At 57.8% G+C, this 57671-nt stretch carries 49 protein-coding genes and 1 tRNA gene (2 of these 50 running past the window's edge); 24 read left to right on the top strand and 26 right to left on the bottom strand.

Annotated elements, in window-relative coordinates; genetic code table 11:
• The 4 genes from AC5S27_RS02040 to AC5S27_RS02025 all read left to right on the top strand — a co-directional run.
• Positions 1 to 23, top strand: the 3' end of a protein-coding gene (locus tag AC5S27_RS02040) for a hypothetical protein (protein WP_493932917.1). Its footprint begins 304 nt before the window's first position; only the last 23 of its 327 coding nucleotides appear in the window; the start codon falls outside the window, past its left edge; the stop codon is at positions 21 to 23.
• Positions 24 to 122: 99 nt separating this feature from the next.
• The gene (locus AC5S27_RS02035; RefSeq protein ID WP_493932916.1) at positions 123 to 440 is read left to right on the top strand and encodes a hypothetical protein; all 318 of its coding nucleotides are present in this window, start codon (positions 123 to 125) and stop codon (positions 438 to 440) included.
• A 179-nt stretch (positions 441 to 619) separates the two neighbouring features.
• Positions 620 to 1249, top strand: coding sequence for a hypothetical protein (locus AC5S27_RS02030; protein WP_493932915.1), 630 nt, complete (start codon positions 620 to 622; stop codon positions 1247 to 1249).
• Between the two features lie 32 nt (positions 1250 to 1281).
• Entirely contained in the window at positions 1282 to 1602 is a 321-nt protein-coding gene (locus tag AC5S27_RS02025; RefSeq protein ID WP_493932914.1) for a hypothetical protein, read from the top strand.
• A gap of 76 nt (positions 1603 to 1678) precedes the next feature.
• On the opposite strand, the gene AC5S27_RS02020 is transcribed toward AC5S27_RS02025, so the two are convergent.
• From AC5S27_RS02020 to AC5S27_RS01990, 7 genes are all read right to left on the bottom strand, one after another.
• Positions 1679 to 2734: a radical SAM protein gene (locus tag AC5S27_RS02020; RefSeq protein WP_493932913.1), complete on the bottom strand. Its 1056-nt coding sequence runs from the start codon at positions 2732 to 2734 to the stop codon at positions 1679 to 1681.
• A gap of 20 nt (positions 2735 to 2754) precedes the next feature.
• Entirely contained in the window at positions 2755 to 2964 is a 210-nt protein-coding gene (locus tag AC5S27_RS02015; RefSeq protein ID WP_493932912.1) for a hypothetical protein, read from the bottom strand.
• Positions 2965 to 3241: 277 nt separating this feature from the next.
• Positions 3242 to 4738: a hypothetical protein gene (locus AC5S27_RS02010; protein WP_493932911.1), complete on the bottom strand. Its 1497-nt coding sequence runs from the start codon at positions 4736 to 4738 to the stop codon at positions 3242 to 3244.
• A 224-nt stretch (positions 4739 to 4962) separates the two neighbouring features.
• Positions 4963 to 5712, bottom strand: a complete 750-nt coding sequence (locus tag AC5S27_RS02005; RefSeq protein ID WP_493932910.1) for a glucose 1-dehydrogenase — start codon at positions 5710 to 5712, stop codon at positions 4963 to 4965.
• A 213-nt stretch (positions 5713 to 5925) separates the two neighbouring features.
• Positions 5926 to 6798, bottom strand: a complete 873-nt coding sequence (locus AC5S27_RS02000; protein ID WP_493932909.1) for a PDZ domain-containing protein — start codon at positions 6796 to 6798, stop codon at positions 5926 to 5928.
• A gap of 144 nt (positions 6799 to 6942) precedes the next feature.
• Positions 6943 to 7989: an anti-sigma factor family protein gene (locus AC5S27_RS01995; protein ID WP_493932908.1), complete on the bottom strand. Its 1047-nt coding sequence runs from the start codon at positions 7987 to 7989 to the stop codon at positions 6943 to 6945.
• Positions 7990 to 8151: 162 nt separating this feature from the next.
• Positions 8152 to 8919: an RNA polymerase sigma factor gene (locus tag AC5S27_RS01990; RefSeq protein ID WP_493932907.1), complete on the bottom strand. Its 768-nt coding sequence runs from the start codon at positions 8917 to 8919 to the stop codon at positions 8152 to 8154.
• 245 nt (positions 8920 to 9164) lie between these two features.
• On the opposite strand from AC5S27_RS01990, the gene AC5S27_RS01985 reads away from it, so the two are divergent.
• On the top strand, positions 9165 to 9845 hold the full coding sequence (locus AC5S27_RS01985; protein WP_493932906.1) for a ribonuclease HI family protein: 681 nt from the start codon (positions 9165 to 9167) through the stop codon (positions 9843 to 9845).
• A 65-nt stretch (positions 9846 to 9910) separates the two neighbouring features.
• Here the strand turns inward: AC5S27_RS01985 and AC5S27_RS01980 are convergent, their stop codons facing one another.
• The 6 genes from AC5S27_RS01980 to AC5S27_RS01955 all read right to left on the bottom strand — a co-directional run bounded on the left by AC5S27_RS01980 (position 9911) and on the right by AC5S27_RS01955 (position 16293).
• Positions 9911 to 10654, bottom strand: a complete 744-nt coding sequence (locus AC5S27_RS01980) for a hypothetical protein (RefSeq protein WP_493932905.1) — start codon at positions 10652 to 10654, stop codon at positions 9911 to 9913.
• A gap of 66 nt (positions 10655 to 10720) precedes the next feature.
• Entirely contained in the window at positions 10721 to 11506 is a 786-nt protein-coding gene (locus tag AC5S27_RS01975) for a dimethylarginine dimethylaminohydrolase family protein (RefSeq protein ID WP_493932904.1), read from the bottom strand.
• Positions 11507 to 11633: 127 nt separating this feature from the next.
• Positions 11634 to 12980, bottom strand: a complete 1347-nt coding sequence (locus AC5S27_RS01970) for an APC family permease (RefSeq protein WP_493932903.1) — start codon at positions 12978 to 12980, stop codon at positions 11634 to 11636.
• A gap of 102 nt (positions 12981 to 13082) precedes the next feature.
• Positions 13083 to 14951: a beta-L-arabinofuranosidase domain-containing protein gene (locus AC5S27_RS01965; protein ID WP_493932902.1), complete on the bottom strand. Its 1869-nt coding sequence runs from the start codon at positions 14949 to 14951 to the stop codon at positions 13083 to 13085.
• A 374-nt stretch (positions 14952 to 15325) separates the two neighbouring features.
• Positions 15326 to 15799 carry a GatB/YqeY domain-containing protein gene (locus AC5S27_RS01960; protein ID WP_493932901.1) on the bottom strand — a complete coding sequence of 158 codons (474 nt, stop codon included), beginning with the start codon at positions 15797 to 15799 and terminating at the stop codon, positions 15326 to 15328.
• A gap of 35 nt (positions 15800 to 15834) precedes the next feature.
• Positions 15835 to 16293: a hypothetical protein gene (locus AC5S27_RS01955; protein WP_493932900.1), complete on the bottom strand. Its 459-nt coding sequence runs from the start codon at positions 16291 to 16293 to the stop codon at positions 15835 to 15837.
• A gap of 197 nt (positions 16294 to 16490) precedes the next feature.
• Between AC5S27_RS01955 and AC5S27_RS01950 the strand changes: the two genes are divergently transcribed.
• Complete coding sequence (locus tag AC5S27_RS01950; protein WP_493932899.1) at positions 16491 to 17717, top strand: pyridoxal-phosphate-dependent aminotransferase family protein; 1227 nt, start codon at positions 16491 to 16493, stop codon at positions 17715 to 17717.
• A gap of 317 nt (positions 17718 to 18034) precedes the next feature.
• Positions 18035 to 19642: a phosphoglycerate dehydrogenase gene (gene serA / locus AC5S27_RS01945; RefSeq protein ID WP_493937254.1), complete on the top strand. Its 1608-nt coding sequence runs from the start codon at positions 18035 to 18037 to the stop codon at positions 19640 to 19642.
• 232 nt (positions 19643 to 19874) lie between these two features.
• Here the strand turns inward: serA and AC5S27_RS01940 are convergent, their stop codons facing one another.
• A complete protein-coding gene (locus tag AC5S27_RS01940) occupies positions 19875 to 20168 on the bottom strand; it encodes a Dabb family protein (protein WP_493932898.1) in 294 nt (97 codons plus the stop codon).
• Between the two features lie 119 nt (positions 20169 to 20287).
• On the opposite strand from AC5S27_RS01940, the gene AC5S27_RS01935 reads away from it, so the two are divergent.
• From AC5S27_RS01935 to AC5S27_RS01925, 3 genes are all read left to right on the top strand, one after another.
• The gene (locus AC5S27_RS01935; RefSeq protein ID WP_493932897.1) at positions 20288 to 21280 is read left to right on the top strand and encodes a proline iminopeptidase-family hydrolase; all 993 of its coding nucleotides are present in this window, start codon (positions 20288 to 20290) and stop codon (positions 21278 to 21280) included.
• Positions 21281 to 21457: 177 nt separating this feature from the next.
• The gene (locus AC5S27_RS01930) at positions 21458 to 21991 is read left to right on the top strand and encodes a hypothetical protein (RefSeq protein WP_493932896.1); all 534 of its coding nucleotides are present in this window, start codon (positions 21458 to 21460) and stop codon (positions 21989 to 21991) included.
• A 110-nt stretch (positions 21992 to 22101) separates the two neighbouring features.
• Complete coding sequence (locus tag AC5S27_RS01925; RefSeq protein WP_493932895.1) at positions 22102 to 23175, top strand: glycoside hydrolase family 43 protein; 1074 nt, start codon at positions 22102 to 22104, stop codon at positions 23173 to 23175.
• A 153-nt stretch (positions 23176 to 23328) separates the two neighbouring features.
• Here the strand turns inward: AC5S27_RS01925 and AC5S27_RS01920 are convergent, their stop codons facing one another.
• The gene (locus tag AC5S27_RS01920; RefSeq protein WP_493932894.1) at positions 23329 to 24099 is read right to left on the bottom strand and encodes a hypothetical protein; all 771 of its coding nucleotides are present in this window, start codon (positions 24097 to 24099) and stop codon (positions 23329 to 23331) included.
• Between the two features lie 179 nt (positions 24100 to 24278).
• Complete coding sequence (locus AC5S27_RS01915) at positions 24279 to 25715, bottom strand: phosphoglucomutase/phosphomannomutase family protein (RefSeq protein WP_493932893.1); 1437 nt, start codon at positions 25713 to 25715, stop codon at positions 24279 to 24281.
• 84 nt (positions 25716 to 25799) lie between these two features.
• On the opposite strand from AC5S27_RS01915, the gene AC5S27_RS01910 reads away from it, so the two are divergent.
• Complete coding sequence (locus AC5S27_RS01910) at positions 25800 to 26522, top strand: aspartate/glutamate racemase family protein (RefSeq protein WP_493932892.1); 723 nt, start codon at positions 25800 to 25802, stop codon at positions 26520 to 26522.
• A 12-nt stretch (positions 26523 to 26534) separates the two neighbouring features.
• Here AC5S27_RS01910 and AC5S27_RS01905 read toward each other — a convergent pair whose 3' ends face one another.
• The 4 genes from AC5S27_RS01905 to AC5S27_RS01890 all read right to left on the bottom strand — a co-directional run bounded on the left by AC5S27_RS01905 (position 26535) and on the right by AC5S27_RS01890 (position 31418).
• Positions 26535 to 26951 carry a YidH family protein gene (locus AC5S27_RS01905; protein ID WP_493932891.1) on the bottom strand — a complete coding sequence of 139 codons (417 nt, stop codon included), beginning with the start codon at positions 26949 to 26951 and terminating at the stop codon, positions 26535 to 26537.
• Between the two features lie 11 nt (positions 26952 to 26962).
• On the bottom strand, positions 26963 to 28072 hold the full coding sequence (locus tag AC5S27_RS01900; protein WP_493932890.1) for a mannose-1-phosphate guanylyltransferase: 1110 nt from the start codon (positions 28070 to 28072) through the stop codon (positions 26963 to 26965).
• Positions 28073 to 28279: 207 nt separating this feature from the next.
• Positions 28280 to 29986: an ankyrin repeat domain-containing protein gene (locus AC5S27_RS01895; RefSeq protein WP_493932889.1), complete on the bottom strand. Its 1707-nt coding sequence runs from the start codon at positions 29984 to 29986 to the stop codon at positions 28280 to 28282.
• Positions 29987 to 30218: 232 nt separating this feature from the next.
• Positions 30219 to 31418 (bottom strand): pyridoxal phosphate-dependent aminotransferase, encoded by a 1200-nt coding sequence (locus tag AC5S27_RS01890; protein ID WP_493932888.1) that lies wholly within the window; start codon positions 31416 to 31418, stop codon positions 30219 to 30221.
• 241 nt (positions 31419 to 31659) lie between these two features.
• Here AC5S27_RS01890 and AC5S27_RS01885 point away from each other — a divergent pair, with 241 nt between their 5' ends.
• On the top strand, positions 31660 to 33882 hold the full coding sequence (locus AC5S27_RS01885; RefSeq protein ID WP_493932887.1) for a hypothetical protein: 2223 nt from the start codon (positions 31660 to 31662) through the stop codon (positions 33880 to 33882).
• 907 nt (positions 33883 to 34789) lie between these two features.
• Here AC5S27_RS01885 and AC5S27_RS01880 read toward each other — a convergent pair.
• Positions 34790 to 36211, bottom strand: coding sequence for an APC family permease (locus tag AC5S27_RS01880; protein ID WP_493932886.1), 1422 nt, complete (start codon positions 36209 to 36211; stop codon positions 34790 to 34792).
• Positions 36212 to 36287: 76 nt separating this feature from the next.
• Between AC5S27_RS01880 and AC5S27_RS01875 the strand changes: the two genes are divergently transcribed.
• Both AC5S27_RS01875 and AC5S27_RS01870 read left to right on the top strand, forming a co-directional pair.
• Positions 36288 to 36380, top strand: a tRNA-Ser gene (locus AC5S27_RS01875).
• A gap of 109 nt (positions 36381 to 36489) precedes the next feature.
• Complete coding sequence (locus tag AC5S27_RS01870; RefSeq protein WP_493932885.1) at positions 36490 to 36738, top strand: hypothetical protein; 249 nt, start codon at positions 36490 to 36492, stop codon at positions 36736 to 36738.
• Between the two features lie 458 nt (positions 36739 to 37196).
• Here AC5S27_RS01870 and AC5S27_RS01865 read toward each other — a convergent pair whose 3' ends face one another.
• Complete coding sequence (locus tag AC5S27_RS01865; RefSeq protein ID WP_493932884.1) at positions 37197 to 38267, bottom strand: YncE family protein; 1071 nt, start codon at positions 38265 to 38267, stop codon at positions 37197 to 37199.
• Positions 38268 to 38384: 117 nt separating this feature from the next.
• Between AC5S27_RS01865 and AC5S27_RS01860 the strand changes: the two genes are divergently transcribed.
• Both AC5S27_RS01860 and AC5S27_RS01855 read left to right on the top strand, forming a co-directional pair.
• Entirely contained in the window at positions 38385 to 39170 is a 786-nt protein-coding gene (locus tag AC5S27_RS01860; protein ID WP_493932883.1) for a ThuA domain-containing protein, read from the top strand.
• On the top strand, positions 39167 to 39937 hold the full coding sequence (locus tag AC5S27_RS01855) for a ThuA domain-containing protein (RefSeq protein WP_493932882.1): 771 nt from the start codon (positions 39167 to 39169) through the stop codon (positions 39935 to 39937). Before AC5S27_RS01860 ends, AC5S27_RS01855 begins: the two co-directional genes overlap by 4 nt.
• 15 nt (positions 39938 to 39952) lie before the next feature.
• Here AC5S27_RS01855 and AC5S27_RS01850 read toward each other — a convergent pair whose 3' ends face one another.
• Positions 39953 to 41056 (bottom strand): SIS domain-containing protein, encoded by a 1104-nt coding sequence (locus AC5S27_RS01850; RefSeq protein ID WP_493932881.1) that lies wholly within the window; start codon positions 41054 to 41056, stop codon positions 39953 to 39955.
• Between the two features lie 112 nt (positions 41057 to 41168).
• On the opposite strand from AC5S27_RS01850, the gene AC5S27_RS01845 reads away from it, so the two are divergent.
• Positions 41169 to 42548: a sugar porter family MFS transporter gene (locus AC5S27_RS01845; RefSeq protein ID WP_493932880.1), complete on the top strand. Its 1380-nt coding sequence runs from the start codon at positions 41169 to 41171 to the stop codon at positions 42546 to 42548.
• An 8-nt stretch (positions 42549 to 42556) separates the two neighbouring features.
• Positions 42557 to 43555 (top strand): ROK family protein, encoded by a 999-nt coding sequence (locus tag AC5S27_RS01840; protein WP_493932879.1) that lies wholly within the window; start codon positions 42557 to 42559, stop codon positions 43553 to 43555.
• Between the two features lie 56 nt (positions 43556 to 43611).
• Here the strand turns inward: AC5S27_RS01840 and AC5S27_RS01835 are convergent, their stop codons facing one another.
• Positions 43612 to 44727 carry a redoxin family protein gene (locus AC5S27_RS01835; protein ID WP_493932878.1) on the bottom strand — a complete coding sequence of 372 codons (1116 nt, stop codon included), beginning with the start codon at positions 44725 to 44727 and terminating at the stop codon, positions 43612 to 43614.
• A gap of 387 nt (positions 44728 to 45114) precedes the next feature.
• On the opposite strand from AC5S27_RS01835, the gene AC5S27_RS01830 reads away from it, so the two are divergent.
• Complete coding sequence (locus AC5S27_RS01830) at positions 45115 to 48483, top strand: TonB-dependent receptor (RefSeq protein WP_493932877.1); 3369 nt, start codon at positions 45115 to 45117, stop codon at positions 48481 to 48483.
• Positions 48484 to 48635: 152 nt separating this feature from the next.
• Here the strand turns inward: AC5S27_RS01830 and AC5S27_RS01825 are convergent, their stop codons facing one another.
• Entirely contained in the window at positions 48636 to 50426 is a 1791-nt protein-coding gene (locus tag AC5S27_RS01825; RefSeq protein ID WP_493932876.1) for a glycoside hydrolase family 9 protein, read from the bottom strand.
• Positions 50427 to 50546: 120 nt separating this feature from the next.
• Here AC5S27_RS01825 and AC5S27_RS01820 point away from each other — a divergent pair, with 120 nt between their 5' ends.
• The 4 genes from AC5S27_RS01820 (at position 50547) to AC5S27_RS01805 (ending at position 54642) form a co-directional block, all read left to right on the top strand.
• Complete coding sequence (locus AC5S27_RS01820; RefSeq protein ID WP_493932875.1) at positions 50547 to 51716, top strand: glycoside hydrolase family 18 protein; 1170 nt, start codon at positions 50547 to 50549, stop codon at positions 51714 to 51716.
• Positions 51713 to 52939 (top strand): DUF5009 domain-containing protein, encoded by a 1227-nt coding sequence (locus AC5S27_RS01815; protein ID WP_493932874.1) that lies wholly within the window; start codon positions 51713 to 51715, stop codon positions 52937 to 52939. Before AC5S27_RS01820 ends, AC5S27_RS01815 begins: the two co-directional genes overlap by 4 nt.
• A gap of 58 nt (positions 52940 to 52997) precedes the next feature.
• A complete protein-coding gene (locus AC5S27_RS01810) occupies positions 52998 to 54203 on the top strand; it encodes an ROK family transcriptional regulator (RefSeq protein WP_493932873.1) in 1206 nt (401 codons plus the stop codon).
• A gap of 265 nt (positions 54204 to 54468) precedes the next feature.
• Complete coding sequence (locus tag AC5S27_RS01805) at positions 54469 to 54642, top strand: hypothetical protein (protein ID WP_493932872.1); 174 nt, start codon at positions 54469 to 54471, stop codon at positions 54640 to 54642.
• A gap of 468 nt (positions 54643 to 55110) precedes the next feature.
• On the opposite strand, the gene AC5S27_RS01800 is transcribed toward AC5S27_RS01805, so the two are convergent.
• Positions 55111 to 56460, bottom strand: a complete 1350-nt coding sequence (locus tag AC5S27_RS01800; RefSeq protein ID WP_493932871.1) for a tetratricopeptide repeat protein — start codon at positions 56458 to 56460, stop codon at positions 55111 to 55113.
• An 809-nt stretch (positions 56461 to 57269) separates the two neighbouring features.
• Between AC5S27_RS01800 and hisD the strand changes: the two genes are divergently transcribed.
• A protein-coding gene (hisD, locus tag AC5S27_RS01795; RefSeq protein ID WP_493932870.1) for a histidinol dehydrogenase crosses the window boundary here: on the top strand, positions 57270 to 57671 show its 5' portion. Its footprint extends 873 nt past the window's final position; the window shows 402 of its 1275 coding nt (coding positions 1-402); it begins with the start codon at positions 57270 to 57272; the stop codon falls past the right edge of the window.

Here is a 57671-nt window from a genome sequence, read left to right as displayed (position 1 = left end):
AACTTTCCATCGTTTCGGAATAACTCCCTCCGTAATCCTCAGAGATACTTTGCGCAACTCCGCCACAAGCCTCCGCTTATAGATGTGTCAGGCATTTCAAGACACGCCATCGGAGGCACACCATGATCTTCTACGGCTGGGGAAGAAAGTCCGTACCACTCGCCGAAATCGGCGTAGCGCAATGCTCCCACTGCAACCAAACCCGCAGCTTCCGTATCCTGCTGAGTTACACCTACATGCACCTCTACTGGATCTTCGGCCTCGTGCTGCGCCGCAAGTACATCGTCGCCTGCAGCACCTGCAGCCACGGCTTTTTCATCGACAAGAAGCAGCTCAGCGAAGCCGTGCCCAGGCCAGCCGCGAACCCCGTCCCGTTCATGCAGCGCTGGGGCCTGGCTGTCTTCGCCGCAGTGATTGCTCTTGCCATCTGGGTCAAGTAGTCGCCCGGGCGAATTCCTGGTTGACGCCAAATTCGCCCAAAGCTAAACTCGTTTCACTTTTGCAAAAACAACCCGATCCGTCATAAGCTTTGGCACGAATTCCCCCCGGCTTACGCTGTACAAGGCAAGAGGCGCGTACTACGGACGCATTTACAAGCGTCCCCGATAAGGGAGGACAGATGGACACCTGCAGCTTCTGTCGAAGCGTAATCACCCGAAGCTACTACCGGGTCGGCTCCGTGATGGCCTGCCCCAACTGCGTCGAAACGGAACGCCAGCTCGAAGCCGCCAACAAACGGAAGCACTACCTCCGCGGCCTGCTCTTCGGCATCCTGGCCGCCATCGTCGGCAGCCTCGGCTACTGGGCCGTGGAAGAGTTCTCCACCTTCGGAGGCACATCCCTCTTCTCTTTCGGAGCCTACGTCCGCGGATTCGCCATCCTCTGCCTCGGCTCGCTTGTAGGCGGAGCCATCAAGGCCGGCGCCCAGCGCAGAAGTACCCGCCTCACCCAGATCACCGCTGCAGCACTCACCTATCTCGCCTACACCGTGGCCATCGTTCCCCAGGTCCTGAACCATGTACCAGCGACGAAAATTACACCGGCATTCGTCGTCGGGGTCTTTCTCATCGCCCCCTTCACTCCCTTCGTCGCCATCGCCCATTCTTTCATCGCCATCAGCGGACTCATCTGCGTCGTGCTCGCCATGCGTGCCGCCTGGGGCATCGTCGGCAAAGCCATCGACGTCACCGGCCCCTACGACAACGTCGATCCTATGGCGGAAGTACCGCTCTTCAAAACCGTCGGCTAACTTCCCATCGCTTCGAGAAAGTAAGGACTAGGATGATCTTCTACGGATGGCGCAAGAACACTCTGTTCGTAAACGATATGCCCATGCATGCCTGCACCGGCTGCAACACCCCTGGCATGCTGCAACTCTTCGTCAACTACACCTCGGTCCATCTCTATTGGATCTTCGGCGTCGTCACCAATCGCAAGTACATCGTGCAGTGTTCCGCCTGCCGCAAGGGCACTGTCGTCAAAAAGAGCGACGTATCCACCATAATCACGAATAATCCGGTTCCCTTCATGCACCGCTGGGGCCTGGCAGTCTTCGCCGGCCTCGCAGTACTAGCCGTTGCTGCCTACGCCAGTGCACACTGAGGAAGATGGGGAACAAGAATCCCCTGCAAGCATTGCTTGCAGGGGATTCTTATTACCTCGAAACCTCGTCGAAGTTCTACCGCGCACCCGAAATGGTAACCAGCTCCGGCGTAGAAGCATGCCCGCCGCCCGGCGAAATCTCACTCGTCTGCGGCGCCCGCCAGTGATCGATATAGCTGATCTGGTGTACGCAGCTGATGGTGCAGTTCGGTGAACAGCTCTTCGCCGTCAGGAACTCGCGCTTCACATCCGCCGTCGTGTACTCGCTCAGCGGCACACCCGGAAATCCGCGCTGCTGCGAGCAGTAATGCACCAGCCCGTCCTCGCAGATATATAAATATCGGCTCCCAGCCCGGCAACGCCAGTCATTCGGCTTGCCCTGGGCGATCGCTTCCTGAAACTGATTGAAGCGTGAATAATTCCGCCGCTCCAGGTTGCGCACTTCAAAGTAGATCTTCGCCTCATCGTCCGCCAGCGGCTTCAGCTGCCCGCTGCCATCATGGATGATCCCGATCGTGTTGCTGAATCCCAGCTCCAGGGCGCGCTTCGAGATCACCAGCGCATCGTTCGGGTCTTTAATCCCGCCGCCCACCACGGAGTTGATATTCACGTGGAACTCGGCAAACTCCGCCAGCATCTCCAGCTTCTTGTCCAGCACCTTCAAACTCTTCATCGACACGTCATCTGGATTGATGTTGTCGATCGAAATCTGCATATGGTCGAGCCCAGCGCGGTTCAGGCGCTCGATCCGCTCCTGGTTCAGCAGATAGCCATTGGTAATCATTCCGGCCATCGAGCCTACCTTGCGCATCCGCCGGATCACGTCGTCCAGGTCAGGGTGCGTCAGCGGCTCACCGCCGGAGATGGTGATAATGCTGGTCCCCAGCCGGCCAAGATGGTCGATCCGGCGCTCCATCTCGTCAATCGGAACGGGCTTCGAAACCTTGTCATACTCGTTGCAATACGCGCAGGAGAGATTGCAGAAGCGCATCGGCACAATCTGCGCCATCACCGGATGCCCGGTCGTCGCCAGCGCCTTGCCGACGAGAGCCAGCTCGCGCACCTTGCGCTGCGCCGCCAGCCGGCGTCCCCGCAGGGTATCCCGGCGGCGTGTCGTTGAAGAAAGTGCCATGTTTACTATTGAATCACATTCTAAGGTTTCGCCGCTATCGCAGCTCGCACAGGACACGCCCAGCCTCCCTGAGGAGTCAGGCCGTTTGAACGCGCCCAGGCATCGGCCTTATGCATGGCATCGACATTGTTGGATGCAGGGTTGGCCCCGGCCGTGTTGAGATCCATCTTCGGCGGTTCGACCGCCTTCCAGCTCCACTGCCGTCCCTCCCGCCCTGCAAACAGTCGCACCTCTCGATGAGGCTTTACGGCATCGTGATAGCAGGCGAAATCCGTACTGGGATTTTGAAAAACAGCACGAATACGCGATGCCATCGCGATACAAGGTTAGATTGCAAATAAACAGTTTAAAGAAATTACGGTCCATCGAAACCGCTTCATTCTCGACGGAGCTTTCAAGACTTCTCGGATGGTTTTGCGCGAGACAGCAAGATAAACCGTGCACAAGGCCGTTTTCAACCAAAAGCCCACACGCTACGCATTCCGTCGCTCGAAGCGAAGAAGAACCCTATCGAGCAGCCCGCCCCAACTGCAGCATCGGCAACCCGTTGCGAATCTTCTGGAAGTAACAAATCTCCACCAGCGTCGGCCAAAGCTCGATTGAAGCCTTGATCACCCCGATCACGTCATCGACGATCCGCAGCAAGTTGTGCTGAAAAAAGTCCGGCTCAAACCCATAAAAAGCTTTCTCAAGATTGGCCGCAAACAGCCGCAGCGAAGCAGCCCGCTCCTGGCTCTTCGCCCCCTCGGCCACCTTGATTGCACGGCCATGTAGCGTTGTGATCTTCTCCAGAATCTCCTGCGCGTCCTGCGCCGTAATCTCTCCCGAATAATCAAAGCTGATGCTAAGATCGTCCACGCTGGTCAGCGAGTCTTTGATTTTTATCTTGAGTAAGTTGGCTATCTCCTCATTCAATATCTCGGAGGCTGGAGGATTGCGCATGTAGTTACTCTTCTTATGGTGCTGAGCCGCATCCACATGCGCCGCCACGATATGATTCTGCTGAATCCAGAGCCGGTAGATATAGTCTTCAAACCGCAGGCGCGTCGGGAAAAACGGCGGCAAGCCAAACGTATTGTCATACCCCGCCACGCCACAATCCATCCGCCAGTTCTTGTTCGTCACTACAGGACGAAAGTTTTCCAGCACATAGATATCATTCAATACATCTAAGTTCACCTGCTCTTCATCGTTCAGGAACATATCTACAAAGTCGATTGCGTCGATATCATTCGTCCCTGTGCGAAACGTCTGCGCAATCTTGACCACGGCGCTATCCGGAACAGTTCCCCGCTCCAGTAACATCGCATTCTCTTCCGCGAGCCCCTTACTGGCATTGGTCTCGAGATCCATCGAAGTATCGACCAGCAGTTCGCCCCGCTCATAATTCTCCGGCACGTCGGAGACTCGTTTCCCCAGCACATCCGAAAACGCCGACATCATATCAAACGATTTGCGAACATAGCCGTTCTTGCCAGCCTTGTGCAATCGGCCTCTGCTGATCTCGTCATTTTCCAGCGATTCCGGGCTATCCTCCATCAGCGAATAGGGCCGCATGTCATCATCGGAACTCACCATCAGTCCGCCCAGCGAATACATCAGCGTAAAATTACGATTGCCGCCATAACTTGGTCGGAAGAGATTCTTGACCAGCGGCTCTAGCCTGCTGTTCCGCAATCGAGAATTAACATAGGTAATAAACTCTTCCTTCTGCCGCGGACCAACATAATACAATTCCGACCGTGTCTTCAATTCCCGCAGACAGGAAAAGTACTTATCCACATTGGTCGGAGTTGAGTCATCGAAAACGATCATCTGGGGAGAATGACCATTCCTCCAGAAGTGCTCGTCATATTCATGAATCGTTTCACTAACATCACGAAGTCGGTGCGTTGGAATTGCAAAGTAAGTCTCAGGTTGATGCATAAAGTGGGCAGGTCTCTCGCTCGATCCAGAAATAGATTCACCGCCGTCGATTTCCCTGCAGAGCGAAACAGCATTCACTCTGCAGCTTCTCAAAAGCGGCCTTTCATCTCTTGCCGAGCCTAACTCGCCACCCGCAAAGCTTCTATAAAGAAAGTCTAGATATTCAATAACAGCAAGCGAGCTTTATGAAGAAGTAATAAAGACAAATATTGCAAGATGCGAGCGCCCGTTGACGCAGGATGCATAACAATCAGGATGGGACGTCGACGGTGTCCCATCCTTTCCATCCCGCAAAGGCGAATTCACACCTGCGCCATCCCGCCATCCACGAACAGCTCAATTCCCGTGACAAAGCTGGCATCGTCCGAAGCCAGAAACACAGCCGCCTTGGCGATCTCGTCCGCCTCACCCATGCGGCCCAGCGGAACACCCGCCACCAGCCCTGCCTTCAACTGCTTCTCTTCCTCTTCCGTCGTCGCCAGCCCGGAGATTCCGGGAGTATCGATCGGCCCCGGACTGATCGCGTTCACACGAATCTTCCGGTCCTTCAGGTCAACCGTCCAGGTACGCGCAAACGACCGCACCGCTGCCTTCGTGGCGCTATAGATACTGAATGCCGGCGTCCCTTTAATCGACACAATCGAAGCATTCAGAATGATCGATCCACCGTTGGGAATCAGCGGCAAAGCCTTCTGCACCGTGAACACCAGGCCCTTCACATTGGTGTCGAAAGTCTTGTCATAGTGCTCTTCCGTAATTGACCCCAGCGGAGCAAACTCGCCACCGCCGGCATTCGCAAACAGAACGTCCACGCGGCCCTTCTGCTCCTTCACGACCGAGTACAAATGATCAAGATCCGCCAGATTGGAAGCGTCACTCCTCACGGCCGTCACACCATGTCCAATCAAAGCCGCAGCCGCATCCAGTTCAGCCTGCCGCCTGCCGGTGATGAACACGTAAGCTCCCTCTGCTACAAACCGCTGCGCCGTCGCCAATCCAATCCCGGTGGATCCACCGGTAACAATCGCCACCTTGCCGCTCAATTTACCCATACCACTCTCCAGGAATTCGCCATCGGAATTGATGTTGCATCCCTCCGATGGCGGTCGTACGGAGAGTGATCCGGGTTTCTTGGCGGCTAATAGAAGAGCGTTAGATAGAAACGATGGGCACAGCGCTACGCCGGAGATGCATACTGCAGACCAAATAGAAAGGGGCGCCGCCGGAGTGACCAGCAGCGCCCACACTCACACTCCACACTCACACTAGCCTTTGGGCTTTTTCCCGGAAACCTGCAGCAGGACCAGCTGTTTCGACCGGTCGCGCAATATTTCCACCTGCACCGGCTTGCCCTCGCTCGACCGCAGCAGCCGCTCCCAATCGCTCGAAGTCACCACTGCCTCGCCGCCGATCCCCAAAATCACGTCGTGTGCCTTCAATCCAGCGGCATCCGCCGAGCTCTTATGGGCCACGCTCTTAATCATCACTCCTGCGGAAACCCCAAGAAAATCCGCCATCTGCGGCGTCAGCGGCTCCACAATCACACCTACATGCAGCGAACTCCCCAACCCCGGAAACCGGAACCCACCCGGAACATCCCCCGAGCCCGAGCCCGACAAAAATCCGTTCGCCGCGGACGAAGCGCCAGCCGACGCGCCAAACTGCTCCTTCGCAGCCTCTTCCATCTTGCGCCGGTCCGCCAACTGCACCGCGACTGTCTGCTGCGCGCCATCCCGGCTCACCACCAGCTGCAGTTTCCGCCCCGGAGGCATGGCATGCAGCAGGCTCTTCAACTGCTCTGCGGACTGCACTGGCTGACCGTTGATCTGCACAATCACGTCATGCAGTTTCAGCCCCACCTTGCCCGCTGGCGCGTCGTGGTCCAGAACGGTGATCTCCGCCCCGCGACCATCTTTCAATCGAAGCGCCTGTGCCCGCTCGCCATCCAGATCGCCCAGGTCCACTCCAAGATATCCCTGCGCATGCGAGTGCATCATCAACCACGGCTGCTGCAGAATATCGGTCAGCTTCAGGCTTTGCGCGTCAGCCAGCACTCCGCTGGCGGCCAAACCTCCTGCCAGCAGCAGCGTCGCGGCGCCTGCTTGAATCTTCGTGTACGGCCTCAGAAATTGCTTCATTTGGGGAACCTTCTCCGACTTCCTGATAACCCACCCGCCCTCGTCGTAGGAGGCAGTGTTGGGATTGTGGAACGATAGTAACTCGAAAATCGTTAACTGTAACCCAGCTTTTTGAGGGCTACTGCCGAATGGCGAGACAAGGAACTATTGAATCGCCGATACCCGCCGCAACACCACCCGCGAAGCCGTCCGGATATTCGAATTCTGGTCCGACTGCGCCACGTTGGAAAGCACCTGCCGCACACTCGTATCCGCTTCCACCGGCTCCAGCATCGAAATCGCCGCCGACCGGATCCGCGCATCCGGGTCGTTCTGCAGCGCTTCCAGCACCGCATCCCGTACCCGCATATCTTCGGAAACAAATGGCTGCAGACCCTCAAGCGCCTTCTGCCGCACCGCCGCACTCCGGTCATAGCGCAGCGACACCATCAGCGCATCCCGAATATCGGAGCTCTGAAGTCCAGTGCCCTCGCAACCATGTCCGGACCGGCAAGCCGCCGCCAGCAATCCCACTGAATCATCCCGCACCGTCGGGCTCGCACCGTTCTGCGAAGCCAGCATCAGCAACTGCCGGATCTGCGGATCCTCAAGCGTTCCCTGAACATGCTTCGGCTCAACCTGGTTGTAGCTGACTTCCACCAGGTTCGAATCGCCCTTTCGAGAAACTCCGGAAATGCTGCCAATCTCGCCAGCCGTCACCGGTGCACTCACTGCAACCGGCTCAGCCGTAATCTTTTGGTGAACCAGTTCCTGATGCGTCGGTGCAGCCGCCTCGATAACCTTCGGCTCGGCGTTTCCCGCCATTGCCGCCGCATGCCGCTCGGCAAACTCATATCCGCCCAGGCTGCCCAGCCCCGCACCAGCCACCAACAGCAAACCCGCCGCCACCGGCGCCGACTGCAAGCCCGTAGCGGTCCGCGTCATCCAGTCCGCTACCCGGTCATACCAGCGCTTGGGGGGCAGAGCGTCCAGCGCCTCAGCCAACCGCGTCCGGCTTCGCGCCACCAGATTTGGGCTGGGCTCCTGCACCGGAAGCGCCGCTGCCAGAATCCGCAGAGCCTGTAGCTGCTCCTGCTCTTCCCGGCAATCTGCGCAATTGCTCAAATGCAAAGCCATCCTGTGCATCTCATCGTCCGGCAACTCGCCATACGCCGCCAGCACTACTTTTTCGTGAATCTCAGTGCAATTCATATCCACGTCCTGTTGCCTCAAAAATTTGTTGCCCGTTCGCCTTTCAGTTGCCAGTGGTTGTCGTGCTTTCCCCAGCAATCCGTCCGGTAATCCGTAGTTCCTGTTCTGCGATACCTGTTCTGTAAAACCTGTTCCGCGCTCTCTTACCCTTACCGCTAGCCTCTATCGCAAACCCGATAGCTGGCTCCTCAATTTCTTCGTCGCCCGGAAAAGCGTATTCTTTGCCGTCTCTTCCGTCGTATTCAACATCTCGCCGATCGTCCTGAGCCGCAATCCCTGGTAATGCTTCAGCTCAAAGACCATCCGCTCCCGCGGCGTCAGCGTGTCCAGCGACTCCTGAATCCGCTCTCCCAGCACCTTCCGGTCCAGTTCTTTCCCTGGATTCGAAAACGCCCGGTCATCGGAAACCGAAGCCATCAGGTCAATCTCATCCCCGGAGTGGTCCATCACCACCGCCGAATCCTCACGCCGCGTCTTCTTCCGCCGCAACTGGTCCAGGCAAAGGTTGGTCACAATCCGGTAGATCCACGTATAGAAGGAGCACTCAAAGCGGAAATTGCCCAGGTACCGGTAAGCCTTCAAGAACGCTTCCTGGTAAATGTCCTCGGCATCCTGCTCACTGCCCGTCAAATGCAAGGCCAGTCGCAGTACCTGGTGCTCGTACTGCCGCACCAGCGCGTCAAACGCCGGCCGCGACCCCGCCTGGGCCTCGCGAATCAGCTCCATTTCGGTCGCCCGGACGCGAAGCTTCTCTTCTTTTTCCTCATTGGTAAGCTGGCCGAGAGCCTCGCGGCCCTGCCCTCTAGCCCGTCCGTCGCTGCTGGTAGTCGTAGCCATTCCTGGCAAGGATTGTACGCCGAGCGAGGCCTGCCAGGCTGTCCCAGTCAGACCACTCACCTGCCCAGGAAAAGGAACTGCGTCAGTCGCCATACGTCTCTCCGAAAAAAACGAGTGCAAAACTACCAGAACCCATGCGTGTACCGCGTATCCTCATGGACGATTCCCCCCAGCAATCGTGAGCATTCACGCCACAATCCGCCCAGCCTTTCTTGCTGTCATTCCCGCAGGGAATCCGCTTTTGCTGTTCCCTATTCCCTGTTCCCTATTCCCTGTTCCCTATTCGCTGTCCCCGGTCCCCTGTCCCCTGTTCCCTGACCTTCGGTAAACTGATCCAGATGACTTCACTCTTTCCCGAACACGAATCCCGGCCACAATCCTCGTCCACCGGCCTTCTCATCGCCCACTGCGACGGCGGCTCCCGCGGCAATCCCGGCCCGGCCGGCTACGGCGCCGTCATCGAAGACCAGAACGGCCGCATCCTGGCCCGCCTAAGCGAATACCTCGGCAAGCGCACAAATAACTACGCCGAATACTCAGCCCTGCTCGGCGTCCTCGCCTGGTGCATCGAAAACAAGCAGCCGCGCCTCCGCGTCGTCGCCGACAGCGAACTGATGGTCAAGCAGATGCAGGGCAAATACAAAGTCAACAGCCCCGACCTCCGCCCCCTCTGGGAAGAAGCCCGCCGCCGCGCCAGCAAGCTGGAGAAATTCGAAATCGCCCACACCCTCCGCGGCGGCAACAAGGAAGCCGACCAGCTCGCCAACGACGCCATGGACCGCGGCATGGGCCGAGCCCCGGCCTCCGGTTCATCAATGGCTCCCGTCACCCCGCGGCCACCCTCCGGCTCACCCTCGTCCATCAGCACCCGAACCCAGAACTCCGCTCAGTCCAAACCGGCCCCACCGAAGCCAACTCAGCCAAGGCAGGTCCTCGAAGGCTTCGTCAAAAACGGCGTAGTCCACCTCATCGAAGGTGAACTCCCCGACGGCATCTTCGTAAAAATCGTCCGCGAATAAAAGAAAGAGGCCGGCATCATCGCCGGCCTCCCAGTTTGCTAATCCCTAATCCCTATTCCCTCTTTCTAATTGCTCGCCAGCTTATTCCCGATATAAGCCCCATGCCCCAGGCCCATCAGCACCATCAACGTCTGAGAGATGTCCGGAATCGTCGTCATACACTCCTGATTCGCATTACAAACACCCGTCTTCGACATGGACAGAAACACGTTCGACAGGAAGACTCCAATCGCAATCAGCGTCCAAAGAATCACCTGCACCTTGCCCAGGTCCGGCTTGCCTCGCGCATCCGTAAATATGCCGCTCTTATCGCGTAGAACAGGCGCCACTACGGGTGCCGGCGGAGTCATCACGGATACGTTGACCTGCTGAGCTCCTCCCTCCGCCGCTCCCTGCGCCGCTCCCTGAACCACGGCAGCCGTACCCGCAATGCGCACAGCCTGTTGCTGAGCCAGATCGGCGGCTGCCGCATCCTTGGCCGCATTGTCCTTGCTCACTGCAATCGCCTTCGAAGCCACCGTCGAAGCAATGCTGATCCCCATCGCAATCAGCACGTTCACCGGCATCGCAGGCACCCCCTCGGGATGCTGCTGGCTAAACCTCACTTCGAAAATTGCCAGATAGGCAAACACCACCGTCGCCGTCCAGATCATCATCTGGAACTTGCTCGTACTTGACGTTCCATTGTCATCCTTGATCAGCGCCCACGGGTGGCTGCGCGTAGCGATATACAGCACCACCCAGAAAACCGCTAACCCGCCAGTTCCGGTAAGAAACGACCAGAAAAACTGCGACTGCGAAGCCGTCATGCAATTTCCTCCAATGTTAAGTGGGAGGAATATAGCATGCGTGACGCAGCCTACTCCCCTGAGAAGTTAAAACCGCAGCGAAAGGCAGCTGAGCCCGCCATCCATTTTCTGAAACTCACTCATCTCCAGCACCAGCGGATCAAACCCACGCCGCCGCAACTCCTCCGTCATCCGCGGATACCCCGCAGCCACCAGCACCCGGTCATTCACCCGCACGCAGTTCGCCGCATAGCTCTCTTCTGGCGAAACCACCAGCAAATCCAGCCCTGCAAACTGCGGCCATGCCGCCATCTCCTCCATCACCACCAGAGTCTGCTCACCAGCAGGCCCGGGCCCGATGTAAGAGATCCCACTCTTCAAATGCAGAATGCTTGTCATGTGCCGCACATCGACCAGCGAAGAAGTAAAACCCTCTTTCGCCAGATGCGCAGCAAGCTGCCGCGCGCCATCCTCATTCGTCCGCAACGAAACCCCAAGAAAGAAATGCGACCCCGCCTCACAGATATCCCCACCATCCAGCGTCCCCGGTGAAACGATCTGAGCGGCTTGCGGATAAAACTCGCGCACCACCGGAGCTATCGCTTCCACCTCGCCTAACCGGCTCCCAGCCCCCGGCCGCGTCAGCATCGCGGCATGCTCGGTGATCACGGCAGCATCCTCCACAAACGTAGAGTCCGGATACCGCAAGTCCTCCTCGAGAACCGTCAGCACCAGCCCACAGTTCTCCAGCGCCCGGCAGTAAGCCTCCCACTGCCCCAGTACCAGCCCATACTCCGGCACACCAAAATCCACCGTAGTCAGCCCATCCGCAAAGTTACCGCCAGGCCGCCGAACAATCGCACGAGTAAACAAACCAAACCCTCCATGAACATCTCAATAAACTAAACAAATGCGGGTGCCCCACCTTCGCCACGCCGTTGTTTTTGTGGCTAAGGTGGGATAAAGATATCTACAGCCTTCTATAGGTTTGTACAGCCTTTTACAAGGCCCGCCTTCGCATCACCCAATACACCGGCGCAGCCACCGCCAGCAACACTGCGGCCCGTACCGCACTCACCCAATCCTGCCGCACATCAAACACCAGAAACGTCAACGATCCCAGCAGCACCAGCCCCGTAGTCACCGGAAAACCCCAGGCCCGAAACGGCCTCTCCAACTGGGGCTCCCTCGCCCGAAGCACAAACACCGCCAGGTAATTCACGCAATAAGCGGTAGCCATCAGAATCGCTGCCACCGCCACAATCTCGTCAAACCGACCACTCAGCACCAGCACCGCCGCCATCCCCGCCGACGCCAGCAGCGCCACCCGCGGCGTTCCACCCGGCGCAACCTTGGCCGCCCCGGCAAACAGCCCATCCCTCCCCACTGCAAACAGAATCCGCGTAGCCCCCATCATCAATGCATTGGTCAGGCTCAACAAAGTCAGCAGTGAAAGAACCGTAACAAACGTACCACTCCACGCCGGAAACACCACCCGCGCCGCATCCGCCGCCGCCAGCTTCGAAGCTCCCATCTGCGGCACCGTCAGCACATGCAGAAACGCAAAGTTCATCAACAGATACAGCCCCGTAATCAGCAGCACCCCGCCAATCATCGCCCGCGGCAGATTCTTTGCAGCGTTCCGGTCCTCTTCCGCAAAGTAGATCGCCTCATACCAACCGTCATACGCCACCACAATCGCCGGCAATACCAGAACCAAGGGCCCCAGCAGTCCCAGCAAGCCGGTCCCATGCCCTACATGCGAATCGACGGCAACAGGCGATGCCGTCACCGGCGAATGCAGCAGACAAGCCACAGCCAGCGAAAGAAACACCACCGCCGTCACCGAACTCGCCACTTTTTGCACCCCACTGCCCAGCCGCAATCCAAACCACTGCACCGAGCAGAAAAGCCCCAGCAACCCGACCGCTATTCCAGTCTCAGCCGCCGTGCCCAGTGCCTTCAACCAGGGGAATAGCGTCGACATATACTCAGCCGCAGCCACCACCGCATACGCCATGCTCGAGCAGTTGATCAGCCAGTCCGCCCACCCCATCGCAAAGCCCGTCCCCGGCCCAAATGCGCGCTTCGAGTAGACATAAAACCCACCAGCCAGCGGCAGCGCCGCGCCCACTTCCGAAAGCGAAATCGCCCCCAGCAGCGAATACAGCCCGCCAACCACCCATACCGCCAGCGCCAGCCGCGCACTGCCCAACCGGCCTGTAATCTCCCCCGGCAGCCGCAGAATCCCCACGCCCACCGTGCCGCCGAAGATCACCGCAAGCCCAAAGCCCAGCCCAAGAATCCGTGACAAATGCCTCTGCGGCGCGTGAACCGGTTTGGACAATCCATTGCCCCCAAAAACAAAAGGTAGAGTCGCAGCTTTTCTGCGACTCTACCTTTACGCACCCCGCATGTCCTAGCAAATTTTAGGCAGCGCCAGCGGTCGTTACGAGACCGTCAGATACGTCCGATACCGCTCCTCATGAATCTCCGTAAACGGCGTCAGCAGCAGAGGCCCACTCTCCGTCCGAGCCGTCCAGACCGGCTGCCCCTTCAACTGCGTCGCAGCCAGCAACTGGTCCCGCGTAACCTTCGGCGGATTCTCCGTCAGCGCAAACAGCACCAGCGGCCCACGCACCAGCGCCACCGTGTTCGGATTCTTCGTCGCCGCCCCGTCGATAGCCTCCAGCCGCATCGGCATTGGCAGCGTCAACTCAACCCGATCCCCATCCTTCCACTTGCGCGAAATCGCAGCAAAACCCTTCGTCACCGGCGCCTGAACATCCTGTCCATTCACCGCAATCCGCACTCCGCCAGCCGCTGCAGCCCAGCCAGGAATCCGCAAACGCAGCGCCATATTCACCGACTTCGAAGCCTTCACCACAATCCCCACATGACCATCCAGCGGATACCCGCCCGACTGCGTCAGCGCAACATGCGCCCCATTCTCCGCCGTCCACTTCAACGTCGAAGGCAGGTAGAGATTCACATACACCCCATCGCGATCGTGCAAGTAGCTGTTGATCCGGTAATCCGCCGCCACCTGCGGCAGCGTCCCCGCACAGCAAGCCCACCGCGAAGGATAGTAGACCTTCTGCCCCGAATCGCCAAAGTTCGAGTAGTAGAACGTATGCCCGTCCGCCGTCAGTGGCTTCGCGCCCATTACCGTGTTGTAGAAGACCCGCTCCATGCTGTCGCCATACTGCCCGTCCTTCGTCACCCGCAGCAGATACCGGGTCAGCTTGCCATGCGCATAGCTCCCGCACGGCGTCTCAAACGAAGCATTGCTCTTGCCCAGGCTGTCATACAGCGCGCCCGTATTCGGCACTTGGAAGCTCTCATTCGGACCCCAGCCGCCCGTCGCGTAGCTCTGCGCCATGATCATGTCATACGCATTCTTCGCCGCCCGCAGATGCTTCTCGCTGCCACCCACCATGTACGCCTGCATCGCCGAGCTCAGCGAATTGCAATGGCTGTAAGCATGATGCCCCGGCAACACATTCTTTCCCTCGCTCAGCGGCGTGAACCAGTCGTCATCCATCAGGTACTTCGGAGCCATCTCGCGGTACCGCGCCCCCGCCCCGCGCTGCGACGCCAGGTACAGGTTCTCCGGCATCGTATACGACTCATCCCATGTAAAGTCGTCCACCGTTTTCTCGCCCCGCGAAGCCCGCCACTCCCGCTGCTTCTCCCGCGGCAGAACCCTGTCCGGCAGGTACGGCAACGCCGCATCCGTCGTCTTCTCCAGCAGCGCAAACGCCCGGTCGCAGCCGCCAAACTCATGCGCGTCGATCAGCGCGATCACCATCTTGTCGTAGTCATACGCCGGAAAGCGGAAATTCGAATAAAACTTCCCCGAAATCGTTGGCTCATACAGGTCCAGCAGCCGGTTCATCTTCGCCTTCGCCGCCGGATCTCCCGTAGCCGCATACCCCCGCGCCAGCGAAGAAACCCACTGCCCGAAGTTCTCCGCCGGAGCAAACCCATGCCCATCCTGCCGCAGATCCCCCGGAACCTCGTCGTACCAACCACCCATCTCCGGCCCCGGAGCAGGTAGCCCCGCTCGCTTGCGGAACGGCATCAGCAGCGAATCCTCGTTCATCCCCTTCAGCAGCGTCTGCGTCTGCTCAAACTGCGTCTGCGCCACCCCCGGCGCCAATTCCACCTGCCCGTACCTAAACTCGGCAAGCGGCCCATTCGCCGCACCAGCAGCAGGCGCAGCCAGAGCCTCGAACACGCCAGCATCCGCCCCCGCCAACACAGCGGCAGCCCCAGCCACCTTCACACCATTCTTAAGAAAAGTACGTCGCAGCATAGACAAATCCCCTCGCCGCAATCCTAAGCCCCAAAGAGCACAAGTGTCATGCAGAAGCCGTTTAACCGCACTGCATTCCCAATAAAGCACTCGCCTCAAAACAAAAGGGTGCTTTCATCTGAAAGCAGCGAACTCGAAGAACCCGCGGCTACCGTCGCAGTTGTCCTTGCCCTTGCTTTTCTTGTTGTCATTCCCAAAGGAAATCTGCTGTTCACTGCGAGTGAAATAGACATTGTGGGAAACCCGCCCGTTGCGCACTCAGCAACGGGTGGAGACAAACCAACCAGCGTTTGCTGTCCCTGTTCGCTATTCCCTGCCGGGGTCCCCAGCGACAGGTCTTCGTCGCTGGGGTGGCTGTTCCCTATTCCCTGTTCTTACACCAGCGCCAGCTTCACCGCTTCACTCACCAGCCGCCCCTCAGCCCGCAAACCCTCAGCCGCCAGCTTCGCCTGCACAGCCTTGATGACCGTCCCCATCTCCTTCGGCCCAGGCTTCGCCCCGGCACCCTCGGCAATCTCAGCCACCACGCGCCCCACCAGCGCCGTCAACTCCTCCTGCGAAAGCGCCTTCGGCAAGAACTCCTCAATCACCGCAATTTCGGTAGCTTCCTTAGCCGCCAGCTCCGGCCGTCCACCCTTGGTGAACTGCTCAATCGAATCCCGCCGCTGCTTGATCATCGTCGCCAGAATCTGCTCTGACTCAGTCGGAGTGAGTTCCGTCCGCTTCTCAATCGCCTTGTTCTTCAACGCGGTCGTAATCAGCCGCAGCGTAGTCGTTCGCTCACTGTCGCGAGCCTTCATCGCCGTAATCGTCTCTGCCTTCACCCGTGCTTCCAATGTCTCGCTCATCGCGCCTTCAACTCCTGTCAATCCTGTGTTCGTACCTATTTTAGTTTCTTTTGTGATTGTCTGATCGCCCACACGAAGGTTGCTGTAAGGGTTAAATTCATCACGACGCCTACCAGGGCAGGAAACAGCCCGTCATATTGCCCATGCAGGAAAGCAGGCACCCGTCTCCATAGAGCAGTCACCAGGGAAAGCGCCAAGAAGGCCACGCAAACTTTGAACATCCAAATTGATCGCGTTATACGCTTTCGTTCCTTGGCATCCACGATCGGACAAACTTGAAGGGTCTGCGCGCCCGTCGCCTGAGCATCCTTGATACGTTTACGCCCGATGACGATCGCAGCAACCGTCCCCGCTACCCACACAAATAAAGCAGAGAAGGCAAGCCCACGAGGGGACAGTATTCCCTGCAACTCCGCGACCACGATCAAGAATATGGCTACGATCACGCCGGCGTAAACGGTCCACAAATGCCGCTTGAAACGAGATTTGTCCATCCTTAGTGCCACTCCATCCGGCTAAACCGCCACTGCCCATCCGCATCCAGATGTATCACCATGCCACAGTATGCGCCGAAGCCGCAAAGTGAAGAAATCTGCCTTTCACACTCACACTTCACACTCACACTAGCCTTCCCGCTATTCACATTTCTCACAACAGTGTGTATTCTGTGATTGCACCCAGGAGAGAGTCGATGTTCCGCAAAACCCGCCTGTTCACCCCCGGACCCACCCCCCTGCTCCCCGCCGCCCAGTTCGCCATGGCCGCCGCGGACATCCATCACCGCACCGCCGAGTTCCGCGCCCTCTACACCAAGGTCCTCGCCCAGTTGAAGGAGTTCGTCGGCACCCAGAACGACGTCCTGCTCCTCTCCTGCTCCGGCACTGGCGCCATGGAAGCAGCCGTCTCGAACATCACCTCGCCCGGCGACCGCGTCCTCGTACTCTCCGCCGGCAAGTTCGGCGAGCGCTGGGTCGCCCTCGCCAAGGCCTTCGGCTGCGTCATCGACCTGGTCACCGTCCCCTACGGCGAAACCTTCGACCTGGAAGCCATCAAGGCCGCCCTCAAGCCCGACACCAAAGCCGTCTACGTCCAGGCCACCGAAACCTCCACCGCCACCCGCCACTGCGTCCAGGCCATCGCCGAAGTCCTGCGTGCGGCAGACTCACCAGCAATTCTGGTTGTGGATGGGATCACCGGCCTCGGAACCACGCACTTCGACGTCGACGGCTGGGGCATTGACATCCTCATCGGCGGCAGCCAGAAGGCCGTCATGATCCCGCCCGGCCTCGCCTACCTCAGCGTAAGCGATAAAGCCTGGGCCGCCATGGAAACCAGCAAAAACCCGCGCTACTACTTCGACCTCCGCAAGGAGCGCAAGTCCGCCAAAGCAGGCGAATCCGCCTATACCCCGTCCGTCGCCCTCATCGCCGGCCTCGGCGCAGCGCTCGACTACATCGCCGGTCAGGGTGGCGGCAGCCTCGCAGAAGGCCGTAAAGCCCTCATCGAAAACGCCGAAACCTGCGCCGCCATGACCCGCGCCGGCCTCGTCGCCCTCGGCTTCACGCTCTTCGCGCCCACCGCCCCATCCGCCGCCGCCACAGCCGTCTCCGTTCCGGAAGGACTGGATTCAGGTACCGTCGTCAAGGAGTTGAAAGCCAAGTTCGGCGCCGTCATCACCAACGGCCAGGGCGACATGAAGGGCAAGATCTTCCGCATCGCCCACCTCGGCTTCTTCGACTACATGGATACGATTGCGCTCTTGGGCGCATTGGAGTTCATCGCCCGCGACACCCTCAAGCTGCCCGTCAAGCTGGGCCAGGGATTAGCAGCAGCCCAGGAAGTCTTCGCCAACCGCAAGCCCAACGAAGCCCTCGAAAATCCCTGCCTCTGCGGCCGCCAAACCTGCTGCCGAAATTAGCCACCAGCTTCCAGCCTCTAGCTCCCAGCTTCAACGCTAGGAGCTAGAAGCTAGGAGCTAGAAGCTAGGAGCTAGAAGCAAAGATGCCCGAATTAACCTTTGGCGAAAAACTCATCCTCGCCCGCAAGCAGCTCAACCTCTACCAGTACCAGATGGCCGAGCACCTCGGAGTCCACCCCAACTCCATCTGGAAATACGAGCAGGGCGAAGGCAAGCCGCAGGCATCCGTCGTCCGCATGTTTGAGATGTTCTGCGCGCAGAACAACATCCGCTTCGATGAATTCAGCACCAGCCCGGAAACGGTAAAAGGCCCATCCATGAAGATCGTTCTCGCAGAAAAAGTCTCCCCCAGCACCCTCGCCGTCCTCGCCTCCGAGCCCGACTGGCAGATCCTCACCGCCGATGACGTTGCGAAGCTCCCCGGCAAACTCACCGAGGCTCTCGCCGACGCCGACGCCCTCGTCGTCCGCTCCGCCGTCCAGGTAGATGACGCCATGCTCGAGCATGCGCCCAAGCTCCGCGTCATCGGCCGCGCCGGCGTAGGCGTGGACAACATCGATGCCGACGCAGCCACCCGCCGCGGCATCGTCGTCATGAACACCCCCGGCGCCAACGCCGTAGCCGTAGCCGAACTCACCCTCGGCCTCATGCTCGCCCTCGCCCGCAAACTCCCCCAGGCCAACACCACCATGCACGCCGGCAAGTGGGAGAAGAAGTCCCTGCAAGGCGTCGAGCTCAAAGGCAAAACCCTCGGCATCCTCGGCCTGGGCCGCATCGGCCTTGAAGTAGCCAAGCGGGCCCGCGGCTTCGGCCTTGAACTCATCGGCCACGACCCCTTCGTCTCCGCCGTCGTCGCCCGCGAAGCCGGCATCAAGCTCGTCAGCACCGAGGAGCTCTTCGCCACCAGCGACTACCTCACGCTCCACGTCGGCCTCACGCCGCAAACCGCAGGCATCATCAACGAGCGCACCATCGCCACAATGCGAGACGGCGTCCGCATTCTGAACTGCGCCCGCGGCGAGCTCATCGAAGAAGCAGCCCTCGCCGCAGGCCTCCAGTCCGGCAAGATCGGCGGCGCGGCCCTCGACGTCTTCACCGTCGAACCGCCCAGGGAATCGCCCTTCCTCGGCATGCCCAACGTCATCCTCACTCCGCACATCGCCGGCTCCACCGACGAAGCGCAGGAAGCCATCGGCATCCAGCTCGCCCGCCAGGTCCGCGAATACCTCAAGCTCGGCGTCGTCCAGAACGCGGTCAACGTCGCCTCCCTCACCCACGAGGAATACGTCCTGCTCGCGCCCTTCATCGACCTCGCCGGCCGCCTCGGCAACTTCCTTTCCCAGGCCGCGCCTCGCAACATCGAAGGCATTCACCTCTCCTACTCCGGCGGCCTAGCTGAAGGCAAAACCGACCTCATCCGCAACGCCGCCATCGCCGGCCTGCTCGCCCAGTCCGAGCACGTCAACCGCATCAACGCCGCCACCATCGCCCAGGAGCGCGGCATCCGCATCGTCGAAGAGAAGAAGGAAAGCATCCGCGGCGGCGCAGCCTCGGTCCTGTCGATCACCATCCACGACTCCGCCGGATCCACCAAAGGCTCCGCCACGGTCCTCCACGGCGACCACCCCCGCCTGCTCGCCTTCGACGGCATGGACATCGAATCGCCACTCGAAGGCAGCTTGCTCGTCTGCCGCAACCTCGACGTCCCCGGCGTCATCGGTCGCATCGGCACCGTCCTCGGCGAACAAGGCGTCAACATCGCCAACTTCGCCCTGGGCCGCGAACGCACCCGGGAATACAGCTCGCCCGAACCAAGGAAAGCTCTGTCGGTCGTCCAGGTCGACGAACCCGTAGGCTCGGAAGTCCTCGAAGCCCTCGGAAAAATCCCCAACCTGCTCCACGCCCAACTGGTCCGCCTCGGCTAACCTGTAGCTAGCCAATCTGTGGAACAATTCGTTTGTTCCACAGATTGTTCCTCGTAGAACAATTTCACCTCGGCCCGAAGTGAAAACGCTGTCAAGCAAATTTGTTCGATCTGCTTTCAAATCAGTCACCTGCATTTGCGTCGAATTACCGCCATTTGTGCATACGGAAAAACAACAAGAGGCGCGTATAACGGATCCGTTATACGCGCCTCTCTCTTGTCCGTGGAACAAGCTAATCCAGCGTAAGAAAATCCATCTCAATCGGATCGATCAGCGGCCGCAGCCACTTCAGCAGCGCCTGGTGCGGGCCGCTCTTCACATACGCCTCATACGCACCTTTGCCCTTGAAGCGCATCAGACCGACGAACTCGTATCCCTGGCCGCGCTCCGACTGGTTGTGGCCGGTATGCACATCGAGCAGCCCCGCGATCTTGCCCTTGAATGCCTGAATCTCCGAAGCGGCCTGCGCCTTCTGCTTCTCCGTCGTACCCGGCTTCCACTTGAACCCGAAAATATGGATGTACATGCAATCTCCTCGTAAGCGTATTGACCACGCCCGCTCTCACCATCGAGGATAATCGCATACCCGCAGCATCGGCATCTTCTTCCTTCGCATCCCAGATCGGAGAGGCCGCAAAGGATTGCATGACCGATTCCATGCCCGCCCCAGCACACCAGACCGCAGACATCGCCCCACCGCCACTTGACTTACCAACAACACCCGACACGCTGAACCCCACCGGCATTCGCACCGCAGGCATCCGCATGATCCCGGTCGTCGGCGGCAAATACAAAGTCTGGACCAAGCGCTTCGGCCCGGCCAACGGCGATGCGGACATCAAGATCCTCCTGCTCCACGGCGGCCCCGGCTTCGGCCATCCCTATCTCGAAGCATTCGAGTCCTTCCTGCCTCAGGCCGGCATAGAGATGTACTACTATGACCAGCTCGGCACCTATAACTCCGACAAGCCCGACGACCCCTCCCTCTGGACCCTCGCACGCTACTGCGGAGAGGTCGAAGAAGTCCGCCGCGGCCTCGGCCTCGACCAGTTCTTCCTCCTCGGCCACTCCTGGGGAGGCATCCTCTCGATCGAGTACGCGCTCCACTACCAGCAGCACCTGCGCGGCCTCATCATCTCCAACATGACCGCCAGCGCCAAAGACTATCTGCGCTGCACCGCCGCACTCAAGGTCAAGCTGCTCTCACCCCAGTCGCTCGCCACGCTCAACGCGCTCGAAGCCGCCGAGGACTACGACAACCCCGAGTACGAACGCATCATGATGGAAGAGCTCTACCCCCAGATGATCTGCCGCATCCAGCCCTGGCCGGAGCCGGTGCAGCGCGCCTTCCGCAGCGTGAACAACAAGATCTACGAGCAAATGCAGGGCAAGAGCGAGTTCCTCGTCACCGGCAACCTAAAGGACTGGGACCGCTGGGATCGCCTGCACGAGATCAAGGTGCGCACCCTCACCCTCGGCGGCCACTACGACGAAATGGACCCGGAAGACCTGAAGAAGATGGCCTCCCTCATGCCCAACGGCACCAACGCCACCTGCCCCAACGGCAGCCACCTATGCATGTGGGACGACCAGGCCAACTACTTCGAATACCTGATCAACTTCCTGCGGGATGCCTAGGCAAATCCCCCGCGAGCGGTGCAAACAACCCTGTGAACGGGCAGGCACCGCCAAAGACCTCTGTCTCTGATGAGAAGCCGACTTATCGCGACTAATCATTGCGGTTTCTCGAAACATCGTTTTAAGAGCACAATTTTCGGAGCGATCTGGTCATACCTCCAACTAGACTGTATTTCTATGAACCACAACCAGAGCGCCCACATCGAAGAACTCATTCATGCTGAGGACTGGCCAAAGGCCCGCACTCTCATAAAGGTTGAACTGAGAGAGAAGCCAAAGGATCACTGGCTCCTGTCGCGACTCGCTCTGACTTACTATGAAGAACGCCAGTACGATCGTGCCCTTCAATTGGACATTAAAGCGCTTCAGGAGGCGCCCTATTGTCCTCTTGCGATTTGGGGTTACGCAGGCTCACTCGACATGCTCAATAGGGGCAGCGAGGCGCTCAAAGTCTATAAATGGCTTGCAAGTTGGGATGAAGAAATTCTCGCACATGGTGAATGCGGTGAAGGCCTCAGGTGGGCTCGCTCTTTGATCGCCGATTGCCACTATCGCATCGCTTCCATCCTGGAGAAGAAAGGTCAGCGGAAGAGGGCAATCGCTGCTTTCGAGGAATACTTGTCAAGAAGACAACGAGGGCATCGCAGTATCTATTCCCTACGTGATGTGAAATCGCGTTACAGTCTACTGCTGACGAAAAAGAAGTCCTGATAAACGCCCTTCTCGCTATCGGTCCAGCGCAAACATCTTCGCACCCTCAAGTAGCTTTTCCTCAGCGAAAGCACAGAATCGTCTTTGACTTCAAACGATAAAATCCACTCATGCTTCGCTCCCGCGCTCTGCCCTTCTTCGTCTCGCTCGGTATCGCATGCGCTACAGTGCCACTGCACGCGCAGGCAACAACGGATCTCTCCTCCCAGGGTTACTATGCCGACCCCGAGGTGCGTGTCTTTGACCATCAGTACTGGATCTATCCCACCCGCAGCGTTTCCGCCGATGACCCAGTGATTGGTCAGCCCACCTTCAACGCCCAACAGACCGAACTGCGCAAGCAGCACGTCATCCACAAGGACTACCTGCTGCAGACCGGCCTCGATGCCTTCTCCTCCCCCGACCTCGTTCACTGGACCAAACACATCTCAGTCCTCAGCGTGAAGAACGTAGCATGGGCCGCCTATGCCATCTGGGCCCCATCCGCGATTCATCTCAACGGCAAGTACTATCTCTTCTTCGCCGCCAACGATATTCAGAAGACCGACATGTTCGACGGCGGCATCGGCGTCGCCGTAAGTGACAAGCCCGGCGGCCCCTTCGTCGATGCCATCGGCAAGCCGCTCATCGGCAACTTTCAACATGGCGCCCAGCCCATCGACCCCATGGTCTACCAGGACGACGATGGCTCCATTTATCTCTACTACGGCGGCCAGGGCTATTGCGTCGTCGCCAGACTGTCGCAGGATCTGAAGCATGTGATCCCCATGCCGGACGGCCAACTCTACAAAGAGATCACCCCCACAAACTATGTCGAAGGCCCCTTCATGATCAAGCGCAACGGCACGTATTACTTCATGTGGTCCGAGGGCGACTGGGGCGGTCCCGACTACGGCGTTGCCTATGCGAAAAGCAACAGCCCCACCGGTCCCTTCACCCGCGCAGGCAAGATCCTGCAAACCGATTCCGCCATCGCCAAAGGCCCCGGTCACCATTCAGTCCTGCATATTCCAGACACCGACGACTGGTACATCGTCTACCATCGCCACCCGCTGGACACCACAGGCATCAGCAAGCGCGTCATGGCCATCGACAAGATGATTTTCGACAAGGACGGCAACATCACCCCCATCGTCATGACCAAGGACGGCCCCGGCATCCGCGCTCTCACGAAGGGTCACTAACCCCTTACAAGCTTCCGCTCTCGAAGCGATTGAGTGCGCCCGCCAACGCGCCTGTCGTTATCCCCCCAGCGCAAACTTCCTCGCAGCCTCAAGCAGCATAGCCACCGATTCCGTCGAGCATGACTGAAAGTAGAAGCGCATCAACAGCGATACCTACTGACCGGCAGCAACGGTTCGTGCCGCAAACCAATTCGCGACTTTCATTTGCATGATTTCCCGGTTTAGTTCGAACTGCCGCTTGCGATGGCCATTCCCTCCAGATGGGTGCGGAAACCCAAACAGACAGCGCTCCGCATTCAAGAGCCCGGAAGAGATCAGCGCTGTCAGGCACTCCTCTACCGCCTTTCCAAGAGGAACGATCAGCGCATCCGGCACTTCGGATAATTCTGGAGCTAATACGGTAAACACCATGTCGCGCAACATAGCGTGCCGTAGCGGTCCAGGCGTATGCCCAGTGTAGTTTTTTCCGCGGACAAACACTGGGTATCGGATGGCCGACGTCGTGTGAAGTTGAGATCGAAAGGTATCGAATAATCCGGCGCAGTCTGGGATGCCCAACCCTTCACTCAGCCCAATTCCGTTCAGCATCGTAATCAAGTTTTTACGCATAGCTCCGGCAAAGCTGGCGTGCGCCTTCGCCACAGTACACGCCTCGGAATCACTCCCGCCTGAAAGCAAAGAAGCGCGGGCAGAACGAATCGCAATTTTCATTTGCCGAAAGCCAGGAGTGATACCGACGATGGCTATTCCTGCGGAGCAATTGATCGTTTCCAATGGCGCGTAAAACGTTTCCAGTTCTGCATCTCTGTAGAGTCTTAGCGAGTCCGTTAGAAGATGTTTTTCAGTGTAAACGGGAAGATTTGGTAACGCGTGGATAGCGGCAGCGTACTTTCCTAATGAAGGTGTCTCGAATGGCAATGGCATCGTAAGAGGTTCTACCCGTGTTCACGGTTGTAACGATGAGGAATCAATTCGCGAAGGCGATTTTCTATTTGCTCCGGAGTTATTTGTGGCTTGCTGGTCATACCCTTGCAAGTGCCCGCTAGGTCATCGATAAACGAACGGGAATGGTGATCGACCTGTCGTGACAAACGAGGTTCTCGTTACTCCCCCAGCGCAAACTTCCGCGCAGCCTCAAGCAGCGTAGCCACCGACTCCGTAGAGCACGACTCCGAGTAGATCCGCATCAGCGGCTCAGTACCGCTGGCGCGCAGCAGCAGCCAGGTTTCCGCAGCATTGGGCTTCGACTTCGCTTCTGGATTATCAAGATAGAACTTCACCCCATCCAGCGTCTCCACACGCAAAATTGGCATGCCCGCAAACGCCGTATCGCCAGCCTTCAGCGACTTCGCCCGCGCAATCGCGTCATTCTTGATCTCGTCAGCAATATGCAGATCGATGCGGCCATACTGGTGCTCGCCGTACTCCGCCTGCAGATCGGCAACGAGCTGGCCCAGCGTCTTCTTCTCCTCGGCCATCACATTCGCCAGCAGCAGCGCATTGAGCAAACCATCGCGCTCCGGCAAGTGCCGCTGGAAGCCGATGCCGCCCGACTCCTCGCCGCCCATCACGATCTCCTGCTGCTGCATGTAGTCCACCACGTACTTGAAGCCGATGCCATGCTCGTGAATCGTCCGCCCATACTTCGCGCAGATGCGGTCCAGCATCTTCGTCGTGTTGAAGGCGCGCGTCACATCACCCGGCCAGCCCTTGTACTTGAGCACCCAGCTCAACAAGACACTGAAAATCTTATGCGGATCGACAAAGTTGCCATGCTCATCCACCGCTCCAATGCGGTCCGCATCACCGTCCGTACACAGCCCGGCATCGCAGTGGTGGGCCACGACAGCATCGCCCAGCGCCTGGATATGCGGCAGAATCGGCTCGGGATTGATGCCCGGAAACAGCGGATCGACATTGCCGCGAATCTGCACGAAGTCCACGCCAATCTCGGTGAAGACACCAGCCAGCAGTTCACGCCCCGCTCCATACATCGAGTCAATCCCGAACTTGAAACCAGACCTGCCAATCAGATCAAGATCGGCGAAGTTCTCAATCGCCGCCATGTACGGCGTGATGAAATCAACCAGGTCAATGTCTGCCGGCTTGGCCGCCTTGGGTACCGGCTGCCCCAGGTATGACTCAATCTCGGCAATGATCGAAGGACTGCCCGACCCGCCGTACCAGGCCTTATACTTCACGCCATTCCACTGCGCCGGATTGTGCGAAGAAGTGATCATGATGCCGCCAGCCGATCCGCGAGCCCGCACACCAAACGACAGCGCTGGAGTCGGCGTGATCTCCCTGGCCAGTTGCACGCGAATCCCCGTCGCCGCAACCACCTCGGCGCAGGCCTTCGCAAAAGCCTCGGACAGAAAGCGCGAGTCATAGCCAATGCAGATGCCCTTGGAGGGATTCTCCTTGGCATGAATGTAAGCGGCGACAGCAGCAGCGGCAGTGCGCACATTCTCAAAGGTGAAATCGCTGGCAATGATGCCCCGCCAGCCGTCCGTACCAAATTTGATGACTGGATGCGCCATGCCGTGAACGTGCCCTCCGCCAACTTCTTGTTGTCAGTGTATCGTGCAGCCATTCACGACCGTACCTTTTTGTAAAATCGCGAGATGCCCCGCTTTGAACTTCCCCGGGAAAACCAGCCGCAGCACATCGGCATCGTCGCCTGCTCCGCCGAAGGAGCCGCACTCTGCTACCGCACCATCTGCGCCGAGGCCGCCCCACTCCTCGGTCCGCATACGCACCCCGAGATCTCGCTGCACAGCCATTCGCTCGCTGAATACATGGAGCCCATCTATCGCGGCGACTGGGCCGCTGTCGGCGAGATCATGCTGTCCTCCGCCAACAAGCTCGCCGCCATCGGTGCGCAATTCCTCATCTGCCCCGACAACACAGTCCACCAGGCGCTGCCCTACATCGCGGACCGCTCCCCGCTGCCCTGGCTGCACATCGCGGAAGTCGTCGCACAAGAGGCAGCCCAACGCGGCTTCCGCAGGATCGCCATCACCGGCACGCGCTGGCTCACCGAAAGCGAAATCTACCCGGACAAGCTCTCCGCCCAGGGCCTTGGATATCTCCGCCCCACACCAGACGAATGCGAGACCATCAACCGCATCATCATGGATGAGCTGGTCTACGGCATTGTTACACCCGCATCTGTCGCTGCATTTCAGCAGATCATCAGCCGATTGAAAGATGAGGGCTGCGACGCAGTCGTGCTCGGCTGCACGGAGATACCGCTGCTCATGAACGACAGCAATTCGCCCCTACCCACGCTGGACTCAACCCGGCTGCTGGCCCGCGCCGCGCTCAAGCGAGCTGTCAACCGATAGCCAGTCGCAGTTCTATCGCAGATAGAGCAGATAACCGGCCATGCCGACACCAACCGCCGCCAGAATCAGAGCGAGCACCACGGCGCTGGTTGAGACGCGCCCCGCGACCCACCGTCCCTCGTGCAGCTCGTGTGTCGTGCGGATATGCTGCAGGATCGCGGTAACGTTCACCACCACGCCGAGAGCCACCAGCGCCACGCCGCCGTAAACCGAGAGACCGTTGGTACGAATAGTTGAGTGAAGATCGGCACTGCGCATCTCGCGCAGAAACAGCCCGAAACGCGAGACAGCAAAGCCCACGCCCATCAGCCCAAGGCCGGTACGAATCCAGGCGAGAAACGTGCGCTCGGCAGCGAAGTAAACGCGAGGATCGTCGGTGCCCCTGCCTTTATCAGACCCGATCTCGTCGGCCATGCGACCAGCCCCCACCTCTGCGAAAGCTAAATCAGCTCGGTGCGGCCGGAAGCGGCCAGGTCCTTCACAATCCTGCCCACGTCCTGCGAATGCTTGCGGTGCGTGATCAGCAGCGCGTCTTCTGTCTCGACAATCACCAGATCCTCCACTCCCACCAGCGCCACAAACTTCTTCGGACTGTAGACGTAGTTGTTGTCGGAGTCGATCGTCTGCAGGCCTGCGACTTCAGCAACATTGCCATCTTCGTCACCGCGCAGCCGGGTGTCGACCTGGTACTCGTAGAGCGACTCCCACGAGCCGAGATCGTTCCAGCCAAACTCCGCCGGAAGGCAATAGAGCCGCGAACCATACTCGCCCTTGGCCGAACGCGGCTCCAGAATCGCATAGTCCACCGAGATGTTTTCGCACTGCGGATAGAGCTCTTCAAACACAGCATTGAAGCGGTCCGTTCCGAACGCAGCCGCAATCTCTTCGAGCAGCGGCGCCGTCTCCGGCAGATGCTCCCGCACCGCCTTTGCCAGCGTCCGCGCCGACCACAGGAACATGCCCGAATTCCAGTAATAATTGCCCGCCGCTACGAACTCCTCGGCGCGGTTGCGGCTCGGCTTCTCCGTGAACCGCCGCACATGCAGGCTCTCCATCGGACCCTCGTGGCCGGTCTCGATATAGCCGTAGCCCGTCTCCGCACGCGTCGGCTCAATGCCCAACACCACCATCACGTCGCCCGAAGCAGCCAGTTCAATCCCGCGCTCAATGATCTTGAGAAACCGCGGCTCATCGCCAATCACATGGTCCGACGGAAAGACGCCTATCACCGCATCCGGATGGGTCTTCTCGATCAGAAACGCCGCCAGCCCGCAGGCCGGAGCCGTGTTGCGCGCCGCCGGCTCTTCCACAATCTGGCTCTGCGGAACACCCTCCAGCTGCGCCTGAATCTCCGCCGCCAGCAGCTCGTTCGTAATCACCCAGACTTGCTCCGCACCCGCAATGGGATGCAGCCGCTCCACCGTCTGCTGCAACATCGAACGGTCGCCATCGAGCGCCAGCACCTGCTTCGCGCGAGCGCGGCGAGAACGCGGCCAGAAACGCGTACCACTTCCACCAGCCAGAATTACAGGGCAAAAATCGATCTTCACTCAGCCATCCTTGTACAGTCAGGAAACGCTATCCTACCCCACCAAGCCCAGAATTGCCTAGCCTGACAAGTCACATCGCACCCCGTTGTACTTAGAGAAAAATAACTGCCGCAAGATATCGTTCCGCACTATAGTACGGCTTGCTGCGAAATGAACCCGGATGCTCGAGCTCATTCCGCAACTCGTCTGAATGCATACTCCTGTTCATCACGCCGCGCCGTACTCCCTCAGCAGCGCATCGACAGCGTCGTAACCGCACGGATACTTGACTCCCCGCACCGAAGCCCCGGCCCGCAGCAGCGTCTCCACCGACTCCGGCGACCGGCGATCCATCCAATAAGAGTCAACACAGCACGAAATTGCCCGCATCAGCGGCGTACGCCAGCGCCCGTCGATGGCATTCACCGCCGCACCACGCTCGATCAAGAAGCGCACCGCATCATGCCGCCCGCGCCACGCCGCCGAATGCAGCGCCGTCCCGCCCTTGGCCACGTCAAAATACGGATCGCCGCGCCGCGTCGTCATCGCCACATCCAGCCCCAGATCCAGCAGCAGCCGCAAGCCCTCAACATTGCCATTTCCGGCAAATTCAGAAGGCAGATTCCCGCCCTTCTTTCGCAGTTCATCAAGCAATTCCGGCTGCGCCGTAACCAGACTCCTAGCCTCCGCCTCATCCCCCAGCGCACAAGCCGCCACCAGCCCTCGAACACCTTCCAGCGCAATGGGAAAGCCGCGTTCTTTCAGCAACCGCAGCACATCCCCCCGCCCCCGCCGCGCCGCAATCCAAGCCATCGACTCGTCATGATTCACTACCTCCGGCGCAGGCTTCGGTCCATCCTCCGTCTGAACCTGAGGCCAGTGGTCCAGATGCATCGCAATATTCGCCAGCCAGTTGTCCCGCAGCAACGTATGTTGCACCGGAGTCCGCCCCCACTGCGTCGCCTGGTTCGGATTCGCCCCAGCCTCCAGCACCAGCCGCATACCCACGGCATCATGCACATCGCCCTTGCGCAGCAGCAGCGTGGTCATCGCCCACTCATTCAGCTTGCCACTCGCCAACAGCACCTTCAGCACCGCCGGATCATACGACTCCGCCGCATGATACGCCGTTTCCTCATCATTCGGATCGGCCCCACGCTCCAGCAGCAACTGCGTCAGCTCTGCATTGTCCGCGAGTGCCGCCGCTCCATAAATCGCACTCTCCCAGGCCGGAGTGATCTCTCCAATTCCGTCAAACCACCCGGTATCGACATCCGCGCCAGCATCCAGCAGCGCACGAGCCGCCTCCACAAAGCCGCGCATACACACCGCATCTCCCCGCCACGCCCGCAAGTACCGCGAAAAACAGAGATACGTCAGAGCATCCCACGCATATACGCCGCCCCGCTCGACCGCGAGTCCCGCATCCTTCGCCAGAAAGCCCCGCACAGCAGCCGCATCCCCAAACACCGCCGCAGCCCAGATGCTCCCCGTCTCCACGCCACGATGCGCCTTACGAATCGCCTCTGCAGCGTTGATCGTGGCCCCGCTTCCATCGTGGTCCTCTCCACGCGGCACACTTGCGGCACGCAGAAACGCCGCCACCGGATCCTCTTCTGCCGCCACTCCAGTCGCTACACCAGCCCGTTTCGCTTCAACGGCCAGCACAAACTTCGGCCAGCTGGCAAACCCATGCTCCCGCGCAATCACCAGCTGCGCATCGCTCAGCGCAAACGCAGCCGCGCGAATCTCCGCCTCCGCCTTTTTTCTGAATTGTGGATGGTATTGCTGGATCAGCTTGAACAGCCGTTCCAGTTGCAATTGCTCCTGGCGGCTGTCCCCAGCCTCGCGCCGAAAGCGCACCAGATCTTTAGCCTGCTTCTTGTACTGCTCGACGCTCGGAACGCGCGCGAGTTCCCTCGACTGAAATGACATACGAAGCTCCTCTCAAAGTTCGCCTGAGGTCCGCATCTCGCAGGCTGGAAAGAAGATTCGTAGTCTTCATCAAGTTGTGTAGAGGTGGGCACTGCCCTTCCCGCGGACCGGATGCGCCCTTCGCGCTGCAAACAGCGTAGTAGCCAGTCCCCCGAGGCGTCAACGAAAAGTGTGAGTGTGAAGTGTGAGTGTGTACAGCCTCTCACACTCACACTCCACACTCACACTAGCTTTAAAGCGATGTAAGAAACTCCCGCATCCGCTTCACACCCTCATCAATCGTCTCCCGAGTCACCGGGTACGACAGCCGGATATGATGCGGCGTTCCAAACGCCTCACCCGGCACCGCCACCACGTGCCCCTCGTGCAGCATCCGCGTAGCCAGCTCCGTAGCAGTCTTGATCCCACCCTTGCCGATATAAGCCGACACGTTCGGATACACATAGAACGCCCCACCCGGCACCGTGCACGTGACCCCAGGAATCGTCTTCAACGCGTTGATGATGTAATCCCGCAGCAGCTTGAACTCCGCGCGAAACTCCGTAACGCACTCCTGCGAACCAGCCAGCGCAGCAATCGCGCCCTTCTGTACAAAACTCGTAGCATTCGAAGTCGACTGCGACTGCAGCTTCGACAGGTTCGCAATAATCTTTTTCGGTGCCAGCGCATACCCCGCCCGCCAGCCCGTCATCGCGTACGTCTTCGACAGCGAACCCAGCACGATCAAATGCTCCTTCGCCCAGCCAAACGCACCACCCGAAACCGGCGTCCCCTCATAGTTCAGGTACACATAGCATTCGTCCAGGATCAGGTAGATCCCGCGCTCATGCGCCACCCGCACAATCCGCTCCAGGTCCTCGCCCGAAATCACATTGCCCGCCGGGTTTGACGGCGAATTCAGAATGATCGCCTTCGTCTTCGGCGTTATCAACGCCTCCACCGCGGCAGCCGTAATGCGGAAGCTCTCCGACTCCTCCGTCTCTAGGTACTTCACCACACCACCGGCATACTGAATGATGTCCTTGAAGCTCACCCAGTACGGCACCGGCAAAATCACCTCGTCGCCATGCTCAATCAGCACCTGGATCGCATTGAACAGCGCCAGCTTCTCGCCCGAAGTAAAAATCGCCTCATCAATCCCGTAATCGGAACCAAAGTCGCAGGCATGCCGCTCCACAATCGCCTTCCGCAGCTCCGGCACACCCGGCACCACGGTATAGCGCGTGAAATTGGCCTGAATCGCCGCAATCGCCGCGTCCTTGATGTGCTGCGGAGTAGGAAAATGAGGCTCTCCCGCCCCAAAATCCATCAGGTTCACACCCGAAGCCCGCAACTTCGCAGCCTCAGCAGCCACAGCCATGGTCGCCGAAACCTCAATCCGACCAATCCGGTCAGCAAATACCTTGCGCTCACTCAAAACAGAAGTAGCCATATCACTACCAGTTTACAGATTTCAGGCAAGGGAGGAAGCCTACGGACGAAAGTGGAGAACAAATTCGACGAGTCTTAAGAGACTTTCTACGTCACCGCCCCTAGTCCAAGACGGATTGACGCAGAAGTTTCGGAAGCCGGGATCCTAAATTATTGTGTAACAAATATCTCTCACGCAATTGCCTTTTTGAAGCTAGAATTACGCTACGAAAACATCGTCATACCTCTTAGGAGAATCTAAAATGAAATGGCAGCATCTGGAGCGACTAGTCCGCCGAACATCAGAGTTGAAGTTTTCCGCTACTGCGAGAGCAGAAGACATCGCAGGCGTCAAGTGCGACTGTGTAATTCACCTTTCAGATGGAAGCGTCGTAATAGTTGAAGTAAGTAAAGAAAAAACAATCGAAAAACTCAGAACTGACATAGCAAAGTTCAATATTCTCCGACCTCATTTTATGCAACAAAATATTTTTCCGCGATGCTATTTTGTGACCATAGACGATCCAACGCCAGCTCTAATAGCAGCGGGGAACGCCAACTTTGTAAGTGTATATTCTGCTAGGCAGTTTTTCAATTCAATGCTTGGCATACACAATTATGTAGAAATAAGAAACCGATGGCCCTTCGGATCTGCGATTGATTTATATTCAGGCGAGCCAGACGAAAACAAATATGTGCCTGTTGATTATTATTCCGATTCAGGAGAGCTGCATACAACTGACAAAATTGCATCTGAGTTGATCAAAGGAAAGACAGTAGTGCTCATTGGAGACTATGGAACCGGAAAAAGTAGATGCGTTAAAGAAGTATTCTCGGCACTAGTCTCAAATGTTCTTGAACCTTATTTGCAACCCATCGCCATAAATCTCCGGGACAACTGGGGCCTCAAAAGAGCATCTGAACTAATTACTAGGCATTTCACAGATATAGGCTTAGGAAACTATGTTCCAGATGTACTGAAAGTTGCCTATTCGCCTGCTTGCATTTATCTCCTCGATGGTTTCGACGAGATTGGTGCGCAGACATGGAGCGATGACCCAACAAAGTTAGTTGATATCCGAAAACAGTCTCTTGTGGGAATCAAGGATCTTATCGAGAATGCAAGTGGCGGCGTTCTAATAACGGGAAGAGAGCACTACTTTAATAACGACGCTGAGCTGCTGCAGTGTCTTGGACTTGGAAAGAAAGACGTCCTTTTCCTGAGGTGCCATCAGGAATTGAGTGACGACCAGTTCTCCGAGTTGATAGGCGGACTTACTGAGCCTCTTCCGTCCTGGATCCCTAAGAAGCCCCTGATTGGAGTGATTATTAGGGATATTGACCAAAACACTGTGACTAACATTTTCAGGACGAGCACAGGGCAGATTGATTTCTGGGAGTTATTGCTTGGCACATTTTGCGACCGTGAGGCAAAAATAAATCCGATCCTCGATGCCTCCATTATCCGTGCGCTATATTCAAAGATCGGAAGACTGTCCCGGCTAACCCAAAATAAACTAGGCCCCATTTCAATAAAACAGATTAATGAGGCATTTGAAAGCACTACCGGTCGACCACCCACGGACGAATCCGCAATTATTCTTCAGCGCCTACCTGGACTCAGCCGAATCGGCGCTGAAAGTTTGGATAGAAAATTCGTAGACGAATATATTCTAGATGGTCTCAAAGCCGAAGATGTTTTACAAATCTATTCCGAATCTAACTCGGAAGTACTACAAGAAGCATGGAAACATCCTGTGGGCGAGTTCGGATCTTTCTACTTGGCAGCAAAAGTACGAAGCTTCAACCAACTTTCTGGGCTGGTCGCAATTGTAAAGCGCCATAAAGAAGCAACAAATCGAGTACTCATTTCGGACATGATTTCGGCGCTATTCATGTGCGAAGGAGCAATAATTGAATTCGGTGGAATTCACTTCAGCGGTGGAAAATTTTCCCACCTATCATTTGCTTCATCTCCAGTTAGTGGAATACACTTTGACGATTGCTCATTTGATTCAATAGACTTAACAGATGCCGAGCCCAGAGATATTCAGATCGCTAATTCCGCGATCATGTCCGTTGCAGGCGTAACATCAAACGAGCATGCACCATCTTGGGTGACGAACTGCCTATTCGACGAATTTCAAAGTGTCAACACTCTCACAGCCATAAGGGAGGCGGGGCTTACTGTTAGTCAAACCTTTCTTCTTTCCACATTACGGAAGCTGTTTCTCCAGCCAGGCAGCGGGCGAAAGTACAGCAGCATGTTCAAGGGGTACGGCGATGCCGCAACTAAAAAAATTTGCGAAAAGGTAATAGCCCTCTTGGTTCGTGAAGGATTTTGCAGCCAATTTAGGGGTTCTACAGAAGATGTTTATGTTCCGAATAGGAGCCTGACAGGTAGAGCCACAGCGATTATGAATCAGATGACGCAATCCAAGGACTTCTTGTGGATGCAAGCAACACGGCTAGGTATAACGAAATAGCGAATGGCGGGTGGCCTAGGTGTGAATCTACACGCTAAGGGTGCTTCACATCTCGCCTTTGAGATGTGGAGCACCCACAAAGTCCCCAACTATTTGTCCAGCGCCTACCTGGAATCTACAGTCACGACCTGTCCAACCAGTCTCCGTCCAAGAGCCGTTCAATACCCTCTTCGCCGCGAAGAATCGACAAGCGAGCTGGACTCCTGGCAAGATTGCACACTGTGACCCCATCCTTCGGGCAAAGATCGAGACAGGGCACGTTGATGACGTGCAGCTGCTTCTCGGGATGCTGTTTCTTCAATTTGTTATATCGCTTGAAAGTCTTCCTGAGATTCGCCAATGCCCGCAGTTCGTCGTGGCCCTTGAGCTTCTTCTGGCATTTGCGGCATGCCAGTAGGATCTGGCCTTGCCAAGGCGCCGGGTATGTCTTGCCGTCAGTTGTCATCCTTCCCAATTAGATGCAGGTTCCTTCCAGCATCCGCGAATCACGCCGCGCCCCTCTTCCGGCGAATCGAAAGAGCACAAAAAAAACCGGCCCGTACGCGCGGAGCGAAGACGGACCAGCCGCCAGAAGTCAAGAGCGGGACCCTATTCAAAGAGCCTCAAACCCGCATCCAGAGCGGCTAAAAAACTTTTCCCCAGTTTGCATTGAATTAATCCCGAAAAGCGCACAATAGAACCGGGGATAAATCCCAGCCCGCGAAAGCCCTCCCGGCAATCAATTTGTTATTCAGTGCCTGGCTTCGAAAGCATGCACAAAAAGTGCACAAAAGCGCGCAAATGCGCACGGCAACATATCTCTAAATAATTCATTCAAAACGTCTTAGTCGGTAAAAAGTAAAAAATACCCCCCCCTCCCCCCCCTACAAGATATTTTTACTGAATTTCGGGCCGAAAAGTCGGGCGATCAGTCTGCGGCAGTAGGAGCAAGGCGGCGACGGCTCTGCGTCCACTGCGTGATCCAGTAGAGAACCGGACCAACCAGCGAGACCAGCAAAGCAAACAGCAGCGCCGAAAACCCAGGAACGATCTGCTCATCCCGCGAAGCATAGAGCGCATAGCCGATCAGCGCCGCTGGCCCAACGCCAAGCGCGCAGGCAGCAGCCAGATTCCCAGCCTTGAACGGCCGCTCCAGATCAGGCTCCTTGATGCGCAGGATGACCAGCGCCACAAACTCCAGCAGCAGGCTCGCGCCATACAGCACCAGATCGATCGAGATCAGCCGCTCAAACGGCAGCTTCAGCGCCAATCCCCAAGCGATGGCACACAGCAGCACAGAGACATAAGGCACTCCATGACCGTTGCGCCGGGTGATCACACGCGGCAACATGCCATCCTCAGCCATCGCCACCGGCAACCGCGTATAACTCATCACCAGCGCATTGAACATCCCAAACCCGCTGATCGTTCCACCAGCCACCACAGCCGTCCCCAGCAGCGGTCCACCAACCGCCCGCGCCGCATCCACCCACGAACCAGTAGAGAACCCCTCCGACGACAACCCAGCAAAGGCCATCGCCACCAGCGGCAGCAGATAGGTAACAGCCACCAGCAGAGCCGACCCAACCATAGCCCGCGGGTAGTTCCGCTGCGGGTTCTCCACCTCCTTGGCGACGGTAGAGGCATTGTCCCAACCCATGTAGTTCCACATAGCCACCAGGATCGCAGTAGACAGCGTGCTCTCCGAAGCAGCATGGCTCCACTGCACCGCCGGATGCGCAGCAAACCCATGCACCAGCCCAAGCACCACAAACACCGCAAAGGGCGCCAGCAGCAGCAGGAAGAGCCCCACCGACCCATCCCCAACCGACGGCGCCCCACGCAGGTTCCACGCACTGCAGATGACCACGACTGCCAGCGACCAGGCGTAGCCATGCCAGCCATCCGTAAGCGCCGGGTTGAACTTGCCTAGATACGTCACGAAGAAGGCCGGGTAGATGGCCATGTCAAAGACCGAGGCTGAGAGTGAAAGCCAGCCCTCCTGGTATCCCCAGAAAGGCCCAAGCGCCCGCCTGACCCAGACATAGAACCCTCCCTCTGCCGGGATGGAGCTTGCCAGTTCCCCGATCATCAGGGTAGTGGGAAGGCTCCATAGGAAGGGCAACGCCAGCAGGATGAGGATGGCTGTGCGATAGCCGGCCCCGCCGAGGATATCCTCGATGGCATACGGACCTCCGGAAACCATAAAGTAGGTCGCTGCGATGAGCGGAATCATGCGGAGCTTGCGCCGGGAGGTTTTGGGGCCGGATTGTCCGAATCGTCCAGCAAAGCGCATGAATGTGAGATTAGCAACGATTGGCGGCTGCCCCAAGGGAAAAATTACCCTCATTTTCCTAAGACGATCTCCAGTTTAAGGGGGGCTGCCTACGGATTGAATGCGGCTTCGGGTATAATCCGGTAAAGCAGGAGAGATGGCCGAGTGGCTGAAGGCGGCGGTTTGCTAAACCGTTATAGGGTCAAAAGCTCTATCGGGGGTTCGAATCCCCCTCTCTCCGCCATTCCTTTTAGATTCAATGGTTTAGAGTAAGGTTTGATAGCTTGCTACCCGAAGCGAAATAATAAGCGATGTCGGAGGCGTTTGTTCGGTATTACCCCTCAGGGGAATACATGCGCAAACCACTATCACTCTACCTTCGGGTCCGTTCGGCCACCGGCAAATGGATCTACGTTCCGCCCGTCAAATCACCCAACCACAAGATCAAGCCGCTATGGGGCATTGTCGATGGTGTACCGCGGCGTTTTCCCGAAGGTTCCTACCATCTTCGTTACCGCGAGGGCGGAAAGCGCCCGTGGGTAAACGTAGGGATTGACCCTGATGTTGCACGACGGCTCTGGCACGCACAACTGCGGAGCTAAACGGCCTTTCCGCTGGCATGGTCAAGGCAGACCCCGCACCGATTCAGACGGAAGAATTGAAGGTTGAATCTAAGGCGCCTGGACGCTCTGTCCAAGACTTCGCGGCAGCCTACATCTTGGAGATCAAAACCCATCGGTCGGTTAAGACCTTCCGTGCGTAGGCAAAGAGCCTCACCCTCTTCCAAGAGAGTTGCAAGAAGGCGGATCTCGAAGACATCAATGAAGGGAACCTGAAGGCGTTCTCAAGGTACTTGGCAGACAAGGGCAATGCACCCCGGACTGTTCGCAACCGTGTAGCTTAGGGCGAAACCGCTGTCGCGTGTGTCGCAGTGCTGATTGCGTTGAAGTGCCACCGCAAGGGAGACAGGATTACTGCAGCCGCAGTTAAATCAATACGAATGATCGCCGTCAAGGGAATCCTGAGTAGTTCGATAGCTTGATGGAGATGGGATTTCAATCTATTGTGCTCTTCCGGCCCCGGGTACATTTGATACGTGCGCCTTCCCCGATCCTTCATCGAAGACCACCGAATGCGGATACTTCCCTGCATCCTGCGTCTCAATTACGTTTAGCGTCTTCCCATCCACGATCGTCACCGTACCGCTCCCTGTGTTCGCAACCGCAACCCTGTCGTGCCGCACATCCACCGCAATGCCCTCCGGTCTTCGTCCAACGGCAATCGTCGCAATTACGGACGCCTGCCTCTCATCGATCACGGTTATCGTATCGTCGCCATAGTTCGCCACATACAATCGTCCTGTTTCAGGATTCACAGTCAGCGCGCTTGGAATCAGCCCCACAGGTATCCGTCGCACGAGAACGCCATCCACATCGAACTCTGCTATTTCGGCGCTTCCTGTCCGCGCCACAAAGACCATTCCCGTCTTGCCATCGATCGCAATCCCCCAGGCATGCATCCCGGGTGACACATGCGCCAACTGCCGCCCCTCCACATCCAGCACCTTGAGGTCTCCGCCCTCGTAGCCCAGCAGATACACGCGCCCTGCCTTCTCATTGACTGCCAGCAGATCTGCTCCCAGCCCCTTCACCTCCTGCCGGGCCCTGCTCTGTTCATCCACAATCGTCAGGGAGTCATTGAATGTATGCGCAACAAACACCTTCCCCGCCTTCGCATCGACGGCTACCGAATACGGATTCCTACCCACTTCCAGGACCGTCACGACAGCCTCGCTCTTTGCCTCAATCGCGGTCAGCGTCCCGTCGCCCGCATTCGCCACCCATACCAGCCCGCGACGATCATCAGCGGCCATTGCAACCGGTTCCCTGCCTACCGTCACCCTGTTCACAGACCCGCTTCGGTCGTCGCTTATCACCACGGCGTCGCCGTCCGTATCCACCGTGAATATCTTGCCGCTCGCGTACACGACCGCTGCGGGATTCAGCAGCCCCACTCGAGCCGGGGCGCCGTCTTGACCCGACGCTACAGAACCCATAGCCACCAAACCTATAGCCATCAGGCCACCCGCCAGAGCCATCCATTTCTGCCCTTCCTTGCGACGCTTCGTCATTCCCATCAATCCTCCCGGACTTTCCTATATATTGTTTACTAAGTATCGCGTCTAACTGAGGACGTCCCCGGTATATCGTTCTCCCCTCACCACTTCTTTTCAAATTTTGGAGTCTTTGTGCCGGCTAGCCTCAATTCCCGAATCCGCTCCCTGGCGGCCCTGGTCCTCTTCGGACTTGTCAGCTTGCCGGCACTCACTGCGCAAAATACAACGCCCACTTTCCATATTCTCGCCATCGCCGAAGCCGGCGGCATCCACAAGCCTTTCGTCGACGCCGCCAAGGTCTGGCTCGCCGAAGAAGCGACTCGCGACAACTTCACCATCGACTACATCGAAAACACCGACAAGATCGACGAAGCCTATCTTGCCCATTACCAGCTCTTTCTCCAGCTCAACTACCCACCCTATGCCTGGAAGCCGCAGGCTGCTTCCGCCTTCGAACATGCCATTGAATCGGGCACCATCGGGTGGGTAGGCTTCCATCACGCTACACTCCTGGGGGAATTTGACGGCTACCCCATCTGGCCCTGGTTCTCGCGCTTCATGGGGGGTATCCGCTGGACGCAGTACATTGCGACTTTCGCCACCGGCACTGTCCGCAACGAAGCTCCCCAGCACCCCGTCCTCCGTGGCGTTCCGTCCACTTACCCCATTGAAAACGAAGAGTGGTACACGTGGGACAAATCTCCGCGGCCCAATGTTCATGTGCTCGCCAGTGTCGATGAAGATACCTACAAGCCCGACAGCAAAATCAAGATGGGCGACCACCCTGTCGTATGGACCAACGAGCATGTGAAAGCCCGCAACGTATACGTCTTCATGGGCCACCACCCTGAGCTATTCGAGAACTCCGCCTTCACTGCCCTCTTCCACAACTCCATCCTCTGGGCAGCCAAACGATGAGCCGTCTTTGCCTAGCACGTGCCCTGACTCTCGCGATCACTTTGAGCGCAGCTCTCACACTGCCCGCACAGAAAACCAAGCATGTACTCGCCTTTTACTCTACGTCGGTGGAACGCGACCATGTCCTGTTCGCTGAAGACGCCCTCAAGTTCTACGCGAAAGCCGCAGAGCGCGATGGCTATATCTTCGAATCTACAACTGACTGGGACGACCTCAACGATAAACGCCTCGCTCACGTCGATCTCATCCTCTGGCTTGACGACGCTCCGCACACCGAAGCTCAGCGGCGCGCCTTTGAGAACTATATGCGGCACGGTGGAGGCTGGTTTGGCTTTCACGCCGCAGCCTACAACGACGTTGACACCCATTGGCCCTGGTTCGTCGACTTCCTCGGCGGCGCCGTTTTCTACGGCAACAACTGGCCTCCTCTTCCGGCCCAACTCAACGTTGACGATCCGGCACAGCCGGCCACTCGCCGACTCCCCACTCACTACACCTCGCCCGCCAACGAGTGGTACATCTGGAAACCCAGTCCCCGCGACAGCAAAGACGTACGTGTTCTCCTTACCCTCGATCCATCCAACTATCCGATAGGCTTCAAAGACATTATTCGCGGCGGCGACCTGCCCGCCGTCTGGACTAACACCCGCTACCGCATGCTCTATAGCAACATGGGCCACGGCGATAAAATCTTCACGTCCGATGAGCAGAATCGCTTCTTCGAAGATGCCCTGCTGTGGCTGCTAAGGGCGAAGCCGTCACACTGACTCGCTAACGCCTCTCTACTGCTCCATCACCCCATACTGGAAACGCGGGGGCAGCTTACACCCCATGCGCTCCACCATGGCCAGGGTTAGTGCCTGGGCGACCAGGATGGCGGTCACTCCCTCCCACGGCTCCGATACCGCACTCAACTTAACAGGAAACACCTGCTCTGTCCGCCTGTGCTCCTCGCTCGACACCAGCACTACTTTCCCGCCCCGCTGTACGCACTCTTCCGCCAGCTTCACTCCCAGCGGAGCCGTGTGTCCCAGAGCAAAGATGATCGCCGCATGCGTGTGGTCCACGTCCAGGTTAGGACCATGCTTGAACCCTGCCCCGGTATGCGCCGCCGCACGAAATCCGCTCATCTCGCGAATCGTCAACGCTCCCATCACTGCAGCACCATAGGCAGCTCCGCGCCCTACGAGCTCGATATTCGACGCGCCTTTGCAAAACTCATCCAACTCTCCACGCATAGCAAATATCCTATCCAACTCCGAAGCTACTACCGCAAGCGCCCGCTCAGCATCCGCCTTCCACGCCACGCCCATCATCTCGGAAGCCGCAATGATTGCTGCAGCCGTGGCGTTTGTGTAGGTCTTGGTAGCATTGCCGTATTCCGGCCCCGCCAGAATCGGCAATCGCTGTTCTGCTAACGCCCAGCACTTGCTCGCTTCGTTGTTGCAAATCAGCGCCATCCGACCGTGATTCCTGGCTTTGAACAACTCCACAATTTCTGCACTCTCGCCTGAAGTCGTTAGGACAACCGACCCCGAGGCTTCAGTCCATGTCGAGATCCCGTAATGCAGCCACTCCCCCGCATCCAGCGAAAACGCCATCTGTCCATGCGTCTGCATCAGCGCGGAACCTGCATAGGACGAGCACAGCGATCCACCCATCCCCAGCCAAAGCACCGGCCCCGGACGCTTCAGAGTCGCACCCAGTGCTCGCAGTTCGCCTCGCACAAGATCGTCGTCCGCATACGCAGCAATCAGTTCCGCGAGCCGTCTCGGCTGCTCGCGACACTCCATCTCCAGCACTTCGGTTCCATTCATCTTGATAACTTCTGGAGCAGGCTCAATTCCTGCAATCCAGCGCGGTGCGATCGTCTTCTCTGAACTCATCCCATCTCCAACTGCGAGGATTGCCGCAGTTCATAACTTTAGAACTTTTATTTATAAAGTACACTCCATTTCGCATCGTTGCGATTTATGATGCCTGCACAAGGACTTCCCATTGCCCGTCGTCACCCAAACCTCGGAACAGCGATCCTTCCAGTGGAAGGTCGCCTCCATTGCCGGGCTCGGCGGCATCCTCTACGGCTACGACATCGGCATCATTGCGGCTGCCCTGCTCTACGTTCGATCCGCCTTTTCTCTATCCGCGCAGATGGAAGGTATCGTCGTCTCCAGCGTCCTCGTCGGGTCCATGCTCGGAGCCATCGTTGGCGGTGCGCTGGCGGATCGCTACGGGCGTCGCACGGTCCTGCTAAGCGGGGCGGTCATCTTCATCGCTGGCTCTCTCGTTGCCTACTTCGCGCCAACCGTAGCGCTGCTTATCCTTGCCCGCTTCTTCCTTGGACTGGCCATCGGCTTTACCTCTGTCACCGCGCCTGTCTACGTCTCAGAACTGTCTCCACCCCAGTCACGGGGTATGCGCATCGGTCTCTTCCAATTCGCGTTGACCCTGGGCATCGCTGTCGCCAATCTTACGGGTTATCTTCTCGCGGCGCAGCACGCGTGGCGAATCATGTTCGGCATCGGCGCCCTGCCCGCCGCTCTCTTCCTGCTCCTTCTGCTGACTGTTCCCGAAAGCCCCCGCTGGCTCGTAGCCAACCATCGCCGAGCAGAGGCGCAGGCGATCCTCCAGCGCGCTATCAGCCCCGAGCAGGCTTCCATACTCCTCTCGGAAATCGAGTCCAGCCTGCGGCAATCCACAGAGAAGCGCTGGAGCGCTCTCTTCGCGCCAGCCGTCCGTCGAGGTCTCGTAGTCGCTGTCGGCTTCACCATTCTCCAGCAGGTAACCGGCATCAACACCGTCTTTTACTATGGCCCGCAGATTTTCGCTCTCGCCGGTATCGCCTCTGATAAAAGCGCTATCTTCTCCACCTTCCTGCTTGCCATTACCAACGTCGTTGCCACCATCGTCGCGCTGACTCTCGTGGATCGTCTCGGTCGTAAGCCCCTGCTCTACTGCGGCGTCGGCGGCATGATGCTCTCACTTTCCGTGTTGGCATGGTGCTTCCACAACGCCAGCGTCGCCAGTCCCACACTCGCCATTGCCGCCACCATCTGCCTGCTCGCCTACGTGGTCTGCTTCGCGTTCAGCATGGGGCCGATTGGCTGGATTCTAGTCGCCGAAGTTTTCCCTCTGCGCCTGCGCGCCCGCGGAGTTGCCGCTGCCACTCTCGGCTCCGGAGCTTCCAACGCGCTGGTCGCCTACACCTTCCTGCCTCTACTCGCGCTCGCAGGTAACAGCGGAACGTTCTCCATCTACGCAGCCTTCTGTATTGTTACCCTGCTCTTCACCTACTTCCTCATTCCTGAAACCACTGGCCGCGAACTCGAAAGCATCAGCAACGAGACCAACGCGTCCGTCGCGCCGATCGCGCATTGAACGACAAGATGACCCAATCCATTTTTCCCATCCGTCCTCCGCAGAATTCCGCAAACACGGCGGATCGCGTTGTCCTCGGGATCGATATCGGTGGCAGCAACCTCCGACTCGCCCTCGCCAACAGCAATGCAAAGATCCTTGACACCTGGGCTCAAGATCTCCGCGAGACTCCGGATCCCGCCTCCGTCATCTCGCTCATCAAAAAGGGTGCACACGCTCTTCTGTCTCAAGCTGCTCTTCCGCACTCCAGCCTTGCCGCGTGTGCGGCAGGAGTACCCGGCATCACTGACACTGAACGCGGCATCGTTCTCGCCACGTCGTATCTTCTGGGCTGGCGCGACGTCCCCCTCCAGGCTCTCCTCGAAGAAGCACTCGGCGTTCCCGCCGCAATCGACAACGATGTCAACATTGCTGCGGTCGGCGAGTGCAACGCCGCAGCCCACGGCACACGCAACTTTGTCTTCCTGGCCATCGGTACCGGCATCGGCTCCGGCATCTTCATCAACGGCCAACTTCATCGCGGTGAAACCTTCAGCGCGGGCGAAATTGGCTATATGCTCGTCCCAGGCGTTTCCGAAATACCCGCAGGAGAAGACATGCCCGGTGCTCTCGAAAGCCGCGTCGGAGGCACGGGTATCGAGGAACAATGGCGCGCCGTTTGGAATCCGGAACTTACGCAGCTTCCGAAGGATGCGGTTGCCACTGCCATCTTCACCGAAGCAGCCAGTGGCTGCGCACTAGCCTCTGAGGTCATGAACTCTTCCGCCCGTATTCTGGCGTACGCGATTTACAACACCGCGCTGCTCCTGGACTGCCGCCTCTTCGTGCTTGGCGGTGGCGCCGGCACTCACCCAGCTTTCCTCGCCTCTGTCCAGGGACACGTCAACGCGCGCAATCCCTACGCACCGATCACCGTCGTGGCCAGCACGCTCGGTCCGGCCGCCCAGTTAGCGGGCGCTGTGCATGTCGCACTTGCTATCGCGGAGCGCGGCACAGTCGCACTCTGATACGCCTAAAGCACCGAGTCCTCCCGTGGCTTTTGCCTCAGCCGGATTGTACCCACTCACTCTTTCCAATACTTCGAAAAACCCGCATACTCCGACGGTACATTCGCCAGGATCGCCCTGCGCAGCGCCAGCATATCCGCCGACCCCAGAGACTTGTACAGCACCTTGCCATCCGCCGACAACAGCACCGTATATGGCACCGCCGACTCCCAGGTCGGGTCGAAAGCCTTCTGCATTGCCTCGGTATCCTCCGACCCAAACAACAGGTTCCGGCTCGTTGCGTGCCGCTTCTCTAGAAACCTCAGCACACCCGCTTTCTCATCTGGCATATTTGCTGACACGGTGACCAGCGAGAACTCCCGGTCCGCATACATCCGCAGTGTGTTCTCAATCTCCGGAAACTCGACCACGCAAGAGCCGCACCACGTCGCCCAGAAATCCACCAGCATCAATTGCTTCGTTGGATTCGTCCGCAGCGTTTTGAGATCCGTAGCAGATGCTACCGCGACTGTCACTGGCTTCTCCTCGATCGCTTCGAGCGCTGCTGTCCGATCCGCTGCTTTCTCACTCCACTTCGTCGAGCAGCCAAGAACGCCGGTATGGGTCACCGCTACTGGTCTATTCGCCAGCAGCGACTCGATCGCATCCACCGCTTCATGAGTCTTCAGAAGTTCGGTCCGATAGCTATTGTCGACGCGACCCTCGTAGCGCAGCTTGCGTTCCTTATCGAAGATGAAGATATGCGGCGTTGCCTGTGGGCCGTAGGCCTGCGCTACCTTCTGCGTAGCCCCGTCATATAAGTATGGATATCGCAGATGCTTCCATTGTGCGCGAATCTTCATCTCGGCCAGGCTGTCGCTCACATCAGACGAGTCCAGCTCATCGATCCTAATCGCCAAAGGATCGTTTGGCTGAATTGCGACCACCGCTACGCCGCGATCCTTGAAGTCATCGGCAAGTTTCTGAATCCGCTGCTCATACATCTGCGCGATGGGGCAGTGGTTGCACATGAACACAACGGCCAGCACAGGGCTGGCTGCATAGTCTCGCAGCCGGTGCACTTTCCCATCGACTCCTGGCAACACAAAGTCCGGAGCCTGCGCACCGATTGGCAGGATCGGATGTGGATTCTGTGCCGCAGCCGTCAAGGTTAACGTTAACGTGAAAAACAAGGCGAACCAATTCCTGCCCATATCGGCCCTCGTTCATCTTTCTGAACACTCTTATAAAAGACTAGATCGCTTGAATCGGAATTCGTCAAGCTAATTCACCCTGGTGAACTCCTCGTGTTCCTTTGCCTCGATGAAATTCCAAAAGTGGGTCTGGAAGTGGTTTTACCGGATGCTTATCCACTTTTTTGATCGTTATCCATCAATTTGATCTTGAAGTCGTTCAAATTATCTTGTAACGTGCACGTAACACTGTTGAAACCGGCCCTCAGTCCTCCTCGGACTTAGACGGTTCCATGCTACCGCACAGCGCCTAACGCTGAGGTGCAAGTACTCTTCTGCGTAGGCAACACGACCTTTCTTTATAAACCTAACAAAGGGGGCCTCTACATGAAACACTTGTGTTTATCCATTGTCCCGGTCCTATTGCTATGTCTGGCGGCCATCACTGGCTCAGCTCAGACCGTAACAGGTTCGGTTCGAGGAACGATTACTGATCCCAGCGGAGCGATCGTCACGGGGGCAACCGTGACAGTCACCAATATCGCAACCGGCGTCAATACCACTGCAAAAACCAACGGATCCGGCGAATACTCCATCCGCTTCCTGCAGATCGGTCAGTACAAGCTGACTGTGGAAGCCAGCAGCTTCTCCAAGTCCTCCTACGGTCCCTTCGCGCTTGAAATCGATCAGGACGCCCAGGTGAACGTTACCCTGAAGCTCGGCCAGGCCAACACGTCGGTTGAAGTCACAGACCAGTTCCAGCCGATTCTCGATACCGAGAACGCAACGCTCGGGGAGACCTTCACCGAGAACACCATCCGCAGTATTCCTCTCAATGGCCTCGACTTCTCCCAACTCGCTGTCTACACGCCAGGCGCTGTTTCCACCGGGTTCAACTCTTACGGCAGCAACAACTCCTCGGAGCGCTCCACCAACGCCGGCAATGAAGTCTCGGTCAACGGCAGCCGCCAGCAGTCGAATAACTACCTGCTTGATGGCCAGGAGATCAACGAAAACATCAACAACACGCTTGGCTACAACCCGAGCCCTGAGGCTCTGGATCAGGTTCGCGTCATCGCCGCCAACCCCAATGCCGAGTTCGGCAACGTCAATGGTGGCACTGTTATCGCGGCCATGAAGAGTGGTACCAATCAGTGGCACGGAAGCGTCTTCGGCTATCTGAAAGACTACAAGCTTGATGCCAACAGCTGGTCCAATGACAACAGTACCCCTGTAACTCCGAAGAATCCGTACACTGCTACGCAGTTTGGTGGCACATTCGGCGGACCGCTGTTTCACGATAAGCTCTTCTTCTTCATTGACTACCTTGGCTTTCGGACGCACTCCGCCGGCGAAACTACTGCGACTGTGCCTACCCAGGCGATGCGCAACGGTGATCTTTCGAACCTTGAGGCTCTTGGTGTGAAGCTGTACGACACAACCAAGATCGATCCGATAACAGGCAAGCCTACTCCCTACGCCAACAACCAGATCCCCATTCTCAACCCGGTAGCACAGTATCTTTTCAGCAACCCATCCGCATACCCGCTTCCCAACAAAGCACCGAATGCAGATGACCCTGCCGGCATTTACAACAATTTCATTGGGCCCTCAGGGAGCTTTGCGACCAATGATCAAGGCGATGTCAAAGTCGACTGGCACTTCCGCTCGCGCGACGTCATGGCATTCCGCTACTCGCAGGGCTACGCGGCAGACGGAACGACCGCAGATCCGCTGCCTGTGCAGTTCCCCAGCGCCAGCAGCTATCCTGACCACCTCTTCGCCGCAAGCTGGGTTCACACCTTCTCGCCGGCAATCATTAATATTTTCAATGCCAATTATGGCCGCATACGCTTCAACAGTGGCGTCACCACTGATCCGAGCGGCATCTTCGGCCTCAAGGGTAATCAGCTCGTTGGAATCCCCAGCGTGGCGCAGCAGGTTGCAGGTTTCAGCTCGCAGAGCTTCGCGGTCTCCGGCGGGAATGGGTCGCCAACCAGCTTCGGTGCCAACCCAACCCCTGAGATCTTCATCGACAACATCTTTGGCTATGCCGACAGCCTCACATGGCAGCGCGGCAAACACCTCTTCAAGTTCGGTGGATCCTTCCTGCGCTACCAGCAGAACAGCTTTTACCCCGGCAACGACGGCGAGCTCGGCTTCTTCAACTACAACGGTGTTTATTCGTCGTATAACTCAACCCCTTCGTCCTTTGCTGACTTCCTTCTTGACCGCTCCAATGATGTTGGCGTTGGCGCTGTCACTGGCCGTACTGGTCAGCGTCAGTGGCGTGACGGCATCTACGCCCAGGATGACTGGAAGATTCTTTCCAACCTGACCATCAACCTCGGCCTGCGCTGGGAATTTGATCAGCCCATCTACGAGGTCAACAACAAGGAAGCCAATCTCAACCTGCAGACGGGTGCCATTGAATACGCGGGTGTCGACGGTGCAAGCCGCGCTCTCTACGACGCCGACTACTCGCAATTCCAGCCTCGTGTTGGCTTCGCCTGGCAGGTCATTCCGCGGTATGTCGTACGCGGCGGATACGGCATTTCGAGCTACCTCGAAGGCACAGGCGCCAACCTGCGCCTTACCCAGAACCCGCCCTTCCACAAGGATTTTGAAGAGGTGGGCACGAGCCCTTCGACGAACTCGGACGGATCCTACTCGCCCGGCATCTTCTACCAGGCTGCGAACGGCTTCCCGACGACGGCTGTTCCTGTCACCACGTTCTATGCATGGCCCAAGAATCTAAAGCCCGCGGTCACGCAGGAGTTCAACCTGACCAATGAGTTCCAGGTGGCGCGTAATTCGACTTTTCAAGTCGGCTACGTTGGCATCATTGGCCACCATCTAACCGACCCATTCTGGGGCAATCAGTCCACCGCTCCAGGTGTCCCCGGTCCCTATGACAACGTAGTCGGCACGGCTGGCATCGTGAAGATTACACAGACTGAATCGAACAGCAGCTACAACGCGCTGCAGGCTGTCTTCCGCCAGCGTGTCACCGCGGGCTTTGAGATCACGGCCAACTACACCTACTCCAAGTCGCTCACCGACGACATCGGTTTCTACGGCGTCAGCAACATCGGCAGCGGCCAGTACTATCAGCAGAACGCCTATGACATGAAGTCGGAGTGGGGCCCGGCCGGCACGGATACCCGTCACAACGTCTCAGTGACCGGAGTCTATGACCTGCCCTTCGGCCGCGGCAAGATGTTCGGTTCAAACATGAACCGCGTCCTCGACGAAGCCGTCGGCGGATGGCGGCTCGGCGGTGCGGACGTCTACTACTCAGGCTTCCCCGTCACAGTCTCCTCGAACGCCTATTACTCAAGCCAGGTCCACGCGTTTACCGGCGCGGCGCGGCCTAACCTTCTTCGCCCTTTCAAAAGCCCGAACAAGTCGATCAACGCCTACTGGGGCACAGCAGTCCAGACTGACTACTGCCCATCTGACACCGATGACGGCACCTGTATCTTCCAGGAGCAGTCAGGTTCAGCTTTCGGCGCGCTGCGTCCCGGCTTCCTTCGCGGACCCAGCTTCCAGAACATCGATCTGTCTGTCTCCAAGACTTTCAAAGTCTGGCATGAACAGCATCTCGACTTCCGTGCTAACTTCTTCAACGCCTTCAACATCGCAGACTACAACCCACCCAGCGCCAATACTGCGGATGGCTCCAACTTCGGCAAGATCACGGGCACCGTCAACAACAACCGCTCCACGCAGTTCGTCCTGAAGTACGCCTTCTAGAAAGGCTGCTGCACTATCTCTACTACCGATCGGCAGCCCTCACCGGCTGCCGATCTTTTTTTGCGCTGGATACGAGCGGCAACCGCGCATGCCAAAAAGAGGCCGGATCAGCATCCCGCTGATCCGGCCTTCTGTTCGCTTATTTGCAGCTCTTATTCGTGCGGCAGGCTCACCGCGTACAGATACCATGCTCCATGCGGCAACCAGCTTTCTGTCCAACGCCAGTCCTCGTCCTTCCCGGTCACGGCAAAACCCTGGTTGAACGCAATCCCATGCTCATCCTCCAGCGCCGATGTGATCCCATTCACAATGGCCCCTGGTGGATTCGCATATTTGTACGACCGGAAAAACATGTACGCCGCATCCCCATGCCCCGACCCCATCAACAACGAAGTATCGAAGGGGTTCCGTCCCAGAATCCAGTGCAGCTGATTCCACGCATAGTCTTTGAGCTGCTTCTGAAAAGCCGGATCCTCTGCGAACAGAGGCAGCGCCATCCGCGCCGCAGCCGCTAGTGAAGCCAGCCGCGCGTCTTCCCCTTGCCACCACGGAGCAGCCTCTGTGTCATGTGGAAAGAAGAACGTTGTCCGCTCACCCGCTGACTTCGTCCAAACCAGCTGCCGCGCATATCCGAACGGATTGTTCGTCTCACTCGTAATCTTCAACTCAAAGGTCAATGACTGCCGCAACACATCGCGCGCCTTCGCCCGCTCGCTCTCTTCTGCAATGCCCGCATACTCGAGCAGACTGATCGCAGGTAGCCCCGCATCCGAGGGATGAAAAAATGGCCGTGCGCCATTGTCCGCAATCCACGCGCCCTTCCACTTGCCGTCACGCGCAATCCTGCTCATCAACTTATCGGCCCGCTTCCGCGCCGCTTCGCGATACAGTTCCGTATGCGTAGCCTTGTATAGCTCCGTCGCCGCCATGAGCGCGCAGTAGTCATCCAGAATGTTCTCAACGCCATCATTCAACAGTTCGCGATTGTGCTCCTGCAGAAACGCAAACGCATCCTCCGCGGCACCCAGATACTCTGCCCGCTTTAGCTCTCCATCCGCAGGCATCGTGCTCGCCAGCGCCAGCGCGGCAATTGCCATTCCACCGCCTGCGCGAAAGCTCGACTCGTACGCATGCTTGCCCGCGACCTCGGAAATCTTCTCGGTAGAATCCGTAGCTTTCGTCTTGATCTGCGTCCGCCAGTTTGGATTTCCAACCTCTCGGTCCTTCGGTAACTTCCCTGCCCCCGGCGCAGTGATTGTCTCCAGAAACGATCCATTCGGTCGCTTGATCCGGGTCAGATAATCTGCGCCGAACAAGCCCTCGTCCAGCATCCGCCGTTCATACTCGGTGAAGTTATCCGACTTCCGCGCAAGCAGAGTGTTATAGCTTTTCAGCAAGCTCCATGCCGCCAACGGTACCTGTTGCGGATTGAAATACGAAGTTGGATTCTGATGCGATAGATGAATTCCATAATCACCCGTCGCGTCGTACCAACCTCCATGAACGTCCAGCACTGTCTGCTGGTCGCCGGGCATCGTCAGGTGCCGGTCCGCCTCGTCGATCAGCCCGCTCGACCGCTGGCCCTTGAAATAAAACACAACGTTCGAAAGGGTGTTCCTCTCCAGCACGTCGTCCTCAATCACAAACTCGCAACTGTGCGCCTCACCCGAAGTCCCACCTACTTCAAGGCGATACCGTCCATCATGCTGCCATTCGGAAAACTCGGCAGTCCAGAAGATCATGCCCTGCCAGGCATCCACGCCGCCCGACCGTACAAGTTGCCCGCCAGCCACCGCCTTGCCTGTCGTCACGTCTATGAGCGAAAATCGGCCAGGTTTCTCATCTGCGTCAGTCAGGATCACGGCCCGCTTTTCGCCGTGTGTCTCATACCCAACCTGGTCCACCAGAACTCGCACCGCGCCGGAAGAAAGCTGCGGCAACATCAGAGCAGCAGCGGCAATCCACCACCATCCTCGTACTTGAATGAAACACCTCCGTAAATAGCGTTTTTAGTGTAGTGAAGGCCATCCAACTTTGGTACTTTTATTTAGGAAGTTCCCACTATGCGCCTTTTCAGCATCCTCTCCGCTGTTTCTCTGCTCGCTGCCGCGGCAGCCATCCACTCGCCCATCCTCGCTGCTGCCCGGGAGCCAAAGCCCATCATCGCCGCCTACGTCTTCCCTCAGAACAAGGCACTGCAGCCGGGTGAAATCGATGCCGGGAGCGTTACGCGCGTTAACTATGCTTTCGCCAACATTGACAAAGGCCGCATCGTCGAAGGTTTCGCCCATGACGCCGAGAACTTCGTCTATCTCAACCACCTCAAGGCGCAGAACCCATCTTTGGTCGTGCTCGTCTCTGTGGGTGGCTGGCTCTGGTCGAAAAACTTCTCTGACGTGTGCATCACTGCCGATTCACGCCGCGCCTTCATCGACAGCGTGATGGACTTCCTCACTCGCTATCGGCTCGACGGACTCGATATCGACTGGGAATATCCTGGCCTCGTTGGAGCGGGCAACACCTTTCGTCCCGAAGACAAGCAGAATTTCACCGTACTTCTCAAAGAGTTGCGCGAACGCTTCGAGGCTCAAACGCATATCACCCATCGTCATCTCTACCTCACCATCGCAGCCGGCGCATCCACTGAGTTTCTGGCTCATACCGAGATGGACAAGGTCTCGCGCTACGTCGACACCGTCAACCTGATGGCTTACGACTACTACGAGCCTGACAACGACAAGATCACCGGACACCACGCCCCGCTCTTCACGAATCCCGCCGACCCCAAGATTGTCTCTGCAGACCAGTCCGTACAGGAATTTGAGAAAGCAGGCGTACCGGCGGATAAGCTGGTGCTCGGCATGCCGTTCTACGGCCACGTGTGGGGGCACGTACCGCCCACGAATCACGGCCTCTACCAGAGTGGCCAACAAATTCCGAACGCCTATAGTTCCTACGACAAGATCCAGTCCACCATGTTGAATGAACCCGGCAGCAAATCCATGCGTTACTGGGATGATGTCGCGTCGGTACCTTATCTCTATAATGCTGAGACCCAGACCTTCATCTCGTACGAAGACCCTCAATCCATCAAGCTCAAGTGCCACTACGTCCTCGATCACCATCTTGCCGGCGTCATGTTCTGGGACTACGAAAGCGACCCAAGTGGCGCGCTGCTCCAGGCAGTCGATCAGTCACTTCATATACCAAAGGCGCAGGGACGTCGCCCATGAGCACTCCTGAGATTACCGCTCTGGCGGCAAACACAACCACGCGTCGGATTGTCTCGCTCGACATCTTCCGCGGCCTGACCATGGCCGTTATGGTCTTTGTTAACGCACTCGCGGACGTTCATGGCCTACCGTGGTGGACCTACCACGCCCACGCTATAGAAGACCGTATGACCTACGTGGATATGGTCTTCCCCTTCTTCCTGTTCATCGTCGGCGTCGCCATGCCGCTTGCCGTCACCCGCCGCTTGCGCAAGAATCCTTCGCAACTCGCGCTCTGGGGTCACATCCTGCTGCGCTCTTTCAGTCTCCTCGTTCTGGGCCTCATTCTGGCCAACGCCGATCAGGCCAGCCGCACCTACATGCCTATGAACAGCGCGCTATGGGCGGTCCTAGCCTTGGTTTGTTGCTGCCTCTATCTCAACGTTTACCCAAGGTCCACACGCTTTCCACAATACGCCAATATCCTTCGCATCTCTGGACTTGCCGGAGTCGGCATTCTTCTCGCCATCTTTCGCCGCGACACGCCTTCGGGTCCGGCCTGGCTCGACTTCTCGTACCCCGAGATCCTCGGCCTCATTGCGCTGAGCTATTTCGCGTCCGCGCTGCTCTACATCCCCACACGACATATCAAGTGGATGCAGCCCGTATGGTTCCTGCTGCTGGTGGCATTGAATGCAGCCACCTTCCTGCCCTCTCTTCGATTTGCAATCCACTTGCCGTTGTACATCTGGCCTTTCGGCAACGGTGCGATGCCCTCCATCATCTTCGCCGGCATCCTCGTCTCCCTGTTGCTCTTCCCCTCCGCCCGAAATGGCGAAACCATGCGCCCAAGGCTCGCACTCACTGTGGCCTTCGGCCTTATCATGCTCGCCGTTGGATTTCTCCTTACACCGCTCGGTATCTCCAAGATCCGAGCCACGCCTACTTGGTGTCTCTACTCCGCCGGCGCCGCGGCCATCCTTCTCACCGTCCTCTTCTGGCTCTGTGACGTGAAACACCGCAGCGGCTGGGCATTTCTCCTGCAGTCAGCCGGCTCCAACGGACTACTCACCTACCTCCTTCCTGACCTCTGGTTCTACCTCAGCGCAACCATCGGCTTCACTTGGATCGATAGCCACTGGACGCTAGGTACGCCCGCCGTCCTGAAGACCCTTGCCTTCACTCTCGTCATTCTTTTCATTGCAAGAGGGCTCACTCGTCTAAGACTGCGGCTGCAACTATAACCAAGGGTTGTCGCATCTGCCTTCGGCTGCTACCTTGGGAGACGACATTCGAAGACACGTGAAACGAGAACGTAACCAAGTCGGTCGCCCGGCGCACCTACGGCACACCAACGCACGCACCATTTTCCATCTTCTGCGCGAAGCTGGCTCCTGCTCGCGCGCTGACCTTGTCCGCGCCTCAGGCCTGAGTGCGCCCACCGTCACCAAAGTCGTCGCCGACTTGCTCGATGCGAATCTCATCCGCTCCATTGGCGAAGGTGAATCCAGCGGCGGCCGCCCGCCCAGCATGCTCGCGTTCAAAGCAGACCGAGGGTATATCCTCGGCGTGCAGATCACGTCCTCCTCTCTGCGCTTCTTGCTCTCTGATCTCGGCGGCCATGCGCTTGACATGACCGAGCTCTCGCTTTCACGGGCCCGCACCTCTCCAGAGGCCATATGCAAGCTCATCGGTGAAGAGGCCCGACGCCTGCTCACACGGCATAAAAAGGCTAGAAAGCAACTCTTGGCCCTTGTTGTGGCCGTCCCCGCCATCACCAACGTCGATGAAGGGACGGTCGTCTCCATCAGCACGCTCGAAAGGTGGCGCGCCGTCCCACTGCGCTCACTTCTGAGTCAGGTTGTCGACTGCCTGGTCATCGTCGAAAACGACACTAATCTCGCTGCCGCAGGCGAACACTTCAAAGGCGCTGCCCACAGCGAAGATAACTTTGTCCTCATCCAGATCGCCAGTAACGTCAGCGCCGGTATCCTGCTGAACGGACGCATTCATCATGGCGCGCAATGGTCGGCAGGCGAAATCGGCTATTTACGCCTGCCCGGCATCGCAGGCAAGCCGCCGTCGCTCCACGAATTCGGCGACCTTGAATATATTCTCTCCCCTGCGAGCATCACACAGGACTGGCAGGAACATGAAGGCGGAGCCAACGATTCGCAGGTCAAAACCATCACGGCATCTGAAGTCTTCGACCTCGCCTTGGCCTGCAACAGCCACGCTAAAGTCATCCTTCATCGCCGCGCACAGATCGTCGGCGACATACTCGTCAACCTATCGCTCATCCTCAATCCAGCACTCGTCCTCTTCAGCGGCGAGATCGGCTCGCATCCCGCGCTTCTCAACGCTGTGCAAGCACATCTCGATCTTTGTGAATTCGCAGTTACACGAATCGCGCCTGCAACTCTCGGGTCCGAGGCCGCGCTCTGGGGAGCCGTGGCAACCGGACTCGAAGCTATCCCCGCCGTCCTGCTGCCACATCCGCTCTTCTAACCTTGCGCGGACGAGACTCCAAGTCGTAGTGAGGTGTAAACGGTGCCAGCGAGACTTACCGGCCGGCGTCGATGCAACTCCTGACCACTACATCCCCGTGACGTGCATTCTCTGTGGAGAGAAACGCCTGTACCTGCCTACCGAGGTTGGAGCTGGCATCCCGCATCATGAGCGGTGAGATTGGCGAGGGACAAGAGCAGCACTCCTATGCGGTGCTTTCGTGATTGGAATGATGTTGATCGGGTGTCACAGCAACAAAGTTGACATGACAACCAAGTTCGTACTGATCGAAACAACGAACAGCGCGGATGAGTTTCGCAGTTTCTTTGCAAACGAAACCACCTGTCATGGGCTTACGTTGGGCCAGTCAGCCACCATCCGCCTGCACTACTTCGATGCAGTAGACTCAGGTGAGACAGCCACGATTGAATGCTACTAAGGCTTCCAGTATCTATTGCCCGATTACATCGTCAATTGTGGGAACTAACATCTCTCGGAAACTTCATATAGCCCACTAGTTCTTTGGGTATAGGTTCGGCTTCCTCGATCCATCGCAAGCCTCGCTCCGTCCAGCAGTACCATTCCGAGCAGGAGAAGTTTAGGTAATCGCACCCACGGTCGGCGCATCGGCGCCGGTCACTCCATACTGACTGAAGTCGCCAGATAAGAACGGCTCACGATTACTAAGTGCCGGATGACAGGGTGAGATAGACCAAACGCTACGCCCAATGCGTTCTTGGTCCGCTTGAGCCATTCTCAACCGCTCCCCTGCGCCAAGGCGACTATCCCTCATCCGAAGCTACTGAATAAGTCCCCGCTGTGATGACTTATAGAACATTTTATAAATCCTCGACGACGAAGTGAACTATTGATACACACCAATCACGCGTGAAGCTTAAAGCGTCGTCTAGACTTTATTCAGAGTTAGTCCTGGGGCAGCGGTGATACCGTCACGGTGGAATGGAAAGATCGAGGCCGTAATTTTCTTCAGTTCCGGGAGTGAGCGGAGGCTATTGAATCGTGGATCATGTTGAATATATGCCATCTTCATGTCATGCATGTCATAAGCTCTGGAGATGTTCTCAAGTGCTTTCTTTTGCTGATTCAATTTCGCGTGGACGGCCGACACATCGTACGCCGGGAAGCACTCGTCCCCTGCATCTGCTTGAATCTCCCGCAGAATTTCATCTGCTCTATCGGAGTTGCCCAGGCCAGCATGACCATATGCGACGAGCGCCTTCCACAATACGGATTGAGTGGAAAGTTCAAGACCACGCTCGAAGGCCTGGATCGCCTGTTCCCAATTCCCGCGTTCGGCTTGCGTTCTACCCAATAGAGCATGACCCACGGTAGAGCGCGGCCGCAGTTCGATCGTGCGGTCGATGAAATGGAGTGCACTGTTATAGTCGCCCGCGTAGAAATAGGAAAACGAGACCTGTGAGTTAACGCTTTCAGAAAGCGGGTCGAGCCTGTGCGCATGTAGAGAGAGCTGGATGGCTTCGTCATGCCGCCCGAGATTAATCATCAGGCTGGCATAGAGCTGGAAGGTACGTGAATCGACGCATCCCGAGTCCACCGTTCTTTGACAGAGCCGCTCCGCTACCGCCCACTCCCACGCACAGTTTATTCGAAAGTTGATCGCTGCATTGCGCACGTTGAGCGAGCCGGGTGCGAGTGCAAGTCCTGCCTCAATCGCACGCTTCGCGGCTTCCATCGCTTGACGAGGCGGCATCAGGTGGTTGTATGAGAGCGAAGCGTAGGTATCGGCGAGACCGGCATAAGCATCCGCGCATTGCGGGTCAAGAAGCAGTGCTTCCTGGTAATAGCCAAGCGCCTTCATCAGATCCGATTTAGTGCGCTGCTTCCAGAAGTAGAGTCCCATCATGCACGCGTGATAGGCCGGTCCCGTATCCTCCCCACGTTGCCGTTGTTCGCCCAGGCGTTCTCGAACAAGTTCGCGCGAAACTAAGTATTCGGGCAATACGCGAACAATCTTCCGTGCGAGTTCACTATGTGCTTTGAAACCCTCGTCAAGAGTCGTGTCGAAGCGATCGGTCCAGACGCAAAAGGCATCGTGGCTGCGCATCAGTTGCATACAGATGCGCAACTGGTCTCCCGCATGGCGCAAACTTCCGGTCATGTAGAAATCGGCACGATACTGGAGTGCTGTGTTGCGCAGAAAGGTGGCGGTAGTTGCACCGTGCGCTGGAAGAGAGCGGGCGGAGAGGCGAATTGGGTCGGAGTGGATGCGACGCAATTCGAGGAGCAGATCCTCCTGCAGGCCATCGGTGAACCGGTCGAGGATTTGCTGGAACGGTCGGGGGCTTCGCTGAAAATCAGCGACTTCAAGGGGGAAGATGAGGATGCGCCTCGGGGTCGGCTCTGCGGAATGGGCTGAGTGCTCTAACTTTGGCGCTTTAGGAGTGGGTTCGACTTGTAGAGCCGGACTCGCGTTACGCGCCGAACGCAGCGCCCACCACCGCTCTAACTCGCGCCGATATGCATAAACGCTGCCTAGCTTTTTGTGATGGTGACGCCTTACGGGAAGCGCCTCGCTTTTCTCCCAGAGCTGGACCGTGCGGACATCGCGACGGAAGAAAGACGCGATCTCTTTCCAGGAGTCTAGCCGCTCCGTGGTCCATTCCGGCTGGGCCGTCGGCGTTTTGTCGTTGGGTGGTGTGTCTCGCACGAGAAGCCTCCAAAGACGCAGATGCCCATGTATAAGGGCGCCCCGGCGGGTTGGAGAGCCATTGGGCCAAAACGGTCGAGGATGGATAGACCGCCACCTGTAGGTTTAGCATCGCGACTCGGCAGCGTCAAGAAGCCCTGCTTCGTGAGAAGTCGCTGCACACCGCGTTCAACCCTCGTCCGATTTCGTACTTTTTCGCTTTCCCGCCGCTACTGCAGGTGCGAGGGTAAGAGCAACTGCGAAAGCGATGGGATATTAAGCCAGCTTCGCCGGTGGTTGTTTTCCCGCAAGGCTGTTACTCGGGAGACAGGAAAAGCGGTCAGTTTTACGGAAGAAAGGGTTTGTTGGATATGAATGACCACTTGGGGAGAGCTCCCGTGGGTTTCGCTGGGTCTGTCGAGTACGTGAAAGCTCCTCAGAAAAGCGCCTCCATCGACACCGCCGATATAGCGGACCTCGTAACGACCATTCTCAAGTCGGTGCGAGAACGAGGGGATGAGGCCGTCCGCGAGTTTTCGCAGCGCTACGACAAGATTAGCCTCGACCAGTTCGAGGTTTCACGGGCGGACCGAGACTCCGCTGTCGCACAGTTAGACCCGCAGACCAGAGCGGACACCGAATTCGCTATCGAAAACGTACGCCGTTTTGCGGAAGCACAATTTGCGACCATTCTTCCGCTCGAAATTGAGTCCCTGCCCGGACTGCACCTAGGGCATCGCGTCATCCCAATCGAGCGAGTTGGCGCGTACGTTCCTGGAGGCCGCTATCCGCTGCTTTCC

It is taken from the genome of Acidicapsa borealis (assembly GCF_059115245.1).
The sequence above is the reverse complement of the archived record's forward strand: the minus strand, read 5'-3'. Positions and strand labels throughout refer to the sequence as shown.

Coding starts and splice junctions, on each gene's coding strand:
- AC5S27_RS02035 (WP_493932916.1), top strand. CDS start 123: ATGATCTTCTACGGCTGGGGAAGAAAGTCCGTACCACTCGCCGAAATC.
- AC5S27_RS02030 (WP_493932915.1), top strand. CDS start 620: ATGGACACCTGCAGCTTCTGTCGAAGCGTAATCACCCGAAGCTACTAC.
- AC5S27_RS02025 (WP_493932914.1), top strand. CDS start 1,282: ATGATCTTCTACGGATGGCGCAAGAACACTCTGTTCGTAAACGATATG.
- AC5S27_RS02020 (WP_493932913.1), bottom strand. CDS start 2,734: ATGGCACTTTCTTCAACGACACGCCGCCGGGATACCCTGCGGGGACGC.
- AC5S27_RS02005 (WP_493932910.1), bottom strand. CDS start 5,712: ATGGGTAAATTGAGCGGCAAGGTGGCGATTGTTACCGGTGGATCCACC.
- AC5S27_RS02000 (WP_493932909.1), bottom strand. CDS start 6,798: ATGAAGCAATTTCTGAGGCCGTACACGAAGATTCAAGCAGGCGCCGCG.
- AC5S27_RS01995 (WP_493932908.1), bottom strand. CDS start 7,989: ATGAATTGCACTGAGATTCACGAAAAAGTAGTGCTGGCGGCGTATGGC.
- AC5S27_RS01990 (WP_493932907.1), bottom strand. CDS start 8,919: ATGGCGACTGACGCAGTTCCTTTTCCTGGGCAGGTGAGTGGTCTGACT.
- AC5S27_RS01985 (WP_493932906.1), top strand. CDS start 9,165: ATGACTTCACTCTTTCCCGAACACGAATCCCGGCCACAATCCTCGTCC.
- AC5S27_RS01980 (WP_493932905.1), bottom strand. CDS start 10,654: ATGACGGCTTCGCAGTCGCAGTTTTTCTGGTCGTTTCTTACCGGAACT.
- AC5S27_RS01965 (WP_493932902.1), bottom strand. CDS start 14,951: ATGCTGCGACGTACTTTTCTTAAGAATGGTGTGAAGGTGGCTGGGGCT.
- AC5S27_RS01960 (WP_493932901.1), bottom strand. CDS start 15,799: ATGAGCGAGACATTGGAAGCACGGGTGAAGGCAGAGACGATTACGGCG.
- AC5S27_RS01955 (WP_493932900.1), bottom strand. CDS start 16,293: ATGGACAAATCTCGTTTCAAGCGGCATTTGTGGACCGTTTACGCCGGC.
- AC5S27_RS01950 (WP_493932899.1), top strand. CDS start 16,491: ATGTTCCGCAAAACCCGCCTGTTCACCCCCGGACCCACCCCCCTGCTC.
- serA (WP_493937254.1), top strand. CDS start 18,035: ATGAAGATCGTTCTCGCAGAAAAAGTCTCCCCCAGCACCCTCGCCGTC.
- AC5S27_RS01940 (WP_493932898.1), bottom strand. CDS start 20,168: ATGTACATCCATATTTTCGGGTTCAAGTGGAAGCCGGGTACGACGGAG.
- AC5S27_RS01935 (WP_493932897.1), top strand. CDS start 20,288: ATGACCGATTCCATGCCCGCCCCAGCACACCAGACCGCAGACATCGCC.
- AC5S27_RS01930 (WP_493932896.1), top strand. CDS start 21,458: ATGAACCACAACCAGAGCGCCCACATCGAAGAACTCATTCATGCTGAG.
- AC5S27_RS01925 (WP_493932895.1), top strand. CDS start 22,102: ATGCTTCGCTCCCGCGCTCTGCCCTTCTTCGTCTCGCTCGGTATCGCA.
- AC5S27_RS01920 (WP_493932894.1), bottom strand. CDS start 24,099: ATGCCATTGCCATTCGAGACACCTTCATTAGGAAAGTACGCTGCCGCT.
- AC5S27_RS01915 (WP_493932893.1), bottom strand. CDS start 25,715: ATGGCGCATCCAGTCATCAAATTTGGTACGGACGGCTGGCGGGGCATC.
- AC5S27_RS01910 (WP_493932892.1), top strand. CDS start 25,800: ATGCCCCGCTTTGAACTTCCCCGGGAAAACCAGCCGCAGCACATCGGC.
- AC5S27_RS01895 (WP_493932889.1), bottom strand. CDS start 29,986: ATGTCATTTCAGTCGAGGGAACTCGCGCGCGTTCCGAGCGTCGAGCAG.
- AC5S27_RS01890 (WP_493932888.1), bottom strand. CDS start 31,418: ATGGCTACTTCTGTTTTGAGTGAGCGCAAGGTATTTGCTGACCGGATT.
- AC5S27_RS01885 (WP_493932887.1), top strand. CDS start 31,660: ATGAAATGGCAGCATCTGGAGCGACTAGTCCGCCGAACATCAGAGTTG.
- AC5S27_RS01880 (WP_493932886.1), bottom strand. CDS start 36,211: ATGAGGGTAATTTTTCCCTTGGGGCAGCCGCCAATCGTTGCTAATCTC.
- AC5S27_RS01870 (WP_493932885.1), top strand. CDS start 36,490: ATGCGCAAACCACTATCACTCTACCTTCGGGTCCGTTCGGCCACCGGC.
- AC5S27_RS01865 (WP_493932884.1), bottom strand. CDS start 38,267: ATGACGAAGCGTCGCAAGGAAGGGCAGAAATGGATGGCTCTGGCGGGT.
- AC5S27_RS01855 (WP_493932882.1), top strand. CDS start 39,167: ATGAGCCGTCTTTGCCTAGCACGTGCCCTGACTCTCGCGATCACTTTG.
- AC5S27_RS01850 (WP_493932881.1), bottom strand. CDS start 41,056: ATGAGTTCAGAGAAGACGATCGCACCGCGCTGGATTGCAGGAATTGAG.
- AC5S27_RS01840 (WP_493932879.1), top strand. CDS start 42,557: ATGACCCAATCCATTTTTCCCATCCGTCCTCCGCAGAATTCCGCAAAC.
- AC5S27_RS01830 (WP_493932877.1), top strand. CDS start 45,115: ATGAAACACTTGTGTTTATCCATTGTCCCGGTCCTATTGCTATGTCTG.
- AC5S27_RS01825 (WP_493932876.1), bottom strand. CDS start 50,426: ATGTTGCCGCAGCTTTCTTCCGGCGCGGTGCGAGTTCTGGTGGACCAG.
- AC5S27_RS01820 (WP_493932875.1), top strand. CDS start 50,547: ATGCGCCTTTTCAGCATCCTCTCCGCTGTTTCTCTGCTCGCTGCCGCG.
- AC5S27_RS01815 (WP_493932874.1), top strand. CDS start 51,713: ATGAGCACTCCTGAGATTACCGCTCTGGCGGCAAACACAACCACGCGT.
- AC5S27_RS01805 (WP_493932872.1), top strand. CDS start 54,469: ATGACAACCAAGTTCGTACTGATCGAAACAACGAACAGCGCGGATGAG.